46 protein-coding genes, 1 tRNA gene and 5 pseudogenes (1 of these 52 running past the window's edge) are annotated in these 57,671 nt (G+C 39.9%); 32 read left to right on the top strand and 20 right to left on the bottom strand.

The window, feature by feature from the left end; translation table 11 throughout:
- The 4 genes from EAL87_RS04630 to fusA all read left to right on the top strand — a co-directional run.
- A protein-coding gene (locus EAL87_RS04630; RefSeq protein WP_120913291.1) for a DNA-directed RNA polymerase subunit beta/beta' crosses the window boundary here: on the top strand, positions 1–348 show its end. It extends 8,325 nt beyond the left edge of the window; the window shows 348 of its 8,673 coding nt (coding positions 8,326–8,673); the start codon falls outside the window, past its left edge; it ends in the stop codon at positions 346–348.
- Between the two features lie 88 nt (positions 349–436).
- Positions 437–844: a 30S ribosomal protein S12 gene (gene rpsL, locus EAL87_RS04625; RefSeq protein WP_001142321.1), complete on the top strand. Its 408-nt coding sequence runs from the start codon at positions 437–439 to the stop codon at positions 842–844.
- A gap of 15 nt (positions 845–859) precedes the next feature.
- The gene (gene rpsG, locus EAL87_RS04620) at positions 860–1,327 is read left to right on the top strand and encodes a 30S ribosomal protein S7 (RefSeq protein WP_001254357.1); all 468 of its coding nucleotides are present in this window, start codon (positions 860–862) and stop codon (positions 1,325–1,327) included.
- A gap of 11 nt (positions 1,328–1,338) precedes the next feature.
- Positions 1,339–3,417 (top strand): elongation factor G, encoded by a 2,079-nt coding sequence (gene fusA, locus EAL87_RS04615; RefSeq protein WP_000101867.1) that lies wholly within the window; start codon positions 1,339–1,341, stop codon positions 3,415–3,417.
- 536 nt (positions 3,418–3,953) lie between these two features.
- Here fusA and EAL87_RS04610 read toward each other — a convergent pair.
- Positions 3,954–4,942: pseudogene (locus tag EAL87_RS04610) on the bottom strand (aldo/keto reductase).
- Between the two features lie 515 nt (positions 4,943–5,457).
- Positions 5,458–6,507 carry a lipopolysaccharide heptosyltransferase II gene (waaF, locus tag EAL87_RS04600; RefSeq protein WP_120913289.1) on the bottom strand — a complete coding sequence of 350 codons (1,050 nt, stop codon included), beginning with the start codon at positions 6,505–6,507 and terminating at the stop codon, positions 5,458–5,460.
- 61 nt (positions 6,508–6,568) lie between these two features.
- On the opposite strand from waaF, the gene hisS reads away from it, so the two are divergent.
- The 4 genes from hisS to EAL87_RS08355 all read left to right on the top strand — a co-directional run bounded on the left by hisS (position 6,569) and on the right by EAL87_RS08355 (position 10,737).
- Positions 6,569–7,897 carry a histidine--tRNA ligase gene (gene hisS, locus EAL87_RS04595; protein ID WP_120913287.1) on the top strand — a complete coding sequence of 443 codons (1,329 nt, stop codon included), beginning with the start codon at positions 6,569–6,571 and terminating at the stop codon, positions 7,895–7,897.
- Positions 7,884–8,924 carry an aspartate-semialdehyde dehydrogenase gene (gene asd, locus EAL87_RS04590; RefSeq protein WP_120913285.1) on the top strand — a complete coding sequence of 347 codons (1,041 nt, stop codon included), beginning with the start codon at positions 7,884–7,886 and terminating at the stop codon, positions 8,922–8,924. The genes hisS and asd overlap by 14 nt, the downstream gene beginning before the upstream one ends.
- 551 nt (positions 8,925–9,475) lie before the next feature.
- Positions 9,476–10,489 (top strand): DUF874 family protein, encoded by a 1,014-nt coding sequence (locus tag EAL87_RS04585; RefSeq protein ID WP_423750101.1) that lies wholly within the window; start codon positions 9,476–9,478, stop codon positions 10,487–10,489.
- Positions 10,490–10,605: 116 nt separating this feature from the next.
- The gene (locus EAL87_RS08355) at positions 10,606–10,737 is read left to right on the top strand and encodes a hypothetical protein (RefSeq protein ID WP_276205128.1); all 132 of its coding nucleotides are present in this window, start codon (positions 10,606–10,608) and stop codon (positions 10,735–10,737) included.
- Here EAL87_RS08355 and EAL87_RS04580 read toward each other — a convergent pair.
- Positions 10,720–11,463 carry a carbonic anhydrase gene (locus tag EAL87_RS04580; RefSeq protein WP_078261450.1) on the bottom strand — a complete coding sequence of 248 codons (744 nt, stop codon included), beginning with the start codon at positions 11,461–11,463 and terminating at the stop codon, positions 10,720–10,722. The genes EAL87_RS08355 and EAL87_RS04580 overlap by 18 nt on opposite strands.
- A 277-nt stretch (positions 11,464–11,740) precedes the next feature.
- On the opposite strand from EAL87_RS04580, the gene EAL87_RS04575 reads away from it, so the two are divergent.
- The 3 genes and pseudogenes from EAL87_RS04575 (at position 11,741) to EAL87_RS04565 (ending at position 15,639) form a co-directional block, all read left to right on the top strand.
- A complete protein-coding gene (locus EAL87_RS04575) occupies positions 11,741–12,916 on the top strand; it encodes a sugar transporter (RefSeq protein ID WP_120913283.1) in 1,176 nt (391 codons plus the stop codon).
- A gap of 167 nt (positions 12,917–13,083) precedes the next feature.
- Positions 13,084–14,462, top strand: a pseudogene (locus tag EAL87_RS04570) (HP1184 family multidrug efflux MATE transporter).
- Between the two features lie 25 nt (positions 14,463–14,487).
- On the top strand, positions 14,488–15,639 hold the full coding sequence (locus EAL87_RS04565; RefSeq protein WP_120913279.1) for a cation:proton antiporter: 1,152 nt from the start codon (positions 14,488–14,490) through the stop codon (positions 15,637–15,639).
- Positions 15,640–15,647: 8 nt separating this feature from the next.
- On the opposite strand, the gene EAL87_RS04560 is transcribed toward EAL87_RS04565, so the two are convergent.
- Positions 15,648–16,409, bottom strand: coding sequence for a tRNA 2-thiocytidine biosynthesis TtcA family protein (locus EAL87_RS04560; RefSeq protein ID WP_120913277.1), 762 nt, complete (start codon positions 16,407–16,409; stop codon positions 15,648–15,650).
- A gap of 18 nt (positions 16,410–16,427) precedes the next feature.
- Complete coding sequence (locus EAL87_RS04555) at positions 16,428–17,720, bottom strand: MFS transporter (protein ID WP_341457617.1); 1,293 nt, start codon at positions 17,718–17,720, stop codon at positions 16,428–16,430.
- A gap of 172 nt (positions 17,721–17,892) precedes the next feature.
- Here EAL87_RS04555 and EAL87_RS04550 point away from each other — a divergent pair.
- The 8 genes and pseudogenes from EAL87_RS04550 (at position 17,893) to EAL87_RS04515 (ending at position 26,757) form a co-directional block, all read left to right on the top strand.
- Positions 17,893–17,970 (top strand) — tRNA-Met (locus EAL87_RS04550).
- 105 nt (positions 17,971–18,075) lie between these two features.
- Entirely contained in the window at positions 18,076–19,335 is a 1,260-nt protein-coding gene (locus tag EAL87_RS04545) for a NupC/NupG family nucleoside CNT transporter (RefSeq protein ID WP_120913273.1), read from the top strand.
- Between the two features lie 9 nt (positions 19,336–19,344).
- On the top strand, positions 19,345–20,586 hold the full coding sequence (locus EAL87_RS04540) for a phosphopentomutase (protein WP_120913271.1): 1,242 nt from the start codon (positions 19,345–19,347) through the stop codon (positions 20,584–20,586).
- Positions 20,583–21,284, top strand: a complete 702-nt coding sequence (deoD, locus tag EAL87_RS04535; RefSeq protein WP_120913269.1) for a purine-nucleoside phosphorylase — start codon at positions 20,583–20,585, stop codon at positions 21,282–21,284. Before EAL87_RS04540 ends, deoD begins: the two co-directional genes overlap by 4 nt.
- 28 nt (positions 21,285–21,312) lie before the next feature.
- Positions 21,313–21,573: pseudogene (locus EAL87_RS08225) on the top strand (hypothetical protein); the annotation flags it as partial.
- Positions 21,574–21,742: 169 nt separating this feature from the next.
- A pseudogene (locus EAL87_RS04525) lies at positions 21,743–23,625 on the top strand (outer membrane protein).
- A gap of 471 nt (positions 23,626–24,096) precedes the next feature.
- On the top strand, positions 24,097–25,404 hold the full coding sequence (locus EAL87_RS04520; protein ID WP_120913265.1) for an NCS2 family permease: 1,308 nt from the start codon (positions 24,097–24,099) through the stop codon (positions 25,402–25,404).
- Between the two features lie 129 nt (positions 25,405–25,533).
- The gene (locus EAL87_RS04515) at positions 25,534–26,757 is read left to right on the top strand and encodes a sugar MFS transporter (RefSeq protein ID WP_120913263.1); all 1,224 of its coding nucleotides are present in this window, start codon (positions 25,534–25,536) and stop codon (positions 26,755–26,757) included.
- 223 nt (positions 26,758–26,980) lie between these two features.
- Here EAL87_RS04515 and EAL87_RS04505 read toward each other — a convergent pair whose 3' ends face one another.
- The 5 genes from EAL87_RS04505 to EAL87_RS04485 form a co-directional block, all read right to left on the bottom strand.
- Complete coding sequence (locus tag EAL87_RS04505; RefSeq protein WP_120913259.1) at positions 26,981–27,532, bottom strand: hypothetical protein; 552 nt, start codon at positions 27,530–27,532, stop codon at positions 26,981–26,983.
- Positions 27,533–27,648: 116 nt separating this feature from the next.
- Positions 27,649–28,482 (bottom strand): transporter substrate-binding domain-containing protein, encoded by an 834-nt coding sequence (locus tag EAL87_RS04500; protein WP_120913358.1) that lies wholly within the window; start codon positions 28,480–28,482, stop codon positions 27,649–27,651.
- 48 nt (positions 28,483–28,530) lie between these two features.
- Positions 28,531–29,277, bottom strand: coding sequence for an amino acid ABC transporter ATP-binding protein (locus tag EAL87_RS04495; protein ID WP_120913257.1), 747 nt, complete (start codon positions 29,275–29,277; stop codon positions 28,531–28,533).
- Position 29,278: 1 nt separating this feature from the next.
- Complete coding sequence (locus tag EAL87_RS04490; protein WP_120913255.1) at positions 29,279–29,950, bottom strand: ABC transporter permease subunit; 672 nt, start codon at positions 29,948–29,950, stop codon at positions 29,279–29,281.
- A gap of 2 nt (positions 29,951–29,952) precedes the next feature.
- Positions 29,953–30,606: an amino acid ABC transporter permease gene (locus EAL87_RS04485; protein WP_120913253.1), complete on the bottom strand. Its 654-nt coding sequence runs from the start codon at positions 30,604–30,606 to the stop codon at positions 29,953–29,955.
- Between the two features lie 185 nt (positions 30,607–30,791).
- On the opposite strand from EAL87_RS04485, the gene EAL87_RS04480 reads away from it, so the two are divergent.
- On the top strand, positions 30,792–32,885 hold the full coding sequence (locus tag EAL87_RS04480) for a carbon starvation CstA family protein (protein WP_162972607.1): 2,094 nt from the start codon (positions 30,792–30,794) through the stop codon (positions 32,883–32,885).
- Between the two features lie 313 nt (positions 32,886–33,198).
- Here EAL87_RS04480 and hofH read toward each other — a convergent pair whose 3' ends face one another.
- Both hofH and pgi read right to left on the bottom strand, forming a co-directional pair.
- On the bottom strand, positions 33,199–34,614 hold the full coding sequence (hofH, locus tag EAL87_RS04475) for an outer membrane beta-barrel protein HofH (RefSeq protein WP_120913249.1): 1,416 nt from the start codon (positions 34,612–34,614) through the stop codon (positions 33,199–33,201).
- Positions 34,615–34,920: 306 nt separating this feature from the next.
- Positions 34,921–36,558: a glucose-6-phosphate isomerase gene (pgi, locus tag EAL87_RS04470; protein WP_120913247.1), complete on the bottom strand. Its 1,638-nt coding sequence runs from the start codon at positions 36,556–36,558 to the stop codon at positions 34,921–34,923.
- A 63-nt stretch (positions 36,559–36,621) separates the two neighbouring features.
- Here pgi and EAL87_RS04465 point away from each other — a divergent pair, with 63 nt between their 5' ends.
- Positions 36,622–37,782: an HP1165 family MFS efflux transporter gene (locus EAL87_RS04465; RefSeq protein ID WP_120913245.1), complete on the top strand. Its 1,161-nt coding sequence runs from the start codon at positions 36,622–36,624 to the stop codon at positions 37,780–37,782.
- A gap of 7 nt (positions 37,783–37,789) precedes the next feature.
- Here the strand turns inward: EAL87_RS04465 and EAL87_RS04460 are convergent, their stop codons facing one another.
- Positions 37,790–38,761, bottom strand: a complete 972-nt coding sequence (locus EAL87_RS04460; RefSeq protein ID WP_120913243.1) for an NAD(P)-binding domain-containing protein — start codon at positions 38,759–38,761, stop codon at positions 37,790–37,792.
- Between the two features lie 26 nt (positions 38,762–38,787).
- Complete coding sequence (gene ccoS, locus EAL87_RS04455) at positions 38,788–38,979, bottom strand: cbb3-type cytochrome oxidase assembly protein CcoS (RefSeq protein ID WP_001090949.1); 192 nt, start codon at positions 38,977–38,979, stop codon at positions 38,788–38,790.
- 123 nt (positions 38,980–39,102) lie between these two features.
- On the opposite strand from ccoS, the gene EAL87_RS04450 reads away from it, so the two are divergent.
- The 3 genes from EAL87_RS04450 to ybeY all read left to right on the top strand — a co-directional run bounded on the left by EAL87_RS04450 (position 39,103) and on the right by ybeY (position 40,743).
- Positions 39,103–39,684 (top strand): DedA family protein, encoded by a 582-nt coding sequence (locus EAL87_RS04450; RefSeq protein WP_162972614.1) that lies wholly within the window; start codon positions 39,103–39,105, stop codon positions 39,682–39,684.
- Positions 39,685–39,773: 89 nt separating this feature from the next.
- Entirely contained in the window at positions 39,774–40,268 is a 495-nt protein-coding gene (locus EAL87_RS04445; RefSeq protein ID WP_120913241.1) for a flavodoxin, read from the top strand.
- A 52-nt stretch (positions 40,269–40,320) separates the two neighbouring features.
- Entirely contained in the window at positions 40,321–40,743 is a 423-nt protein-coding gene (gene ybeY / locus EAL87_RS04440) for an rRNA maturation RNase YbeY (RefSeq protein ID WP_120913240.1), read from the top strand.
- Positions 40,744–40,983: 240 nt separating this feature from the next.
- On the opposite strand, the gene fic is transcribed toward ybeY, so the two are convergent.
- The 6 genes from fic to fliW all read right to left on the bottom strand — a co-directional run bounded on the left by fic (position 40,984) and on the right by fliW (position 49,720).
- On the bottom strand, positions 40,984–41,511 hold the full coding sequence (gene fic / locus EAL87_RS04435) for a protein adenylyltransferase Fic (protein WP_120913238.1): 528 nt from the start codon (positions 41,509–41,511) through the stop codon (positions 40,984–40,986).
- 21 nt (positions 41,512–41,532) lie between these two features.
- Positions 41,533–42,306 carry a pyrroline-5-carboxylate reductase gene (gene proC / locus EAL87_RS04430; protein WP_120913235.1) on the bottom strand — a complete coding sequence of 258 codons (774 nt, stop codon included), beginning with the start codon at positions 42,304–42,306 and terminating at the stop codon, positions 41,533–41,535.
- Positions 42,307–42,320: 14 nt separating this feature from the next.
- Positions 42,321–46,016: a Hop family outer membrane protein HopL gene (gene hopL, locus EAL87_RS04425; RefSeq protein WP_120913233.1), complete on the bottom strand. Its 3,696-nt coding sequence runs from the start codon at positions 46,014–46,016 to the stop codon at positions 42,321–42,323.
- Between the two features lie 22 nt (positions 46,017–46,038).
- On the bottom strand, positions 46,039–48,135 hold the full coding sequence (gene hopI / locus EAL87_RS04420) for a Hop family outer membrane protein HopI (protein ID WP_120913231.1): 2,097 nt from the start codon (positions 48,133–48,135) through the stop codon (positions 46,039–46,041).
- 105 nt (positions 48,136–48,240) lie between these two features.
- Positions 48,241–49,302 (bottom strand): undecaprenyldiphospho-muramoylpentapeptide beta-N-acetylglucosaminyltransferase, encoded by a 1,062-nt coding sequence (murG, locus tag EAL87_RS04415; protein WP_120913229.1) that lies wholly within the window; start codon positions 49,300–49,302, stop codon positions 48,241–48,243.
- Positions 49,303–49,312: 10 nt separating this feature from the next.
- Positions 49,313–49,720 carry a flagellar assembly protein FliW gene (gene fliW / locus EAL87_RS04410; protein ID WP_039084749.1) on the bottom strand — a complete coding sequence of 136 codons (408 nt, stop codon included), beginning with the start codon at positions 49,718–49,720 and terminating at the stop codon, positions 49,313–49,315.
- Positions 49,721–49,857: 137 nt separating this feature from the next.
- Here fliW and valS point away from each other — a divergent pair, with 137 nt between their 5' ends.
- From valS to EAL87_RS04370, 8 genes and pseudogenes are all read left to right on the top strand, one after another.
- The gene (gene valS / locus EAL87_RS04405; protein ID WP_162972605.1) at positions 49,858–52,476 is read left to right on the top strand and encodes a valine--tRNA ligase; all 2,619 of its coding nucleotides are present in this window, start codon (positions 49,858–49,860) and stop codon (positions 52,474–52,476) included.
- 15 nt (positions 52,477–52,491) lie between these two features.
- Positions 52,492–53,838: a signal recognition particle protein gene (gene ffh, locus EAL87_RS04400; protein WP_000484796.1), complete on the top strand. Its 1,347-nt coding sequence runs from the start codon at positions 52,492–52,494 to the stop codon at positions 53,836–53,838.
- 73 nt (positions 53,839–53,911) lie between these two features.
- Positions 53,912–54,142, top strand: coding sequence for a 30S ribosomal protein S16 (gene rpsP, locus EAL87_RS04395; protein WP_120913225.1), 231 nt, complete (start codon positions 53,912–53,914; stop codon positions 54,140–54,142).
- 16 nt (positions 54,143–54,158) lie between these two features.
- Positions 54,159–54,506 carry a KH domain-containing protein gene (locus EAL87_RS04390; protein ID WP_120913223.1) on the top strand — a complete coding sequence of 116 codons (348 nt, stop codon included), beginning with the start codon at positions 54,159–54,161 and terminating at the stop codon, positions 54,504–54,506.
- Positions 54,507–55,061: a ribosome maturation factor RimM gene (gene rimM, locus EAL87_RS04385; protein ID WP_120913221.1), complete on the top strand. Its 555-nt coding sequence runs from the start codon at positions 54,507–54,509 to the stop codon at positions 55,059–55,061.
- Positions 55,062–55,751, top strand: a complete 690-nt coding sequence (trmD, locus tag EAL87_RS04380; RefSeq protein ID WP_120913219.1) for a tRNA (guanosine(37)-N1)-methyltransferase TrmD — start codon at positions 55,062–55,064, stop codon at positions 55,749–55,751.
- A gap of 21 nt (positions 55,752–55,772) precedes the next feature.
- Positions 55,773–56,129 (top strand): 50S ribosomal protein L19, encoded by a 357-nt coding sequence (gene rplS, locus EAL87_RS04375; RefSeq protein ID WP_120913217.1) that lies wholly within the window; start codon positions 55,773–55,775, stop codon positions 56,127–56,129.
- Between the two features lie 392 nt (positions 56,130–56,521).
- Positions 56,522–57,303: pseudogene (locus EAL87_RS04370) on the top strand (NYN domain-containing protein).
- Positions 57,304–57,671 lie beyond the last annotated feature (368 nt).

Below are 57,671 nucleotides of genomic sequence, written 5' to 3'. Positions count from 1 at the left end.
ATTTTAGACAGCGGGGATAGCAAGTTTATTGAAGGGGACTTAGTCAGTAAAAAACTCTTCAAAGAAGAAAACGCTCGTGTGATCGCTTTAAAAGGCGAGCCAGCGATTGCTGAACCGGTGCTTTTAGGGATCACCAGAGCGGCTATTGGGAGCGATAGCATCATTTCAGCGGCCTCTTTTCAAGAAACGACTAAAGTTTTAACAGAAGCCAGTATCGCTATGAAAAAAGACTTTTTAGAAGACTTGAAAGAAAATGTGGTGTTGGGGAGGATGATCCCTGTGGGAACGGGCATGTATAAAAATAAAAAAATCGTGCTGAGAGCGCTTGAAGATGACCCTAAATTTTGATATAAAAAATCGGTTAAGATTTTTAAAAGAAAAATTAGGGTAAAATGGGGGAACTTTTAGTTTTAAATTTTTAGAATAAGGAAAAATAGTGCCTACTATCAATCAGTTGATTAGAAAAGAAAGGAAAAAGGTGGTTAAAAAAACGAAATCACCTGCATTAGTGGAATGCCCTCAAAGAAGAGGGGTTTGTACTAGGGTTTATACGACTACCCCTAAAAAGCCTAACTCGGCTTTAAGAAAGGTCGCTAAGGTCCGTTTGACCAGTAAATTTGAAGTGATCAGTTATATCCCTGGTGAAGGGCATAACTTGCAAGAGCACTCCATTGTGTTAGTGCGTGGGGGTAGGGTTAAGGATTTACCCGGTGTGAAATACCACATCGTTCGTGGCGCTTTAGACACTGCAGGGGTCAATAAAAGAACGGTTTCACGCTCTAAGTATGGGACTAAAAAAGCTAAAGCGACCGACAAGAAAGCAACAGACAACAAGAAAAAATAAGAGGAAAACAAAAACATGAGAAGAAGAAAAGCACCCGTTAGGGAGGTTTTGGGCGATCCTGTTTATGGGAATAAAGTGGTTACTAAGTTTATCAATAAGATGATGTTCGACGGCAAGAAAAGCGTAGCGGAAAAAATCATCTACAAAGCTTTTAATAAGATTGAAGAAAAAAGCGGTGAAAAAGGGATTGAAGTGTTTGAAAAAGCCCTAGAAAGAGTGCGTCCTTTAGTGGAAGTGCGCAGCAGAAGAGTGGGTGGGGCTACCTATCAAGTGCCGGTAGAAGTGAGGGCGAGCCGCCAGCAGTCGCTATCCATTCGTTGGATTTTAGAAGCGACCAGAAAACGCAATGAAAGAATGATGGTGGATAGACTGGCTAACGAACTTATGGATGCGGCTAGCGATAAAGGTGCGGCTTTTAAGAAAAAAGAAGATGTGCATAAAATGGCAGAAGCGAATAAAGCGTTCGCGCACTACCGCTGGTAATTGGAGTTAGAATGGCTAGAAAAACCCCATTAAACAGGATCAGGAATATCGGTATCGCCGCTCACATTGATGCTGGGAAAACCACCACTTCTGAAAGGATTTTATTCTATACAGGCGTGAGCCATAAGATTGGCGAAGTGCATGACGGTGCAGCGACAATGGATTGGATGGAGCAAGAAAAAGAAAGAGGGATCACTATCACTTCTGCGGCAACGACTTGTTTTTGGAAGGATCACCAAATCAATTTGATTGACACCCCAGGGCATGTGGATTTCACTATTGAAGTGGAACGATCCATGCGCGTGCTGGATGGTGCGGTTTCGGTGTTTTGCTCGGTTGGGGGCGTGCAACCTCAAAGCGAGACTGTGTGGCGTCAAGCGAATAAATACGGCGTGCCTAGGATTGTTTTTGTCAATAAAATGGATAGGATTGGGGCGAATTTCTATAATGTAGAAAACCAGATCAAGCAGCGCTTGAAAGCTAATCCTGTGCCTATCAATATCCCTATCGGGGCTGAAGACACTTTCATTGGCGTGATTGATTTAGTCCAAATGAAAGCGATCGTTTGGAATAATGAAACCATGGGGGCCAAATACGATGTGGAAGAAATCCCTAGCGATTTGTTAGAAAAGGCTAAACAATACCGAGAAAAGCTTGTGGAAGCTGTAGCCGAGCAAGATGAAGCCTTGATGGAAAAGTATTTAGGTGGTGAAGAATTGGATATTGAAGAAATCAAAAAAGGCATTAAAACAGGTTGCTTGAACATGAGCCTTGTCCCTATGCTTTGTGGTTCTTCTTTTAAAAATAAAGGCGTGCAGACTTTATTAGATGCGGTCATTGATTACTTGCCAGCGCCTACGGAGGTTGTGGATATTAAGGGGATTGATCCAAAAACTGAAGAAGAGGTTTTTGTGAAATCCAGCGATGATGGCGAGTTTGCCGGTTTGGCGTTTAAAATCATGACGGATCCTTTTGTGGGCCAACTCACTTTTGTGCGCGTGTATCGCGGCAAGCTAGAATCCGGTAGCTATGTGTATAATTCCACCAAAGACAAGAAAGAGCGCGTGGGAAGGCTTCTTAAAATGCACTCCAACAAGAGAGAAGACATTAAAGAAGTTTATGCAGGTGAGATTTGCGCGTTTGTGGGCTTAAAAGACACGCTAACTGGGGACACGCTTTGCGATGAAAAAAATGCGGTTGTTTTAGAGAGGATGGAATTTCCTGAGCCGGTCATTCACATCGCTGTGGAGCCTAAAACGAAAGCAGACCAGGAAAAAATGGGCGTAGCGTTAGGCAAGCTTGCCGAAGAAGATCCAAGCTTTAGGGTGATGACTCAAGAAGAAACCGGGCAAACCCTTATTGGTGGCATGGGTGAATTGCACCTAGAAATCATCGTGGATAGATTGAAAAGAGAATTTAAGGTGGAAGCCGAAATCGGTCAGCCGCAAGTCGCCTTTAGAGAGACTATCCGCTCTAGCGTGAGCAAAGAGCATAAATACGCTAAGCAAAGCGGTGGTCGTGGGCAATACGGGCATGTGTTTATCAAACTTGAGCCTAAAGAGCCGGGCAGTGGGTATGAATTTGTGAATGAAATTTCTGGGGGCGTAATCCCTAAAGAATATATCCCTGCGGTGGATAAGGGTATCCAAGAAGCGATGCAAAATGGCGTTTTAGCAGGTTATCCGGTGGTGGATTTTAAAGTCACCCTTTATGATGGGAGCTACCATGATGTGGATTCTTCAGAAATGGCGTTTAAGATCGCAGGATCTATGGCGTTTAAAGAAGCGAGTCGCGCGGCTAATCCGGTTTTACTAGAGCCTATGATGAAAGTGGAAGTGGAAGTCCCTGAAGAATACATGGGCGATGTGATTGGCGATCTCAATAGAAGAAGAGGGCAAATCAATTCTATGGACGATAGATTAGGCTTGAAAATCGTGAACGCTTTTGTGCCGTTGGTGGAAATGTTTGGTTATTCTACGGATTTACGATCAGCCACTCAAGGGCGTGGGACTTACTCTATGGAGTTTGATCATTATGGCGAAGTGCCTAGCAATATCGCTAAGGAAATCGTGGAAAAACGCAAAGGCTGATTTTATCGTAACACTTTCTTAAAAAAGGGGTGTTGCACTATTTAAACTTTTCTCCTTTAAATTAAAGAGACTTTTTAGGTGGGTTTATCCCCTTAATGAGTCTTTCTTCATTTTAATTTGCTATAAAATTGCTTTTTAGCTTTGTTCTCATCAAATAAGGGGTAACTAAAACTTTTTGATTTTTAAAAATGGGGTTTTGGTTGCTTCATTTAATCGTTTTAGATTTTATTTCATGGTGGAATTCGTTTTCTTAAGGGGTTAGGGGGTGTTTTGTAGCAATGCTTTTTAAAAATCCCCTAATTCATAGACCGCCTTACAAGAAATTCCGCTTGACTAACGACAAGCTCTTTTGTATTCAATCTTAAAAAACGCTTTTTGGTATTTTTTCAAATTTTTATAATCAATTTTTTATTAAAACAAAGCCTTGTTAAAATGCCTTAAAAAGTTTGTTAGGGGGATAAAAACACACTGACAAACAGAAAATAACGCTCAATCTCTTTTAAAAGAGCCAATGCAATTATAAATACCCAATACTTTTATTGATTCACCATTTTATTGATTCTTTCAGGGTAGCGGGCCCCTTCTATTTTGATTGCAGTCAATTCTTTTTGGAAAATCTCCAATTCTTTTTGACTCCAAGAAACCTGCAAAGCCCCTATATTTTCTATGAGCCTGGATTCTTTGGTGGTGCCAAAGAGAGGGACAATGATTTTTTGCGTGTGCAAAATCCATGAGAGAGCCAGTTGGGCTGGTGTAACGCCTTTAGCGTGTGCATGATCTTGGATTAATTCCACCAAGACATAATTTTTGGCTAGATTTTCTTGATTAAACCTAGGAGAAACGCTTCTAAAATCCCCACTAGCGAAGGTGGCATTTTTTTCAAATTTCGCGCCTAAAACCCCTTACCCAAAGGCGAGAAAGCGACAAAACCAATTTTTTCTTTTTCTAAAAAACCTAAAATCTCTTTTTCAGGTTCGCGCCACCACAAGGAATATTCGCTCTGCAACGCGCTTAAAGGGCAAATTTGATGGGCTTTTTGGATGCTAGACAACCCTGCCTCACTCATCCCCCAAGCTTTAATTTTTCCTTCTTTAATAAGAGCTTGCATAACTTCTGCCACTTCTTCTATGGGCGTGTTAGTATCCATGCGGTGTTGGTAGTATAAATCAATGCATTCTACTTTTAAGCGTTTCAAACTCCCTTCAATGGCGCTCTTAATGCGGTTAGGACTGGAGTCTAAAAACATGGTTGCGTATTTGTCATTAGGATCTGCGTAGTAAATCCCAAACTTGCTCGCTACCACAACCTTGTCTCTAAAAGGCTTGATCGCTTCGCCTAAAAGCTTTTCATTATCTTCCCCATAAGCCTCTGCAGTGTCAAAAAAGTTAATACCCAATTCCAAAGCCTTATGGATAAGTTTAACCATCTGCTTTTTATCATGGACTTCCCCATACCCATAAGTCATGCCCATGCACCCTAGAGCTAACGCGCCCACTTTTAAAGGGCCTAAATGACGCTGTTGCATACAAACTCCTTGATTTCATATTGTTTTTTCAGTATAAATAACCGCAATCTTAATTTTTATCAAACTTTCTAAAACCAGAGATAATTTATCAAGTTTTTTGTATTGTAGTTTTTTTAAGGTAGCAAAACCACCAAACCAATCAAAAATTTGATTGGTTTCTATTCGTTTACTTTTGAAAAATATAATTCTCTCGCTTTTAAAATCATCACAAGGAGTTTTCGTATGAAAAAGCAAATCTTGACAGGTGTTTTGTTATCGGTTTTAGCGGTGAGTTCTGCATACGCTCACAAAGATAAAAAAGACGCTAAAAAACCTAAAAACTCAGTAGCTTAAGGGTTTTTGACTCAAAAAAGCGTTTTTAAAAACGCTTTTTTGGATATTATCCTATAATTTCCTACCATTTTTTAAAACCCTTGATAGGATTTATCGCTCTTCTCACGCTTTCAAAAGTAAAGTTTATATATACAGAGTTTTGTCAATATGGTTGCGTTTTTAAAAAAGTCCATGAAGGGTGTTTAAGACTCTTCTAAAAAAGCGTGAGCGGCTTCTAGGACTTCAAGGGGCGTGATAGATCGCATGCACAAATGGTTTTTTTCATTCTTTAAAGGGCAAACTCGTTTCTTGCAAGGCGCACAGCTTAAATGGTGGTTCAATACAATCGCTTTTTGAGCTTTATAGGGGCGAGTCTCTTTTTCATCGGTGGGGCCAAAAAGAGCGATTAAGGGGGTTTGTGCACTAGCAGCCACATGCATAGGGCCACTATCGTTAGTGATGAATAAATCTAAAATAGCGATGCGTTGTATCAATTCTTCAATGCTGGTTTTCCCGCACAGATTGTAAGCGTTACGGGATAATAAGGGGTTTTTTAATAAACCTTTAGTGAGTTTTAAAATTTCTTCAGAAACAATAGCGTCTTCTTTAGCCCCAAAAAAATAAATTTCATGCCCTTCTTCTAACAAAACAGCAGAAACTTCAGCGTAATAAGAAGCCGGCCATCTTTTAGCGCTCCCATAGCTTGCACTAGGGTTAAAGCCGATTTTTTTAGGGGTGTTTGGGGTGTGAGCGGGGAGGTTAAAAGCCAATTTTAAGGGTAAAACGCTTTTTTGATCCAATTCTTTTTCTAAAAATTGCGAAAACAAAAAGCAATACTTTTCCACTTGGTGATACTCTTTAGGGGCAGTAGTTATTGCATGGCTAAGGAAAAAAGAACGAAAAAATTGAGCAAAGCCGATGCGGATAGGCGTTTTTGTCGCATAGAGCAAAAAAGCCGAATAAAAATGGTTGTTTAATGCGATCGCTATATCGCAACGCCCTATTTTTTGAGCGAGTTTGTAAGTGGCTAATAGCCTGAAAAAGGATTTTTTGGTGTCATCTGTAAAAACGGCTTCTATTTTTTCATCTTTTTTGAAAAGTTCGCAAGTGATTTGTGGGCCCACTAAGATAAAACGCGCGTTAGGGTAGTGGTGTTTAAGGGTGTAAAAAAGCGAGCTTGCCATCACCCCATCGCCTAACCAATTAGGCAAACGCAATAAAATACGCATGCGTTTGGGTGCATTTACGCTCATCAATAGCCCTTTTTTAAAGATTTTAAGCTAAAATTTTAGCATACAAATACAAGGAAATGGAATGATTACCCCTAAAGTGTTGAGCGGGTTTAAAGACCGCTTGCCTAAAGATGCGATACAAAAAGCCCAGTTGCTTTCTAAAGTTTCAGTCGTGTTTCAAAGTTTTGGTTTTGTGCCGATTGAAACCCCTCATTTGGAATACGCTGAAGCACTACTACCTGATGCGAGCAGTGATATTCAAAAAGAAATTTATCGTTTTAAAGACCATGGGGATAGGGATGTGGCTTTAAGGTTTGATTTGACCGTGCCATTAGCCCGCTTTGTCTCTTTGCACCACCAAATATTAGGCATGCCCTTTAAACGCTACGCCATAGGCAATGTCTTTAGGGGTGAAAGGGCGCAAAAAGGGCGTTACAGGGAATTTACGCAATGCGATTTTGATTTTATAGGGAGCGAGAGTTTGGTGTGCGATGCTGAGATCATTCAAGTGATCATCGCTTCTTTAAAAGCTTTGGATTTAGAAGATTTTTGCGTCTCTATCAACCACAGAAAAATTTTGAACGGGATATGCGAATATTTTGGGATCTCTCAAGTGAATGCAGTGTTGCGCGTTGTGGATAAATTGGAAAAAATTGGCTTGAATGGGGTTGAAGAAGAATTAAAAAAAGAGTGCGATTTAAATTCAAACACCATTAAAGAGCTTTTAGAAATGGTTCAAATCCAACAAAACGATTTAAGCCATGCGGAATTTTTTGAAAAAATTGCTTACTTGAAAGACTATAATGAAAATCTAAAAAAGGGCATACAGGATTTAGAAAGGCTATACCAGCTGCTAGGGGATTTGCAAATTTCTCAAAACCTGTATAAAATTGATTTTTCTATTGCTAGGGGGTTAGGGTATTATACAGGGATTGTGTATGAAACCACGCTTAATGATATGAAGTCTTTAGGGAGCGTGTGTTCAGGGGGGCGTTACGATCATTTGACTAAGAATTTTTCTAAAGAAAATTTACAAGGGGTAGGGGCTTCTATTGGGATTGATAGATTGATTGTGGCTTTGAGTGAAATGCAATTATTAGACGAGCGTTCCACCCAAGCTAAAGTTTTAATCGCTTGCATGCATGAAGAGTATTTTTCTTACGCCAACCGCTTAGCGGAGTCTTTAAGGCAAAGCGGGATTTTTAGCGAAGTCTATCCAGAAGCTCAAAAAATCAAAAAACCCTTTTCTTACGCCAACCATAAGGGGCATGAGTTTGTGGTTATTATTGGCGAAGAAGAATTTAAAAGCGAAACCTTAAGCTTGAAAAACATGCATTCAGGCATGCAGTTGAATTGCTTGAGTTTTTTAAAAGCCCTTGAAATCATTGGAGAAAACGATGAAGACTTATAATGTCGCTATTGTCGGGGCTAGTGGGGCGGTAGGGCAAGAGCTGATTAAAGGTTTAGAAAATTCTTTTTTCCCGATTAAGAAATTTGTCCCGCTCGCTAGTGCTAGAAGTGCCGGTAAAAAGATCAGAGCTTTCAATAAAGACTATGAGATTTTAGAAACCACGCACGAAGTTTTTGAAAAAGAAAAAATAGACATCGCCTTTTTTAGCGCTGGGGGGAGCGTGAGCGAAGAATTTGCTACAAGCGCTGCAAAAACGGCCTTAGTGATTGATAACACGAGCTTTTTTAGATTGAATAAAGATGTGCCTTTAGTCGTGCCTGAAATCAACGCTAAAGAAATTTTTAACGCTCCTTTAAATATCATCGCTAACCCTAATTGCTCCACCATTCAAATGACGCAAATCTTAAACCCCTTACACCTTTATTTTAAGATAAAAAGCGTGATTGTTAGCACTTATCAAGCCGTGAGTGGGGCAGGGAACAAGGGTATAGAGAGTTTGAAAAGGGAGTTAAAAACCGCATTAGAGTGCTTGGAAAAAGACCCCGCTATTGATTTAAACCAAATCTTGCAAGCCGGGGCTTTCCCTTATCCGATCGCTTTCAATGCGATCGCTCATATTGATACTTTTAAGGAGAATGGCTACACGAAAGAAGAGCTGAAAATGGTGCATGAAACCCATAAAATCATGGGCGTGGATTTCCCTATCAGCGCGACTTGCGTGCGCGTGCCGGTATTGAGGAGCCATAGCGAGAGTTTGAGTATCGCTTTTGAAAAAGAATTCGATCTTAAAGAAGTCTATGAAGTTTTAAAAAACGCCCCTAGCGTGGTTGTTTGCGATGATCCTAGCCATAATCTCTACCCCACGCCCCTAAAAGCGAGCCACACGGATAGCACCTATATAGGGCGCTTGAGGAAGGATTTGTTTGATAAGAAAACCTTGCATGGCTTTTGCGTGGCGGATCAATTAAGAGTGGGGGCAGCCACCAACGCGCTCAAAATCGCCATGCATTACATTAAGAACGCTTGAGTTCACTCAAAGATAACAAAGATGAATGCGCATGCGCTTGAATTAAGGACAAGGATCAATCTAACCCAATCTCTAAAAAAGAGCTTTAAGTTACTAGGCTTGCGATGTTAAACAGGGGTGTAATTGAATTTCTCAAGGCTTGATTGAGAGAAATGCTAGTATTTGGTAGGTCAAAAGAAATGATAAAGGCTTACACTCAAGCAGAGAGTGAATGTTTAGCTAGCGAGTTATTGCCTATTATTCCCTTTAAAAGGGTGTGAGTTTAAGGTATCAAGGAAAACTTGTATCAAGTTTTATTGAAATGGATTAGAAAAATCTGATTGGATTGACCCTTACAATTTTTCAAACCAATCGTTTAATAGCGATTAAATATGGCTATATATACTACAATAATAAGATTTTGAAAAGTGAGATTGTTTTTTTGAAAGGATTTAAATGCCTATTATAAGGGTTTTAGTAATGCTTGCAACAATGATGATGAAGTTAGGAAAAACAGCAAAAGAAAAGAAAGTTTTTAAGAATGTGGGAATGTCTATAATGGGGATTGCTTTTTGGGAAGCGATAAAAGACTCGATAAAAAACAAATTAAAAAAAGCAATTGGATATGTGGGAATGTTAAGACTGCAGATGATTATTTAAAAACGCATCCTAACTCATGGTTTAATTCAGCAATAGGTGTAACAGCGATAACAGCCATGCTTATGAATGTGTGTTTTGCTGATGACCAATCCAAAAAAGAAGTGGCTGAAACTCAAAAGGAAGCTGAAAATGCTAGGGATAGAGCAAATAAGAGTGAGATAGAGTTAGAACAAGAAAGGCAAAAGACAAATAAGAATGAGATAGAACTCGCTAATAGTCAAATAAAAGCAGAACAAGAAAGACAGAAAACAGAACAAGAAAAACAGAAGGCAAATAAGAGTGAGATAGAGTTAGAACAGCAAAAACAAAAGACAATTAATATACAAAGAGATTTAATTAAAGAACAGAAAGATTTCATTAAATACGCAGAACAAAATTGCCAAGAAAAACATGGTCAATTGTTTATTAAAAAAGCAAGAATTAAGACCGGTATTACTACTGGTATTGCTGTAGAAGTAGAAGCTGAATGCAAAACCCCTAAACCTGCAAAAACCAATCAAACCCCTATCCAGCCAAAACACCTCCCAAACTCTAAACAACCCCGCTCTCAAAGAGGATCAAAAGTGCAAGAGCTTATAGCTTATTTGCAAAAAGAGCTAGAATCTCTGCCCTATTCACAAAAAGCTATCGCTAAACAAGTGGATTTTTATAAACCAAGTTCTATCGCTTATTTAGAACTAGACCCTAGAGATTTTAATGTTACAGAAGAATGGCAAAAAGAAAATCTAAAAATACGCTCTAAAGCTCAAGCTAAAATGCTTGAAATGAGGCATTTAAAACCAGACCCACAAGCCCACCTTTCAACCTCTCAAAGCCTTTTGTTCGTTCAAAAAATATTTGCTGATGTTAATAAAGAAATAAAAGTAGTTGCTAATACTGAAAAGAAAGTAGAAAAAACGGGTTATGGTTATAGTAAAAGGGTGTAGGCATAAGAAAACACCATAAAATCGTTTTTAGCTTATTTATGGTATTTTAAAGGCTCTATGTTACCCAATTAGAACAGAGCTTTTTTTAAACTCCTTAGTAGGGATCCCAATCATTTTTGGCGTTTGAGCGTTTCACAAAATACAAGCGGTTGCAATTTTTAGCGGTATTTTATGAAGAATGGTTTTTACCTCCCTCTTTCAAAAGAGAGGGTTTTAATTTTAGCGGATCTTTAGCGGGTCTCAGCTGAGCTTTTAATGATCACGGTGTTGTAGTCAGGCTGGACGGGGCGTTGGTTGGGCGAATTTTTCATGCGTTTTTTGATTTCAGCCAATTGTTTGGCAGAGACTTCCAAAGGCTCTTCTATGACAAACCATGCCACTCCCTCTGTGCAAGGAGGAGCGGTGAGAGAGCCGTTAAAATGGTAGTAATTGATGCTTTTAGGCAAGAAAGCGTCTAATGCCACCTCTTTAAAATTTTGTTTCTTTTGAATGCCTTCTAAAATGGGATCAAGGTTGGGGTTTTCTTTCCCTTCTTCAAAACCAATCGCTAGCACCAGCAAACGCCCTTTAGCGTCTTTATGCACGAAATGCACGCTCAAAGGCCTGGTTTTATTATTGATTAAAAACTCCATAGGGGCGTGGAAATGCACATTATCCAGCACATAGTCATGCCCTCTATAATTGATGTGGTTAGTCGGCTCAAACGAAGCCTTCAAAGTATGATGAGTGAAAAAGACCGCTTTAGGTTTAGAAGCGGCGTATTTGAATTGCAAATCGGCTTTATCTTGCGTGTGGTAGTAATGCTCAATGTTGATGGGCGATTGGCTTTTACCGCTTTTGCACACTTCAAAATCTTTGTGCAATTTGTCCCAGCGGTGCGGGCCATTTTCTTTATTTTTATAATCCCATTTGGTATTTTCAGCGCCTATAAGAGAAGCGGCTAACGCTAAAGCGATCAAAAAAGTTTTTTTCATTTTAATTATCCTTTATTCTAAAATTCTAAAATATTAAAAAGCAATGGATCAATTCTAGCGCTTAATCAATAATGACCGCAGTTACAAAAAATAGATTGGTTAAAAGTTGGAAATGATTTTAAATTCTGTTTTATATGGTAACAATTCTATTAATTTTTAATGCGCCTATGGAGCGGAAATATTTGTTTTAACCAGCCCCCAATTTACAAGCGATTAAAATTTTTGTTTTACACTACAAATTTTCAAATGGAATAAAATTTAATCCCTTAAGATTTAAATGATGATAACCAAACAATCGTATCAAAAATTCGCCTTAATGCGGGTTTTTGTGTTTTCGCTTTCGGCGTTTATTTTTAACACCACGGAGTTTGTCCCTGTCGCGCTCTTATCAGATATTGCGAAAAGTTTTGAAATGGAGAGCGCAACAGTGGGGCTTATGATCACTGCTTATGCGTGGGTGGTGTCTCTTGGCTCATTGCCCTTGATGCTGCTTAGCGCTAAGATTGAGAGGAAACGCTTATTGCTTTTTCTTTTCGCCCTTTTTATTATTAGCCATATCCTTTCAGCGCTAGCGTGGAATTTTTGGGTGCTACTCATTTCTCGTATGGGTATCGCTTTTGCCCACTCTATTTTTTGGTCCATCACGGCTTCTTTAGTCATTCGTGTCGCGCCAAGAAATAAAAAACAACAAGCTTTAGGGTTATTGGCGTTAGGGAGTTCGTTAGCGATGATTTTAGGGTTGCCGCTTGGGAGGATCATTGGGCAAATTTTGGATTGGCGATCCACTTTTGGCGTGATTGGGGGCATTGCGACTCTTATAGCGTTGCTTATGTGGAAATTGCTCCCGCATTTACCGAGTAGAAACGCCGGCACGCTCGCAAGTGTCCCTATATTAATGAAACGCCCGCTTTTAGTGGGGATTTATTTGCTTGTGATCATGGTTATCTCTGGGCATTTCACCACTTATAGCTATATTGAGCCTTTTATCATTCAAATCAGCCAATTTTCTCCTGACATTACGACGCTAATGCTGTTTGTTTTTGGGTTAGCGGGCGTGGCAGGGAGTTTTTTATTCGGCCGTTTGTATGCGAAAAATTCAAGAAAATTTATCGCTTTTGCAATGGTTTTAGTCATTTGCCCGCAACTCTTGCTGTTTGTGTTTAAAAACTTAGAGTGGGTGATCTTTTTGCAAATTTTCTTGTGGGGAATAGGGATCACTTCACTCACTATTGCGTTGCAAATGAGGGTGTTACAGCTCGCCCCAGATGCCACGGATGTCGCGAGCGCGATTTTTTCGGGGAGCTATAATGTGGGGATTGGATCAGGAGCGTTGTTTGGCAGTATTGTGATCCACCAATTAGGGCTAGGGTATATTGGCTTTGTGGGTGGGGCTTTAGGTTTGTTGGCGCTGTTTTGGCTTAGATTCATTACGATAAAGTTTAAAAAAACATAAAGAGCGTTAAAAGGATTAGCCCAATAAAGAAAAATCCCTTTCGCGTTAAAAACCATTTTTAAAATTTAGTGATACGGCTTGAATCCAACCGCGCTAACGGACAGATTGTCTCTCTTTTTATGTTAAAATAGAAAAATTTGTCATAAATTTTAAGCGGTGTGGTTTAAATGCTCAAAAAAAAGATTGATTTGCATAAAGATTCGATAAGGAAGCTCTTTTTTTATTATTTTATCCCTTTAGCTTTTTCTATGATTTCACTTTCCACTTACTCTATGATAGATGGCATGTTTGTGGGCAAGAAACTGGGTAAAGAAGCTATCGCTGCGGTCAATATCGCATGGCCGATTTTTCCAGGACTCATTGCGTATGAATTGCTTTTTGGTTTTGGGGCAGCGAGTATTGTGGGGTATTTTTTGGGTCAAAATAAAACCCATAGGGCTAGGCTTGTGTTTAGCAGCGTGTTTTATTTTGTCGCTCTAAGTGCCTTTATTTTGAGCATGGCGTTATTGCCTTTTAGCGAAACTATCGCGCGTTTTTTTGGGAGCAATGACGCTTTATTGAGCATGTCCAAACGCTACATTGAAATCATTTTAATGGGCGCGGTTTTTATGGTCCTCCACCCTTTGGCGGATGTTTTTGTGGTGAATGACAAACGCCCCATTTTAGCGATGGTAGCGATGCTGATTGGCTCGTTAGCGAATATCTTTTTCAACTATTGGTTTATTTTTGTTTTGGAAGTGGGGGTTCAAGGCAGCGCGATAGCCACCGTGATAGGGCATGCGATAGGGGTTTTAGTCTTAATGCAGCATTTTTGGCGCAAAAAAGGGCAATTGTATTTCATCAAACGATTTTCTTTGTCTTCAGTCATTTCTTCAGCTAAAAGCGGCGTACCTCAAAGCACGGCAGAATTTAGCGCTTCTTTGATGATTTTATTGTTTAATACCGCTATCATGCACACGGCTGGGGAAAGGTTTGTGAGCATGTATGGGATCGTTATGTATAATGCGATTATCTTTTTTACGACTTTGTTTGCGATTTCTCAAGGCATCCAACCGATTGCGAGCTTTAGCTATGGGGCTAGAAATTTAGAGCGCGTCAAAGAGGTGTTTGTTTTTGGTTTGAAAGCAGCGTTTTGTATAGGGATTGTTTTCTATGGCGCTTATTATTTCTTAGATGAATTTTTAATCAAGCTTTATTTGCAACCAAGCGAACAAGACCCCCTTTTTATGCAAGAGACTAAAAGAGCGATGAATATTTATTATGTGGGCTATGTTTTTTTAGGCATGAATTTGTTGTGCGCGGTGTTTTTCCAATCCATCCAACGCACTAAAAGTTCGTTTGTTATCACCCTTTCGCACACGCTAGGGTTTATCGTTATTTTATTACCAATTTTAAGCCATTTCTATGGGGTTAATGGCATTTGGGTAACTTACCCTATCGCGCAATTTTTAGCGTTTTTAGTAGCGTTAGGGGTAACTTATTACGAAATCAAAAAAGGGTTTTTACCACTTATAAAGAGAAAAACCCTATCGCTTTGAAAACTTAACCAATAAATAAGGTAAAATTAAGACATGCATGCAGAATTTTTCACTTTCGCACTCATTATGCTTTTAATCGTAATAGCTCCCTATATATCTAGAATCTCTCGTTTGCCTATCACGGTCGTGGAGATTTTATTTGGGTCTGTTGGGGCGTATGTGGGTTTTATTGAGCCAACTAAGGGCTTTGAAATCATGTCTGAAATTGGCTTTTTGTTTTTAATGTTTTTGTGCGGTTTGGAAGTGGAGATCTATTTGTTTAAAAAATTAGGGGTTTCTCTTTTAAAACGCATTTTTGCTTATCTGTTGATTTTATACACGCTTTCGTTCATCCTTACTTTTAGCCTTAATTTAGAGCCTATTTTTATGGTGATTTTCCCTATTATCAGTTTGGGCATGATCATGACTTTAGTCAAGGATTATCGTAAAGAGATTTTGTGGCTTGATTTGGTCTTAAAAGTGGGCGTTATTGGGGAATTGTTAAGCATTTTTGGTTTGGTGGTCGTGGATGGGGTGTATTCGCATGGTTTGGGCATGGATTTGATTAAAGATTTAGGCATTCTTATTGTTTTTTTAATCTTAATCATCGTGGCGTTTCAAATCTTTAAGACTTTGTTTTGGTGGTTCCCGCATTTAAAGCTTTTTGTGATGCCTAAAAGCAGTCAGTTTAACCAAGATGTGCGTTTTTCGCTCATGCTCTTTTTTTCCTTGGTTGCGATCGTGGTGTGGCTCAAAATAGAAATGGTTTTGGGGGCGTTTTTGGCGGGGTTAGTCGTTTCTACTTTCTTCCCTCACAAATCAGAATTGATCCACAAGCTCAATGATGTGGGTTTTGGGTTTTTTGTGCCTTTGTTTTTCATCCATGTAGGCTCTACTTTAGACTTAAAATTAGTGTTTTTAAACCCGCATTTGATCCTCCAAGGGATACTGATTATCATAGCGATGTTGAGTTTGCACTTGATCACTTCAACCTTATTGTGGCGCAAATACTTTAAAGAAGCTAAGCATTTGTTTTCATTCGCCTTAGGGGCTTCTATGCCTTTAACTTTTTTAGTTACCACCGCAGCAGTTGGTTTAAAAGCGCAAGCGATCTCGCAAAACACCTACTACGCATTGCTCATGGCGGCTATTTTTGAAGGGGTGTTATTCACGATTGCGATCAAAATACTCAACAAAAAAGCTTGAATAAAAGCTTAAGCGTCTAAATATTTAGAGTCGCTAAAGCTGCTCGCTTGGACATTATTGAACGCATTCTCTAAGCTATCAAAGAAACGAGGGTGCAAGTTTTGCATTTCTTTTAAGAAATTTTTGGTGGCTAATCGCGCGATAGGAGGCTTATCAGAGGTGGGCTGTTTGGCCGGGCAATTGCAATCAGGGGCGACAGGGATATTTTGAGAAGTAACAAAATGAATACTACTAGCTTCTCGAACCTTAATCAAAGGGCGGATCACCAACAAGCCGTTTTCAGCCCTATAAATGGGGGGCATGCTCCTCAAACTCCCGTTATAAGTGAAATTCATAAAAAAGCTCTCCACCGCATCGTCTAAATGGTGCGCGATAGCGACTTTATTGTAGCCTTCCTCTAAAGCCTTAGAATACAAAGTCCCTCGCCTCAAACGAGAACAAAACGAACAAAACGAGCTTTTTTCACGGCGTTTTTCGTTGATCGTGGCAGCGATTTGGGTGTAAATGATCTCATGCTCAATGCCTTGATCTTGGCACAAATCGCTCAACCATTTTAAATCTTCGCCCAAACCATAATGCACGGTAACCGCTTTAAAATCAAATTTGAAAGGGGCATGTTTTTGCATCCTGGCTAAGATGCAAGCGAGCATGATAGAATCCTTGCCCCCGCTCAATCCTAACAGAATTTTATCGCCCTCTTCTATGAGTTTGTAAGTAGCGTTGGTCTTGCCTACAATGTGTAAGACTTTTTTAGAAATTTCATAGGCCATTTTTGATCCTTGATGGTTTTATTTTCTAAAGTTTCGCGCTAAGCGAATGATTTCTTCTTCACTAATGTGATCGGAATTATATTTCACAATAATGATTTCTTCACTAATATTGACATACCATTCAATGATTTTATCTTCTAAAGTTTCAAATTGTTCCTCATTGTAAGCGTCTAAGGGGAAATAGACGTTTTTTTGCTTGGAAGGGTTATGGAGTAAAAAGAGCGATAAACCCCAAATAAGCCCTAAAGCTACAACGATTAAGCTTGTGTTAGAAACGCCTAAATGATGGTAGCTTAACCCTCCGCTCACGCCCCCAACAAAGCTCCCTAAATAGCCAAAAGTAGTGAATTGCCCTAAAACCTTGCCTTTTTCGTTTGCTCTGGCGAATTTAGACGCTAAAGATTGCATGATAGGCTCTAAGGTGGCAAAGCCAATAAAGAAAAACGCCACCCCAAGAATAAAGAGCCATAAATATTTCCCTAAAAAGCTAGAGTCGGCTAAAAACAAACACAAATAACTCATAATAAATAAGAACACCCCCGAAAGCATCACTCCCTTAGGTTTATTGTATTTTTCAGCCATAACGCTCGCTATTCCCATGCTTAAAACCCCTAATAAGGCTCCAGGCACATACACTAAGATTAAAAAACTTTCATCTTTATAAAATTCATTCACTAAGGCTAAAGGGATCAGCACAAAAATAAGCGTCATGAACGCTTTTTCAAAAAAAGAGCTTAGATACAAAAGATACAAGGCTTTAGAGTTGGGTTGGTAAGCTTTTATGTTTTTGATTTGGTAAGAAATTTTAGGGGCGTCTTTGACTTTTAAAAGCATCAATAAACTCAATAAGGTTAAGATCGCCGTGAGTAAAAAAAGCCATTTTGCCCCCCCAAAAAACGCCACAATCCCGGGACCTATGGCCATGCTTATAGTGAAGCTAATGAAAATAAACGCCCCCATGATGGCCATGGCTTTAGTGCGTTCTTCTTCTTTCACTTCATCAGCCACCATTGCGCTAATAACCCCCCCTAAAGCCCCCATGCCTTGAATGAAGCGCCCTATAACAAGCCAAACAATATCATTCGCTATAAAGCACACTAACGAGCCAGCTAAAAACAACAACAAGCACACCATCACCACCACTTTACGGCCTATCTTATCGCTAAGAATGCCCATGGGGGTTTGAAAGATAATTTGCGCAAGATACGCTCCGCCCACCGCCAAACCTATAAGCAAGGGACTGCTTGAATGGAAACTATCCGCATACAAACTAATGACAGGCAAAACAATAAAAAGCCCTAAAAACCGCAACGACGACACTAACGCTAATGGAAAAATTTTCTTAAACATGCGTAGTATTTTACAAGAAAATATCTAATTTTTATCATTAATTTAGGAAAGTAGGATTAATAATAAAATTTTAATGGATTTTTAAGAAAATTTTTTATATAATCTCTTCTTTATTTTTTATAAAATTGCTTGTGTCAAGGTAGCTCAGCTGGTTTAGAGCACTGGTCTCATAAGCCGGAGGTCGGGGGTTCAAGTCCCCCTCTTGACACCATGATTTTGATTTAAACTTCATTTAATATTCATTTAATCTTTTTTTTAGCAAACCTGAACTACAATAACTCTGCATCTTTTAATTTCTTAAATTAGGGATTTGACGATGATTTTTAGCTCTCTTTTAAGTGTTGTAGGGATGGCGGTGCTTTTTCTTATTGCTTGGGTGTTTTCTGGCAATAAAAGGGCTATTAATTATCGCACGATTATCAGCGCGTTTGTGATCCAGGTGGCTTTAGGGGCGTTGGCTTTATATGTGCCTTTGGGTAGGGAAATGCTGCAAGGCTTAGCTAGTGGCATACAAAGCGTGATTTCTTACGGCTATGAGGGGGTGCGTTTTTTATTTGGTAATCTCGCTCCAAACGCTAAGGGCGATCAAGGGATAGGAGGCTTTATCTTTGCGATCAATGTTTTAGCGATCATTATCTTTTTTGCTAGCTTGATTTCGCTTTTATATTATTTAAAAATCATGCCTTTATTTATCAATCTTATCGGTGGGGCGTTGCAAAAATGCTTAGGCACTTCTAAAGCAGAAAGCATGAGCGCAGCGGCTAATATTTTTGTAGCGCACACCGAAGCGCCCCTAGTCATTAAACCTTATTTGAAAAGCATGAGCGATTCAGAGATTTTTGCGGTCATGTGCGTGGGCATGGCTAGCGTTGCGGGGCCTGTGTTAGCCGGGTATGCGAGCATGGGCATTCCTTTGCCTTATTTAATCGCCGCATCGTTTATGTCCGCTCCTGGGGGGTTGTTGTTCGCTAAAATCATTTACCCGCAAAACGAAACCATTTCTAGCCATGCAGATGTTTCGGTAGAAAAGCATGTCAACGCCATAGAAGCTATCGCTAATGGGGCAAGCACAGGGCTAAATTTAGCCTTGCATGTGGGAGCGATGCTTTTAGCCTTTGTGGGGATGCTCGCACTCATTAACGGGCTTTTAGGGGTTATAGGGGGGGTTTTAGGCATGGAGCATTTGTCTTTAGGGGTGATTCTAGGCACGCTCTTAAAACCCTTAGCCTTTATGTTAGGCATTCCTTGGAGTCAGGCCGGGATTGCCGGAGAAATCATAGGCATTAAAATCGCGCTCAATGAATTTGTGGGCTATATGCAGTTATTGCCTTATTTGGGCGATAACCCTCCTTTAATCTTGAGCGAGAAAACTAAAGCCATCATCACTTTTGCGTTGTGCGGATTCGCTAACTTAAGTTCAGTCGCCATGCTGATTGGGGGGCTTGGCAGTTTAGTGCCTAAAAAGAAAGATCTCATTATAAGGCTTGCTTTAAAAGCGGTGCTTGTAGGCACGCTTTCTAATTTCATGAGCGCGACTATCGCTGGGTTATTCATAGGGCTAAACGCTAATCAATAAGGACAAAGCATGCAAAAAAGAGTGGTGGTTTTATTATTGGATTCTTTTGGTATAGGGGCTAGCGAAGACGCTAAAGATTTTGGCGATTTGGGGGCGAACACTTTAGGCAATATCGCTAAGGCTTGTTTTAATAACTTGGCTGATTCTAACGATCGCAATGGGGCTTTGAAGTTGCCTTATTTAGAGAGTTTGGGTTTAGGGTTGAGCGCTTTAAAGGCTGCAAATGAATTGCCTTTGGGTTTCCAACCACAACCCAATTTAATAGGGGCTTACGCTTATGCTAAAGAACTTTCTAGCGCTAAGGATACGATTTCTGGGCATTGGGAAATGATGGGCGCGCCCGTTCTTTTTGAATGGGGGTATTTTAAAGATAAAACTCATTCGTTTCCTAAAGAAATTTTAGATGAAATCATGCACAAAACTAAGATTAAGGGCTATTTAGGGAATTGCCACGCATCAGGGACAGAAATCATTAAAGATTTAGGCGAAAAGCATTTAGAAACTTTATACCCCATTTTTTACACTTCAGCGGATTCGGTGTTTCAAATCGCTGCGCATGAAGAAAAATTTGGGCTTGATCATTTATACGCTCTTTGTGAAGAAGCGTTTCAAATCCTAGAGTCTCTAAAGATTGCCAGAGTGATCGCGCGCCCCTTTATTGGCACAAATAAAGACAATTTCAAACGCACCGCCAAGCGCAAAGACTATGCGATAAAGCCCCATAAAAAATTGCTTTTTGAAACATTCATTGAAGAAAAGCAGGGCGAAGTCATTAGCATTGGAAAAATCGCTGATATTTACGCTCATGTGGGGATCACTCAAAAGTTCAAAGCCGGTAGTTTGATGGAGTTGTGCGATGTTACTTTAGAGCAAATCAAAAACGCTAAAAACAACAGCTTGATTTTTACGAATTTTGTGCATTTTGATAGCGATTATGGGCATAGGCGCGATATTAGCGGGTATGCTAACGCTTTAGAGTATTTTGATGCACGCTTAAAAGAGGTTTTAGAAAATTTAAGGGAAAACGATTTGCTCATTCTTTGCGCCGATCATGGGTGTGATCCCAGCTTTAAAGGCACCGATCACACACGAGAATACATTCCTGTTTTGTTCTATCATAAAGATTTGCAACCCACCTTTTTAGGCAAGAGCGAGTCGTTTGCGGATATTGGGCAGAGTATCGCTCACTTTTTGGGATTAAGCCCCTTAGATTATGGCAAAAACTTATTAAACTTTAAAGGACAACCATGACCCCTCACATTAACGCCAAAATCGGCGATTTTCACCCTCAATGCCTTTTATGCGGCGATCCCTTAAGGGTGAGCTACATTGCGAAAAAATTCTTACAAGACGCCAAAGAGATCACGAATGTGCGTAACATGCTAGGCTTTAGCGGGAAATATAAGGGTAAGGGGATTTCTTTAATGGGGCATGGCATGGGCATTGCGTCATGCACGATTTATGTTACTGAGCTCATTAAAACCTATCAGGTTAAAGAGCTTTTAAGGATTGGCACTTGCGGGGCGATTAGCCCAAAAGTTGGCCTGAAAGACATTATCATGGCAATTGGAGCTTCAACGGATTCTAAAACCAATCGGGTGCGTTTTTTAAACCACGATTTGAGCGCAACGCCTGATTTTGAATTGAGTTTAAGAGCGTATCAAACAGCAAAGCGTTTGGGTATTGATTTGAAAGTGGGTAATATTTTTTCAAGCGATTTTTTCTATTCTTTTGAAACGCATGCCTTTGATTTGATGGCCCAATACAACCACTTGGCTATTGAAATGGAAGCGGCAGGGTTATACGCCACGGCGATGGAACTAAACGCTAAGGCTTTATGCTTATGTTCAGTCTCAGATCACTTAATCATTAAAGAAGCCTTAAGCCCTAAAGAAAGGGTAGAAAGCTTTGATAACATGATCACTCTAGCTTTAGAGATGATGAGTTAGCCTTTTTTGTTGCCCCCATAAGTTAAGGATAAACTTTAAAGGAAAACCCTTAAAGCTAAAAGCTTTAAGGGAACTTTGGAAAAACAAAAGCTATCGTTTTACAGAAACTTCGTTTGACAAAACTACCGCTTCAATAAAACAACAATTTTACACCCCAAAAATGAAATTTCAAGGTATAATGTTTTCCAAGAGTTTTTACCATTTTCTGTTTTCATGGCAAACTCCCATTAAAAATTATCCCCATAATTGCACTTATGGGGGCGTTTATTTTACAACAATCTTTCTAAAACCAAATCCCAATTAAATTAAAAACACTCTTAAAAGCTTGATTGAGCGCATCAAAACACCCTAAAACTTTTTTTGAAATCCAATAAATTTGTGGTAAAATTAAACGCATTGTAAATAAATTCTCATTTTGATACATTTTTGCAATAAAACATTACTTTAAGGAACATCTTATGAAAAAAACGAAAAAAACGATTCTACTTTCTCTAACTCTTGCGGCGTCATTGCTCCATGCTGAAGACAACGGCGTTTTTTTAAGCGTGGGTTATCAAATCGGTGAAGCGGTTCAAAAAGTGAAAAACGCCGACAAGGTACAAAAACTTTCAGACGCTTACGAGAAATTAAACAAGCTTTTGGCCAACGATAATGGCGCTAGCTCAACAACAAGCGCCACAGCGATCAATCAAGCGATTGGCAATTTAAACAAAAGCGCGCAAAATTTAATTGACAAAACAGACAATTCCCCTGCCTATCAAGCCACGCTTTTAGCGCTCCAATCCACGGTGGGGTTATGGAATAGCATAGCTTATGCGATCATATGCGGAGGCTATACGGATAAGCCCAATCACAACACCACGGAAACTTTTTACAACCAGCCAGGACAAAATTCAAATTCGATCACTTGCGGTGGGACTGTGGGGTTACTTGCAGCAGGCAAAAATTCTCATCTGTCCATTGAACAATTTGCAACGCTCAATAAAGCGTATCAAATCATCCAAGCCGCTTTGAAACAAGGTCTCCCTGCTTTAAGCAATACAAAAAAAACGGTGGAAGTAACCATTAAAACAGCAACCAACGCTCAAAACATTAATGTCAATAATAACAATAACAATGCTGCTGACACTACAGTTAGCATAACTGATACTTTTATTAACGATGCGCAAAATCTTTTAACCCAAGCGCAAACCATCATCAACACCCTTCAAGACAATTGCCCGCAATTGAAAGGGAAGTCTAGTAATGGTAGTAGTAACGCAAACACCCCTTCATGGCAAACAAGCGCTAACCAAAATTCGTGCAGCGTTTTTGGCACGGAATTTAGCGCTATTTCAGAGATGATTAGTAACGCTCAAAACATCGTTCAAGAAACCCAACAACTTAATACCACCCCACTAAAAAGCATCGCCCAACCCAATCATTTCAACCTTAACTCTCCTGATAGTATCGCTTTGGCTCAAAGCATGCTCAAAAACGCTCAATCTCAAGCAGCGGTTTTAAAACTAGCCAATCAAGTGGGGAGCGATTTTAACAGAATTTCTACAGGAGTTCTTAAAAACTATATAGAAGAATGCAGCGCGAATGCTTTAAGCGAAAGCGTTTCTAATGACACTTGGGGGAAAGGCTGCGCGGGCGTGAAACAAACTCTAACTTCGCTAGAAAATAGCAACGCTTCTTTTTCTAGCCAAACGCCTCAAATCAATCAAGCTGAAACCCTCGCTAACACCATTGTTCAAGAACTCGGTCATAACCCTTTCAGACGAGTGGGTATCATTAGTTCTCAAACCAATAACGGGGCGATGAACGGGCTTGGGGTGCAAGTGGGTTATAAGCAATTTTTTGGGGAAAAGAAAAGATGGGGGTTAAGGTATTATGGTTTCTTTGATTACAACCATGCTTATATCAAATCCAGCTTTTTTAATTCGGCTTCTGATGTGTGGACTTATGGGGTGGGTAGCGATTTATTGTTTAATTTCATCAATGATAAAAACACCAATTTTTTAGGCAAGGATAACAAGCTTTCTTTCGGGCTTTTTGGGGGTATCGCCTTAGCAGGGACTTCATATGGCTTAATTCTCAGTTTGTGAATTTAAAAACCATCAGCAATGTCTATAGCGCTAAAGTGAATACGGCTAATTTCCAATTTTTATTCAATTTGGGCTTGAGAACCAATCTCGCTAGACCTAAGAAAAAAGATAGCCATCATGCGGCTCAACATGGCATGGAATTAGGCGTGAAAATCCCTACCATTAACACGAATTACTATTCTTTTCTAGACACTAAACTAGAATATAGGAGGCTTTATAGCGTGTATCTCAATTATGTGTTTGCGTATTAAACGCTCTCTTTTAAAGGAGGGGGTTTAAACTTCTAAAAAATTTCTAAAGCTAAAAATTTTCAAAAAACAATCATTAAACCCAAAAATGAAATTTTAAGGTATAACGCTTCCGCCATTTTTAATTTTCCATGGCAAACTCCTTTTTAGAATTTATCCCCATAAATCCACTTGTGGGGGGCGTTTGTTTTGCAACAATCTTTCTCAAAACCATACCCATCAAATTTAAAAAAAACGCTCTCTCAAAAACCACTAAAGAGTAAAATTACCTTACAAAATGAGCTTTTTTGTGGTTTTTATTAAAAACGATCGTTTTTTAGCGGAGTTTTTAAAAAAAAGGGTTTTTTACTCACTCTTTTTGATTTAAACAACACAATCAAGCGTCTTAAGGCAATTTAAAATAAAATAGCGCTAGCATGACCCCAAAGCCCCTTATTAAATTAATCTATACCAAATAGTAAGGAGTTATCTAACATGGGGTTTTTCAAGCTTAAAGAACACAACACTAACATTGCCACCGAGTTTAGAGCGGGTTTAACGACTTTTATCACCATGATTTACATCGTGCCCTTAAACGCTCTTATCCTTTCTCACGCCAACATGCCTTATGAAGCCCTTTTAAGCGCAACAGCCATTATCACTATCTTATCGAGCGTGTTTAACGGGTTATGGGCAAACACCCCCATCGCCATGAGCGTAGGCTTAGGGCTGTCAGCTTATTTTAGCTTTGGGCTAGTTCAAGGGTTAAAACTCCCTTGGCAGAGCGCTTTAGGCATCGTAGCGCTCTCTGGAGCGATTTTTGTGATCTTGTCTTTCACCAAATTTAGAAGTTGGGTCATGCGAAGCATTCCTATCGACTTAAGGCGTGCGGTGAGCGCGGGGATAGGGGCTTTTATCGCATTTATTGGTCTTAAAGAAATGCATATCGTCGTTACCCATAAGGCTACGCTTGTAACCTTAGGCGATTTTAGCGATCCGCATGTGTTATTAGGGGTTGTGGGGATCATTGTAACTTTTGCGCTCTACACGCTTAAGATCAAGGGTTCTTTCATTATAGCGGTCTTAATCACCTCCATTCTCGCATGGGTTTTAAAGCTGGCTCCTTACCCTAGCGAGTTTTTTTCCATGCCCGCTAGCATTAGCCCTATCGCTTTTCAATTAGACTTTAAGGGCATTTTTTTTGATGCGAGCGGGGCTTTCACTCTAGCGTTAGTGCCAGTCATCATCACTTTTTTTGTAACCGATTTGTTTGATTCTTTAGGCACGCTTGCAGGGATTGGCCACAAGACTGATTTTTTCAATGATGAAGAAAAAAATAAGGAATTAGAAAGGACTTTAGAAGCGGATGCGGTGGCTTCTTTAGGGAGTGCGGTGGTGGGCGTTTCTACCACGACGGCTTTTATAGAAAGCGCGAGTGGGGTTGAAGAGGGGGGCCGCACAGGGCTTACAGCGGTTTTTACCGGACTATTTTTTGTTTTAACGCTCTTTTGCTTACCCCTTTTAAAAGCCATTCCTGGCAATGCGATTTATCCGGTGCTAGTGGTAGTGGGGGTTTTGATGTTTAGCGTGTTAGAGGGGGTGAATTTTAAAGACATGGCTATTAGCGTCTCCACTTTTTTAACCGTGGTGATGATGCCTTTAACTTTCTCCATTGCTGATGGCTTAGCTTTTGGCTTTTTGTCTTATGGTATCATCAAATTAGTTCAAAAAGACTTCAAAGCCCTCAATTCTGGCATTATCATTCTCTGCATCATTTCTGTTTCTGTATTTATCTTTCGTTAAGCTCTTTTTAAAGAACTTTGCATTTTTTACCCATTTTATAGCTCTTTTGCTTGATTTGGGTAGTTTATTATCTCAAAACAATTACAATAGCATTATTATTATTGTATCAGTTCAATAAAAGGAAATGGTATGCAAAAAACTTCTAACACTTTGGCGCTGGGGAGTTTAACAGCGTTATTCTTCTTAATGGGTTTTATCACGGTTTTAAACGATATTTTAATCCCGCATTTAAAACCCATTTTTGACTTGACCTATTTTGAAGCTTCACTCATTCAATTTTGCTTTTTTGGGGCGTATTTTATCATGGGAGGAGTTTTTGGGAATGTGATCAGTAAAATCGGCTACCCTTTTGGCGTGGTGCTTGGTTTTGTGATCACAGCGAGCGGGTGCGCGTTGTTTTATCCAGCGGCGCATTTTGGCTCTTATGGGTTTTTTTTAGGAGCGTTGTTTGTTTTAGCGAGCGGGATTGTGTGCTTACAAACCGCCGGTAATCCCTTTGTAACCCTGCTTTCTAAAGGCAAAGAAGCCAGAAATTTGGTTTTAGTTCAAGCGTTCAACTCGCTTGGCACGACTTTAGGGCCTATTTTTGGGAGCTTGTTGATTTTTAGCACGACTAAAATGGGCGATAATGCAAGTTTGATAGATAAATTAGCCGACGCTAAAAGCGTTCAAATGCCTTATTTGGGCTTGGCGGTGTTTTCGCTTCTTTTAGCGCTCATCATGTATCTTTTGAAATTGCCTGATGTGGAAAAAGAAATGCCCAAAGAGACGACGCAAAAAAGCTTGTTTTCGCACAAACACTTTGTTTTTGGGGCTTTAGGGATCTTTTTCTATGTGGGAGGAGAGGTTGCGATTGGCTCATTCTTGGTGCTAAGCTTTGAAAAGCTTTTGAATTTAGACCCTCAATCAAGCGCGCATTACTTGGTGTATTATTGGGGAGGCGCGATGGTGGGCCGTTTCTTAGGTAGTGTTTTGATGAATAAAGTTGCCCCTAATAAATACCTGGCTTTCAACGCCTTAAGCTCTATTGTCCTCATTGCTTTAGCCATTCTCATTGGAGGCAAGATCGCTTTATTCGCTCTGACTTTTGTGGGCTTTTTCAACTCTATCATGTTCCCTACCATCTTTTCTTTGGCTACGCTCAATTTAGGGCATCTCACTTCTAAGGCTTCTGGAGTGATTAGCATGGCGATTGTGGGAGGAGCGTTAATCCCCCCCATTCAAGGCGTGGTTACAGACATGCTAACAGCAACCGAATCAAATTTGCTCTACGCTTATGGTGTGCCGTTATTGTGCTATTTTTATATCCTCTTCTTTGCGCTTAAAGGGTATAAGCAAGAAGAAAACTCCTAAAAAAAAAGGGGGGGGTTTCTCTTTTATTTTCTTTCTTTTAGCTTGTTTTAAAAAATTTAAAAATGCTAAATTAAATAAGGTTTTATTGATCAGCGTTTGAAACCAAAAGGCATGCAAATTTTAAAATTTTTAAGATGCGATCAAAAATATCCCCAACGAATAAGGAAAAATCCCCTAACCACAAAAGATTAAGAGATTTTAAGAATGAAGCAAAGAATAAAGATTAGTAAATGGGTTTAGCGTCCTTGAATTTATATTCCGTAAGAAACCCAGTGCCATCAAAATTACCCACCAAAGAGATCTTTGCAATATCACCCACTTGGCAATCGGTTTCTAAGATAAGATAAGGCACTTCATCCTTACCGATTAAAGTGATCACACGACCCTTTTTTTCACGACTTTGTTTGGGGAACTCTTTAGAATCAAGGCCTGTGGTATTATCGCCGGTTTGGAGCATTCTAAAAGCATAGCACATGCCGTCATTGATTTGAGCACTATAAATTTTGCCTTTTTTAACTTCTTTTTTAACCCCCGGTTTAAGCGCGATGCGTATCTCTGAGTGGATCTCAGCTTCTTGCATTTTGCCTTTATAATTACGCACTTGCACTTTATGCACGCCATTAGGATCTCCCTTTTTAAGCAGAGAATCTTCATAACTGAATTTTTGAATGTCTAAATCCCCATCAACAAAGCTCCTAGCATCAAGCTGAACGCTCAAAAGCCCTAGCAACCCCACTAATGAAAACTTCAAACAACGCTTATAAAAATAACTCATCAACAATCCTTTCAATGTAAAATCAAACAAATGTATCTCAAAATGAAAAACAAAAAGATCACAAAACCGCTAATTTAGCAACAAAAATGCGCTTCTGTCAAGCAAAACCTAAAAAATCATTCAAAAATGATTTCTTCAGGCTTGATTTCATCTCCATAAACAGGCGCTAAAGTCTCTTGATAAGCTTCTTTTAAAAAGTCGCTAGAAATGAGGGAATCAATCTCGTTATTCAACCATTCTAAAAGCTTAGGGTTGCCTTTTTTAATCGCTGGAGCGATCACATCCTTATCGCCAAGGCTTGTAATGCCTAGTTTAAACTCGGGGTGTTGTTTCGCCCAAGCGAGCAATAAAGTGTTGTCATGGGCTAGAGCGATAGCCTTGTTGTTTAAAAGGGCTAAAAAAGTCTCTGTGTTTTGCTCGAATTTCAAAAGTTTGATGTTGGGGTAATTTTTAGTGAAATAAAAATCCGCTGTCGTGCCTTTATTCACAATCAGCTCTTTATCTTTCAACTCTTCTATATTTTTAATGACTCCATCTTTAGAAATCACCCCTAAAGCGACTTTCATATACGGCTTAGCGAAATCCACGACTTTTTCTCTTTCTTTAGTGCGCGTGAAATTGGCCATGATAATATCCACTTTATTGGCTTTTAAAAATTCCACCCTAGCTGAAGCTTCTACAGGAATAAACTCAATCTTATTTTCATCGCCCAATAAATCAAGGGCCATGCGTTTAGCGATGACGACATCATAGCCTTGATATTTCCCTTTAGAATCCACAGAGCCAAAAGGAGGCTTATCGCTAAAAACCCCCACTTTTAAAACCCCTCTTTGTTTAATGACTTCTAAAGCGTCCTTTTTTTCTTTATGGCTATCAGAACATGCACTAAAGACTAAAGCGATCAAAACTAAAAACAGCCCCCATACCTTAAAAAGCCCGTTTGTTTTCATAAAAACACCTTTTTTTGAAATTAAAATCATCTTTTTAGCAAACTTTATTTAACAGCTCCCTAAAAAATGGAAAGTTTCTAAAAATTTTTGCGCTCTTTGAGATTTAGGGTTATTAAAAAATTCTTTAGCGCTGTTTTCTTCAGCGATTTTACCGCTATCAAAAAACACGATTTTATGAGCGATTTTTTGCGCGAATTTCATTTCATGCGTTACAATCACCATGCTCATGCCCGTTGTGGCTAATTCTAAAATCACTTCTAAAACTTCTTTAACCATTTCAGGATCTAAAGAGGCGGTTACTTCATCAAAAAGCATGATTTTTGGCCGCATGCATAAAGAACGCACGATCGCTACTCGTTGTTTTTGCCCGCCGCTCAATTCTTTGGGGTAAGCTTGTTGTTTATGTTCCAAACCCACTCGTTTTAAAAGCTCTATGGCTTGAGAAATGGCCTCATCTTTGGATCGTTTTTGCACTTTTAAAGGAGCGAGTAAGATATTATCCAGCACGTTTAAATGCGGGAACAATTCATAATTTTGAAACACCATGCCTATTTTTTGGCGCATTTTATTCCAGTTGGTAGTTGGCGTATTAAGGTTGGTGTTTTCAAAAAGAATTTCACCTTCATCAATCTTTTCAAGCCCGTTCAAACACTTTAAAAAAGTGCTTTTCCCGCACCCGCTAGGCCCTAAAATCACTGCCACTTCACCCTTATTTAAAGTGAAATTGATGCCGTCTAAAACCAAATGGTTTTGATAGGTTTTTTTTAACCCTTTGGTTTCTAAAATCACGCTCATTTTACCCTCTAATGTATTGGAATTTTTTTTCTAAATAGGAACTATACAGGCTCAAACTATAGCATAAACTAAAATAAAACATTAAGATAACGCCATAAACCACAAAGCTCGCATTAGGCATGCGTAAGAGGTTAAGCTCTATGATTTGCTGGCCCACTTTTAACAAATCAATCGCTCCAATGAGAGAGACTAAGGCCGTGGTTTTAATCATGCGCGTGAATAAATTAAGGCTTGAGGGCAATAAAGACAAAAAGCTTTGAGGGAAAATAATATTAAAAATCACCTTTTTTGAATCCATGCCTAAGGCTAGAGCGCTTTCTACTTGGTGTTTGCTCACGGAAGTTAAAACCCCTCTAGTCAAATCCATCATTTCAGCGCCCCCCCACAAGCTAAAAACGACAATGCTCGCCAAAACCGCGCTAATATGCAAATCAAACCAGCTCGCTAACCCGAAATACACAATAAAAAGCCATGCTAAAAGCGGGATGATGCGAACGCTTTCTAAATACACACGACACATTAAAACCATTATTTTAGAACCAAACGCCATCAAGCTCCCCAAAAGTATTCCAAAAATAATTGAAATCATTGCAGAGCTAAGAGCGATCAAAAGAGTGATCTCAAACCCTTCTAACAAACGCTTAAGATTATCTAACTCTAATAAAACTCCCATTTTTAAGCCACTTTCTTTTTAAAGAAACGCTCTAAGATCACAAACAAAACGCTTAAAGGGAGCAAAGCGATCAAATAAGCGGTGCTTAACATCAAAAGGCTTTCAGTTGTTTTATAATAAATGCCAATCAAATCTTTTGCCACAAACATGATATCGGTTAGGGCTATCGCGCCCACTACAGAAGTTTCTTTGAGTAAAAAAATCACATTCGCCCCTATAGAAGGCATAGAAACGCTTAAACTTTGAGGCAGAATAATATAATACATCATTTTCAAAGGGCTAAACCCTAAACTCAAAGCGCTTTCTTTTTGAATGGAAGCTAGGCTTTTAAACCCGAGTAAAAAACTTTGACTCATATACCCCCCACCCAAAAACCCTAACGCTAAAATCGCGCATTCTAAAGCGCTCAAACCGATTTCATTCAACCCGTAATACAAAAAGAAAAGCTGGATGAGTAGGGGCGTGTTCCTAGCGATTTCGCCATAGATATAGACGATAGGAGAGATAAAGCGCGTTTTAAAATACAAAATGATCGCGCACAAAAACCCCACCAAAAGAGAGAGCAAAATCCCAAAGAAAGAAATATAAAGCGTGAGTTCTAACCCCTTAAAAAACGCAGGGATGGAGTGAAACATAAAATCCCAATCTAATGCCATAACGCTATACCTTAAAATTAATGACGCTTTAAAGCATCATGTTTAAAACGGCTCTTACTTGCCCTAATTGTTAGAAGTTTGGAAAACCCAAGCCTTTAAGCGGGAAGTTTATGAGCTATTTTGCCACTATTCCTATTCAAAGAAATTTTGGATTATAATAAAAAAACTGGCTGAAATTAACAACAATGATTAAACAATCATTAAATGGAGAGGACATGCAAAAAAGTTTAGTTTCTTTGGCTTGGGTTTTTGCCGCTATTTTAGGGGCGATCTGTTTAGGGGTGTTAGCCTTACACAAGGGCGAGAGCATTAACACGCTATGGCTTGTAGTAGCGAGTGCTTGCATTTATAGTATAGGCTATCGTTTTTATAGCCATTTTATCGCTTATCGGGTGTTAAAGCTAGACGATAACAGAGCCACGCCCGCATGTATAAGGAATGACGGCAAGGATTTTGTGCCAACCGATAAAGCCATCACCTTTGGGCATCATTTCGCCGCTATTGCTGGGGCTGGCCCTTTAGTAGGCCCGATACTAGCCGCTCAAATGGGTTACTTGCCCTCTATCTTATGGATTTTGATAGGCTCGGTTTTAGGGGGTTGCGTGCATGATTTTGTGGTGCTTTTTGCTTCCATTAGGCGCGATGGCAAGTCTTTAGGCGAAATGATCAAGCTTGAAATGGGTCAATTTGTAGGCATGATCGCAAGTCTTGGCATTTTAGGGATCATGCTCATTATCATTGCGATTTTAGCGATGGTGGTGGTGAAGGCTTTAGCGCATTCGCCTTGGGGCTTTTTTACGATCGCTATGACCATTCCCATTGCGATTCTTATGGGGCTTTACATGCGGTTTTTCAGGCCGCATAAGATTTCAGAAGTTTCTGTTATCGGCTTTATTTTGTTGATTATAGCAATTTATGCGGGCAAATACATTTCTTTAGATCCTAAATTAGCGTCAATCTTCACCTTTGAAGCCAGCTCTTTAGCGTGGATGATCATGGGTTATGGTTTTGTGGCTTCTATTTTACCGGTATGGTTTTTACTCGCTCCACGAGATTATTTAAGCACTTTTTTAAAAATTGGCGTTATAGGGGTGTTGGTTGTGGCCATTATTTTTGTCGCTCCGCCCTTACAAATCCCTAAAATCACGCCCTTTGTAGATGGCAGTGGGCCTGTGTTTGCAGGAAGCGTGTTCCCTTTCTTGTTTATCACGGTGGCTTGCGGGACGATTAGCGGCTTTCATGCTTTAATTTCTTCAGGAACGACCCCTAAAATGCTCGCTAAAGAAAGCGACGCCAGGCTAGTGGGCTATGGCTCTATGGTGATGGAGAGCGTTGTGGCTCTTATGGCGTTGGTGTGCGCAGGGATTTTACACCCAGGGCTTTATTTCGCTATCAATTCGCCAGAAGTGAGCATCGGTAAAGATATAGCTGATGCGGCTTCGGTGATTAGCTCATGGGGGTTTAATATCAGCGCTGAAGAAATCAGTGAGATGACCAAAAACATCGGCGAAAGCTCCATTTTGAGCCGCACCGGTGGGGCACCCACTTTTGCGATCGGTTTAGCGATGATTGTGTATCACATTTTAGGGGATCCAAGCGTGATGGCGTTTTGGTACCATTTTGCGATTTTGTTTGAAGCTTTGTTTATTTTAACCGCTGTGGATGCTGGCACACGAACCGCTCGTTTCATGATCCAAGATTTGCTCGGTAATGTTTATAAGCCTTTGGGCGATCTTAGCTCTTATAAGGCTGGGATTTTTGCCACTCTTTTGTGCGTGGTAGGGTGGGGGTATTTCTTGTATCAAGGCACGATCGATCCTAAAGGGGGGATTTATACGCTATGGCCTTTATTTGGCGTGAGCAATCAGATGTTAGCGGGCATGGCGTTGTTGTTGGTTACGGTGGTGTTGTTTAAAATGGGGCGTTTTAAAGGGGCGATGATAAGCGCTTTGCCGGCAGTTTTGATTTTAGCAATCACTTTTTATAGCGGTGTTTTAAAGGTGGTGCCAAAGAGTGATGACAGCGTGCTTAATAACGTTTCGCATGTGGCTCAAATGCAAATCATTAAAGAAAAAATCGCGCTCACTACCGATGAAAAAGCGCTAAAAACGCTCCAAAAATCCTTTTTTAACCATGCGATTGATGCGATTTTGTGCGTGTTTTTCATGTTTGTGGCGTTGTTAGTGTTGATCGTGAGCGTTAGGATTTGCTCAAACGCTTATTTTAAAAATCAAATTTACCCGCCGCTGGCTGAAACGCCCTATATCAAAGCCGCTTGAATAAAAAAGGGGTTTTAACCCCCCTTTAAATCCATAAAAAAATTTGACCCTGTTCGTGAAGCACCCAAACACTAAAGATGCTTGGGATTTCTGCTCTGGTTTTTAAAAAGCTATCGCTTGCTTTTTTAAAAGCTCAATTTTGAAGATGATGAAGATAATGGGTATTTTGCTTAATGGGTATGATTTAAAAAGGGCTTTTGCTTGAAAAGAAATTTGATATATAGAGATTAGAGAGGAACAGCGTTAAAAAACGCCTATCATATCGTAGGAGACAGCATCAAAATAATGCCTACCATATTCATAGGGGGTAGCATCAAAAAGACGCTACTAGAGCCGTGTATAACGCGCTCCTGTCAGAATAAAGGGCGGGGAAGTTTTTAGGCACAGGCCCGTTTTCACCCGGTTTAAAGCCTTTATTAGTATGCACGCCATAATATGCAAGATCCACGCTGCCGCTCAAGTATTCAGTGAATTTATAGGCTAAAGAGATCATCGCTCTCGCTTCCCAAGAAACCACTGAATTGGAGTATTGTGTGGCGAATTTCCATGTGAATTTTTTGGCAAAATGAGTGCCGCCACAAGAAAGGAAAATGGTAGCAGCATCTCTTTTAAGGGCTGTGCCTGTAAAACCCGCATAGACGCTGTTACTCCCCATTATCACACCGCTTGGATTCCCCATGTTGCCTATCCAACCATTAGCGTTTTGAAAGACTTTATAAAAGGCGATTGAAACATTGTAATTATTGATGTCAAAGCGTTGGCGGATAATGAGGTTTTGCCCGTTTTGAGTGGCAGGCGTGTCGTATCTATAGACTGGGCTTCCATTGGATTTAACGATCATCCAAGGGTAGTAAATGGGGAAAAACCCTATGACAGCCGTATCCGAGCGAAAGCCTGTGCCGCTAAAATTGGGGTTAGAGTCCCAACCAATCTTAACGCCTGGAGCGTTAAAGATTTGAGGCGAAAGGTAATAAAAGCCTTCTATGAGGAAACGATGAGGTTTATAGGTGAGTTGCACCGCATGCGTGCCATAAAGCACCTTTCGCCCATGGCTATCATAACCTCCCTTATCGTTTTTGGTAAAGCCTCCGCTATAAGTGGTCCGTGCGGCAAACCAATCCATTAAAAACGAACCATAAGCGAACGCCCTCCCAAAAGAGCTAAACCAAGTCAAACGCGCATGCTTGTATTGCCCAGAAACTTGAAAGCCTTGCGTTTGACCGCTTTTATAAGGCATAGTGGAGAGATAGCGTCCGGCTTTTATTTCAAAATAATTCTTATAAGCGTATTCTAAATACGCATCGCTAAAGACATAGTTACGGACATTTTTGTTGTGTTTCATGTTTTGTGTCGCTAAATCATCGCTTTGTAAGATGTTTGTATAACCCCCCATGAACCCATCGTAATAACCAAAGAGGTTGTAAGCCACAGATCCGTCTTCAAACTTCTTTGTGCCGTCATAGAAAATAGATCCGACCATCCCCCCTATTTTGCCTTTTAGAACATGATCTGAAACCTTTTTGGGTAACAGGCTAAAACCAAGCCCTAAATAGCCCGCAATCGTTGCGAATTGCTGCATAGGGTAGATGCCTCTTTCTTTATTGATTTTATGCTGGTTAAAACCGATCGTGCTGGATTGATCCACAAAGCCGTTGAGCTTAGCTTCAAAACCTTGTAAAGAAGAGCTTAAAAATGCCCCAAAGAATAAAACCTGACTTGCCTTTTTCATGCATGCCTCCTAAAATGAGATTGATAAATGCAAATGCTTTTAAAGATAAATCTATTCTTTAGTTTTTATTATTCTTAGCTTTGAAATAATTATAATATGTAAAATAATGCATATGATGAGAAAGTTAAGCTTTTAAAAGCTAAAAACGATTAATTTGTGGAAAATTTACTCTCTTTAAATTCAAATGGCTAATATATGGCGCTAAAATCCGTTATGATTAACGGATTATTTTGAATGGAGCGCTTGAAAATGGGGGTTAAGCCTTGCTTTATTGTTTTTAGGTTTTATCTGGTTATAAAACAAAGCCTATTGGTTGTAATTCTTATACAATTCTATTAAGCGCTTAGTGGAGCTGTCAAAATAAGCGTTGCTTTTATGCCCTTCTAATTCTTGTAAAATCGGCACGGCTAACTCTTTCCCAAGCTCCACGCCCCATTGATCAAAGCTGTTAATATCCCAAATAACCCCTTGCACAAAGACTTTATGCTCATAAAGAGCCACTAACGCCCCAATATTGCTTGGCGAGATCTTTTCTAATAAAAGGATATTAGAGGGGCGGTTGCCAAAAAACACCCTGTGGTGGGCTAAATCTTTGGCTTCATCTTTGTCTAAGCCTTTAAAGAGCAATTCCCCAAGCGCTTCTTCATAACTCTTGCCTTTCATGAAGGCTTGCGCTTGCGCTAAAACATTGCTGAATAAAATCTCATGGTGGCCTTTAGCGTTAGGTTTTTTGTCTAAAGAAGCGATAAAATCAATGGGGATTAAATGCGTGCCTTGATGCAAGAGCTGGAAAAAGGCGTGCTGAGCGTTAATGCCCATATCGCCCCAAACAACAGGGCATGTGTCATAGGGGATGATTTCGCCTTTTTTGCTGATGCGTTTGCCATTGCTTTCCATATCCAATTGCTGAATGAATTTAGGGAAATGCCTTAAATACTGATCATAAGGAGCGATTAAATGGCTTTTGGATTGGAAAAAATTGATATACCACACGCCAATTAATCCCATTAAAACGGGTAAATTGCTTTCAAAAGGGGCGTTTCTAAAATGCTCATCCATCAAATACGCCCCTTTCAAAAGAGCGTTAAAATTTTTCTTCCCTAAATAGATCATAATGGATAAGCCAATAGCCGACCACAAGCTATAACGCCCCCCTACAAAATCCCAAAATTCAAACATGTTATGCTCATCAATGCCAAATTGTTGCACGGCTTCTTTATTGGTGGATACCGCTACAAAGTGCTTAGCGATATGCTTTTCATCGCCGCTCCTTTCTACAAACCATTTTCTAGCGGTTAGGGCGTTGGTTAAGGTTTCTTGAGTGGAAAAAGTCTTAGAAGCCACGATAAAAAGCGTACTGGCTGGATTGATTTTTTCCAAAACATCTAAAATTTGCGTGCCATCCACATTAGACACAAAATGCATTTTTAATCTCGGATGGCCGTAGCGTTTTAAGGCGGTGCAAACCATTAAAGCGCCTAAATCTGACCCTCCAATACCGATATTGACAATATCAGTGATCACTTGATTGGTATAGCCTAATCTTTTACCGCTCCTCACGCTATCGCTAAAGGCTCGCATGCGTTTTAAAACGCTCCGAACGCTTTTTAACACTTCCATGTTGTCTAGTAAAATTTCAGTGTCATTCAAGCTTCTTAAGGCGGTGTGTAAAACGGCCCTTTTTTCGGTGGTGTTGATTTTTTCGCCCTTAAACATCGCTTCAATCTTTTCTTTTAAAGAACAATCCTTCGCTAATTCAAAAAGAAGCTTTAAAGTGGTATCGTTCAGGCGGTTTTTGGAATAGTCCAAGCTCAAGCTTTCCAATTGCACGAAATAACGGCTCGCTCGCTCTTTGTCTTTAGAAAACCAATCGCGCATGTGCATTTCTTTAATTTCTTCATAATGTTTGAGTAATTTTGGATAAGTTTTTAATTGGGTTAGCATCAATACCCCTTAATTAAAAGATATAACGCTGTATTATAAGCTAGTTTTAATTATAATTTTCAAATGTTAAGAAAAAACATTTTAGCTTACTATGGGGCGAATTTTCTCTTAACCATCGCGCAAAGCTTGCCCCATGCGATTTTAACCCCTTTGTTGCTTTCTAAGGGGCTTAGTTTGAGTGAAATCTTGCTCGTGCAAACCTTTTTTAGCTTTTGCGTGTTGGTGGCTGAATACCCGAGCGGTGTTTTAGCGGATTTGATGAGCCGGAAGAATTTATTCCTGGTTTCTAACGCCTTTTTAATCGCTAGTTTTTCGTTTGTGCTGTTTTTTGATAGTTTTATCCTCATGCTTTTAGCGTGGGGGCTGTATGGTTTGTATAGCGCATGTTCTAGCGGCACGATTGAAGCTTCACTCATCACAGACATTAAGGAAAACAAAAAGGATTTGTCCAAGTTTTTAGCCAAAAACAATCAAATTACTTATTTGGGCATGATTATAGGGAGTTCTTTGGGGTCGTTTTTGTATCTCAAAATCCATGCGATGCTGTATATCGTGGGGATTTTTTTAATCATGCTTTGTGCGCTAACGATCATCATTTATTTTAAAGAAAAAGAAAGGGATTTTAAAAGCCAAAAAAGTTTGAAACTCCTTAAAGAGCAAGTCAAAGGCAGTCTTAAAGAGCTTAAAGATAACCCCAAGCTTAAAATTTTGTTAGTGGGGCATTTGATTACGCCTATCTTTTTTATGAGCCATTTTCAAATGTGGCAAGCGTATTTTTTAAAACAAGGCGTTAAAGAGCAATACCTTTTTGTGTTTTATACCGCTTTTCAAGTGATTTCTATTCTTATTCATTTTTTAAAAGCTTCAAATTACAGCCAAAAAATCGCCTTGAGTTCGCTTGTGGTGTTACTAGGCGTTAGCCCCTTATTGCTTATGAATATCCCTTATTTGTTCATAGGGGTGTATGCGCTCATGGTGGCGTTTTTCACTTACATGAGTTATTGCTTAAGCTATCAATTCTCCAAATTCGTTTCTAAAAACAACATTTCATCGCTCTCATCGCTTTTATCAAGCTGTGTGCGCGTGGTCTCTGTGCTAATCTTATCGCTCAGCAGTCTGGAACTGCGTTACTTCTCGCCCCTAACTATCATAACCATGCATTTTGCCCTAACGCTCATCTTCCTCTTTTTCTTTTTGTATAAGGCTAAGCCGTTTGATGAGTGAGTTTGCTTTAAGACTGCAACCTTTTAGCGATTTCTTGCGCAACATCATAGCCATGATTTAATGCGGTAGCGATGCTCGCTCCTGATTTGAATAAAATATCGCCCACGATGAACAAATTAGGGATATTGTTGCTCTCTAAATTTTTTTTCACTATGGGGATATTCGTGCTAGGATCTAATTCCAAAGAACAGCGTTTAAAAAACTCTAAAGGGGTAGAGCCACCGATCGCATACAGCAAGCGATCAAAACTCTCGCTTGTGTTATCGGTGAAATTAACCTTAATTTGAGTGTTATCTTCTTCTAAGCTTTCAATATCCACTCCAAGCTTGCTTTTAAGCGTGTTATTGCCTAGGACTTCTTGCAAGTTTTTAGCGTTGTCTTCATTGATGCGGCTGAATTCTTTTTTGCGGTAATTGAGGGTGGTAGGGGTGGTTTTGCACAAAGCAATGGCGTATTCCACCGCTGAGTTGCCTCCGCCGATCACAAGGGTTTTTTCATTTTCCTTACAATCGTTGATGCTAAAAACCACTTGTTTGGAGAGCGCAACAGGGATTTTATAAGTAGGGCGGTTTGGCTGGCCCATTTTCCCGATCGCAACCACCACAAATTTAGCATGATAGGTTGTGTTAGAAGTGGTGGTGATTTTAAAGTATTCGCCCTCTTTTTTCACGCTCTCAATATCGGTTTTATAGCTTGGCGTGATGCGGTGCTCTTTTAAAAGGTTAGTGAAATTCTCTAAAGTTTCTTCTTTAAAGCTGTCTTTAAAAGGGATATGCCCTTTAAGCTCTACGACTTGCTTTTTATAATCTTTATCAATCCTTTTACCGGCTTTATAAAACTTCTCTAACATGCCTGAATGGCTTTCGGTTTTTTCGCATAAAAGCACCTTTTTAACGCTGGCTATTTCACATTCTACGGCCGTGGCAATGCCTCCAGGCCCTGCGCCCACTATCAATACGTCTAAAATTTCTTGGTTCATTTCTATCCTTTTTATTTTAATTTTTTTTAATTCTTTTGGCGTTTTTCTTGTAAAATCGCTTCGTTCAAATCGCTCGCGCTATCATACAACACGCTTTCAAGCATGCGTTTTTCATCGTCAAACTGACCGCTTTTGACCCCCCATAAAAACGCTATTAAGCCTACCAATCCCATAAGCACTGAGACAACTAACATGATGGTTAAAATTTCTGTATTCATCTCTATATCTTTTAGGTTATTAGGATAATGCTGTCATTATACTAAAAGATAGCGTTTAAATCACCAACAGGTTGGATAAGTTTGGATAACATGAAAATTGAGAAAACTAAAAAGAGGGTTTTTATGCAAGAAGCGTTGTTGCGTTTTCAAGAGGGTTTTAAGGAGTGGGGTTATCTTATTTTGTTTTTATATTCTTTAGGGGGCGGGTATGTGGGGATTGTCATCGCTTCTATTTTGAGCGCTACCACGCACGCTTTAGATATAAAAATAACGATTTTAGTCGCTTTTTTAGGGAATATGGTAGGGAGTGGGGCTCTTGTAGTCTTTGCCCGTTATCAAAAAAGAGAGTTTTTAAAGTATTTCCAAAAGCATAGAAGAAAGCTTGCTTTAGCGAGTTTGTGGGTGAAACGCTACGCCTTGCTCATGATTTTTGTCAATAAATATTTGTATGGGGTTAAAAGCGTTGTGCCTTTGGCAATTGGTTTTAGCAAATACCCTTTAAAAAGGTTTTTATGGCTTAATGTTTTTTCTAGTTTTTTGTGGGCGTTAATCGTGGGGAGCGTTTCTTTTCAAGCGAGCGATTGGGTGAAAACGCTGTATGAAAGGCTTTCTCATTACACTTCGTTTTTTGTGATAAGTTTTACTCTTATAGCGCTTTTAATATGGTTTTTATTGAAACGATATTCGCACAAAATGGGTTTTTAAGCAAGATGTTTAATTAAATGCGCTAAACTACGCCCACAAGCATTCGCATAAGTGGGTGCGTTAATATCTTTAAACACAAGGATTGGAATATGGGAAAAATTGGTATCTTTTTTGGGACAGACAGCGGGAACGCTGAAGCTATCGCTGAAAAAATCAGCAAGGCTATTGGTAATGCGGAAGTGGTTGATGTGGCTAAGGCTTCTAAAGAGCAATTTAATGGCTTTACAAAGGTTATTTTAGTCGCTCCAACAGCCGGTGCGGGCGATTTGCAAACAGATTGGGAAGACTTTTTAGGCACGCTAGAAGCGAGCGATTTTGCTAATAAAACCATTGGGCTTGTAGGCTTGGGCGATCAAGACACTTACAGCGAAACTTTTGCAGAAGGCATTTTCCACATTTATGAAAAAGCTAAAGCCGGCAAAGTGGTAGGGCAAACTTCAACCGATGGTTATCATTTTGAAGCGTCTAAAGCGGTAGAAGGCGGTAAATTCGTGGGTCTAGTGATCGATGAAGACAATCAAGACGATTTGACAGATGAAAGAATTGCAAAATGGGTAGAACAAGTTAAAGGTTCTTTCGCTTGATCTTTTAAGCCCTAAGTTTTAGGGCTTTTTTAAACTTCTTTTTATATCTTTAATGCTAGAAATAGATAACCAAACCCCACTAGAATCAGACTTTTTATTATTAGAAAAAATCGCAAATATTTTAGCCCCCACTCAAATCGTTGAGCTTGTTTTAGTGAGCGATGAAACCATGCGAGAAATCAACAGGGATTTAAGGGATTGCGATTACGCCACCGATGTTTTGAGCTTCCCTTTAGAAGCGATCCCTCACACCCCTTTAGGGAGCGTGGTGATTAATGCACCATTAGCTCAAGAAAACGCCCTGAAATTAGGGCATAGTTTAGAAAATGAGATCGCTCTTTTATTCATTCATGGGGTGTTGCATTTGTTAGGCTATGACCATGAAAAAGACAAGGGCGAACAACGCCAAAAAGAGAGCGAACTCATTAAGGCGTTTAACTTGCCTTTGAGCTTGATTGAACGGGTGCAAGATTGATTTTTGGCTTTGTTTCATCAAATGCTGATAAATAAAGCTTTTAATTTCTTTTAAAATAGGGTTTTAATTACTTTGTTTTATACTTTAAATTTTATTTTATGGTAAAGGGGGGATAAGAGGTAACATTTTCTCCTGCAACCCCCCAACTAAATCCCACTAACCCCTAAGACTGCATTATAAAAAACTATCCTAGCGTCAAGCTCTTTCGTATTGGATTATAAAAAATGATTTTAGTGTTTTTTAAAGCCCTTCATAATAATACGACTGCGTGATGGCTTTAATGAAAGTGATGGGATCGTTGATATTAGAACTCAAATGCTTTTTTAAAAGCGTTTTGATTTCCAAATCATTCACAGGACTCCTTTCCATTGCGCTCAAATAAGCGGCTTTATCAATCCTATCCCAAAGCACAATTTTTTTTAATTCCTTCTTAAGCAACAAATCAAGCCATATCCTTGTGGCTCTGCCATTACCCTCCAAAAAAGGGTGAGCGATATTCATTTCCACATATTTTTCTATGATTTGATTGAAATTATTTTGCGGCATGCTCTCAATTCTGGGTAAAATCAAATCCAAATACAAGCAATTAGTGAACCTGAAATTCGAAATATTTTTATCCCTGATTTTCCCGGCAAATTCATACAGCCCTTCAAACAAAAACCGATGGATTTCTTGCAAGGGCTTGATTGCGCCTACTTCTATGGTGTCAATCAGACCGCTTTGGATCAAATGCTTGGCTTTTTCTAAACTCTGCCTGTCTAAATGCATCGCGCTGATTTTTTAAGAGTGTTAGAGGTGCATTTTTTTCACGCTTTCATGGCAAGCTTCTATAAACGCTCCCCTAACCCCCTTTTTTTCTAAAACGCTCAAGCCTTCAATCGTTGCGCCTTTAGGGGTGCAAATTTGCTCTATGATCACCTCAGGGCGTTCTTTTTCTAAAAGCTTGGCAAAACCCTTAAAACTCATTTTCACCAATTCTAAAGAATCTCTAGCGTTCAAGCCCTCTCTAATGCCGGCGTCTTTCAAACCGCTCGCTACCAAGCTTAAAAACGCAAGCGCGCTCCCGTTGGTCGCTATACTGGCATCCACCTGCTCTTCATTTCCCACTCGCACGCAATTCCCAAAACTCTCAATAATGCTCAAAGCCTTTTCGCTTATTGAAGGCGCAACCGATTTTTCACACACCGCCGTAGAAGAAAGGGCGAACTTGCTCGCAATGTTGGGCATGCATTTTAAGTAATGTAAAGAATCAATTGCACTGCTTAAAGCTTCAAAATTTACCCCGGCTAAAGCGCTCAAAACGCTTTTGGCTTGCCCTTGATAATTAAAATCCTTAAGGTTATAAGGTTTAAAAAGTAAAAACACGAATTTTTGGTGTATATCAATAGCGTCTTTGTAAGGCACGATCTGGGCTTGAATGTTTTTTTCTTGTAAAAAGGGGGCGATTTTTTCAGGGTTTCTTCCGGTGATTTCTAAAATAAAACGCTTGGATAAAATTTCATGAGAGCCTTCTAAAATCGCTTGAGCCATATTCCCATAGCCGATGAATTGTAAGGTTTCCATGACGCACCTCTTTTTTAAAATCCCATGATGTAATTGATATAGAAAGTATAAAGCCTCCTGTAGCTCACATCAGCCCCGGCGCTATTCAAATACGCTTGATTGATGAGAGGCACTTTAATCCCAAATTCCACGCTCTTTTGGCTGATGACCCCTTGATTGTGGAATTTCTTAGCGAAACGCTTGAACTCCGCGAAGTTGGTGCGCACCCCAAAATTCAGCGCCACTTGAAAATTCGTTGAATGGATGTCATTAGCGTTCCCCCAATTGTCAATGATTTGTTGCCTTAAGGAGCTAAGCCAAGTCGCACCACCTAGTTGGACCCCAGCAAATAGCCCAAAATTCAACGCTTTAGTGTTGTAAGTCCTTCTGAACAAGTTCCATAAAAAATCCGTGCCTACCCCATAAGCAAAGATATTCGCTTTCACGCTTTGATTGGCCACGCCTATTTCACTAAAGCCGTAATCAAAGAAAAAATAATGCCTAAGGCCCAATTTCCTAGCCTTACCAAAGAAGTATTTATAACCTATGCCAACCCCTAAGCCATTGCTCATGCCGTGTTGGGTGCTTTTAGCGGCCGCATACTGGCTTAAAACGGGTTGAGAGCCGTAGTTATTGGCTTGATTTTGCGCATTTTGAACCTGATTTCTGGCGTTAATCATCGCATCAATGAGCTTTTGTTCTACCATAAAGAAGGTCTTATCCCCTAAAAGCTGTCGTAAGGTTTGCGAGAATGACTGAATGGTGGTGGTGTTAGAAGTGATTTCTTGGAGCAAGGTTAAAATCGCGTTAGGGCTAATATCGTTTTGCAAAGCTTGAAACCCTTGAGAAATAGCGCTCGTAATGGCTTGAAAGGCGCTTTTGAGACTCTCATTACTAGCGTTGTTGTCATTATTTTGGATAAACCCGGCGGTTTTGATAAATTCGGTGAGCAAATGGATTAAATTATTCGTATCGCTCACCCCATTCGTGGGGATTGCCCCTAAAAGGTTGATAAGCCCACCGGAGCAAGTAGCACCACTACTACCGCTACTACCATTACACAAATTACTGAGACTGCTGCTATTATTTTTTAGCGCTTCAAAGAATTGTTTTAAGCCGTTTTCAACGCCTTTATTATTCCCAGAGCTAGCGATGATGTTGGCTATTTTTTGGGCGTCGCTATAAACTTTTTGTAAATTGCTGTCGGTTGTGGTGGTGGTTGCGTTAGTGGCGCTTTGTGTTTTGCTAGGGGTGTAGCAATTGCTCCCACTGCCTCCATTGCTTCCGTTGGTGCATGTTTGGTAGGCGTTATTAGCATAAGTCCCTAACTTCCCATCACTGGCGTCTGTGAGCATTTGGTAGGCTGTGTTGATTTCACTAGTGCCATTCCCGCTTCCACTGCTTCCGCCACTCGCACCATTGCCCCCATTAACCCCCTTAAGATTTGTGATGATTTGATTGAGCAAACCACCGCTAGTGAGCGTGATTTGTTGGACATTGTAGGTGATGCTGCTCCCACCATTGCTCCCACTTTGAGTTGTTGCTTGTGTTTGATACCCTAAAGCGCTTTGCAACCCGCTGTAATAAGCCTTAGAATCGGACCACTGCTGATAGCACCAATTGCTATTACTCCCATTCGTTCCGCTTGCGCATGCGTTATTATTGTTGGTTGCCCCACTTGTTTGTTGGGTTTGTTGGCTTTGATTAATTAAAGCGTTCATGTCTGTAGGCACTTGCTGGTTAATGGTATTGATGAGCTGGTAGAAATTCGCTCTCAATTGGATGCGTAAATCTTGGTTATTGTTAGGTGTCATCTCTTGCGATTGACTCCCATTAGTGTTATAAATCGCATTCGCCCAAGCTTGGATATTATTTTCTTGGTTTTGAAAAGCGCTTTGAACGCTTTGTTGGAAATTATTGACATTTTGCAACACGGTGTTTAAAGCTCCCATTACCGTGCTGTTAGGGGATTGTGTGGTTGGCCCACTATTTTGAGCTAAATTGGCCGTTTTAGCTTCTTCTTCATTGTTCACCACCACCACCGCTTTCAGTTTGGGAGCGTTGCTTTTAGCTTGAGCGGTAGCACTAGTCCCATTAGTAGAGCTTAAAATGTTTTGCAATTTGGCGTTCCCGCTGATGCTCAAACCCCCTGAAGAGCTGGTATTGCATGAGCTTGTCCCGGATTGTGATCCATTGTTGCATAATATTTTGGCGTTGTTTTGCAAATTTTCTTCTGAAGTTTTTAAAGAGTTATAAACGCTCCACACTTGAGAGACAAGGTTGAAAGAATTCACGCCGATCTGCTCTTTGCCGTTGATGGTTTGGACTTTGGAGGTAGCGACTAAAGAATTGTCAAAGCTGTTTGTGCTGTTTGTAGAGCTATTTGTGGAGCTTGTTGCTGAGCATGAAATCCCGCTAGAAGCGCTGCTAGTAATACTCCCGGTAGCGCTTGCGCAATCATAGGCGCTGATATTTTGCCCTTGAGCGTTGGTAACGGTGCCGATTTGGTAGTTGTTAGAAGTGTTTTTGAGCAGGTTTTTAGGCTCAGTGAAACTGATCCAAGAAATTTGTTTTAAAGCGTTATTGTATTGTTCTATCGTGCTTTCATAGGCTTGGAAATTCAAGGCGTTGTGCAAGTTGTTTAAATTATAGGTGGTGTTGTTGATCGCATTGTTGTCTAAAGTGTTGATAGCGACGCTTTGAAGCTTTTGAGCGATGGCTTGGACTTGCTGGTTGGCTTGGTTATTTGAAGTGGGGGCTGCGGCTAAAGGGGCTAAATTTTGGATGAATTGCTCCAAACACTGGACTTGATTGGCGCAACCATTGTGGTTATTTTGATTATTAGCGCTTAATGTCCCTTGTAAGGTGTTCATTAAAAAGGTGTTGTTGTATTGTTGTTGGTTGTTGCTGTTTGAAGAAGTAGAGCCTAAAATGGAATTAGCTGGATAGAATACGACTTGTCCCGGTGGGTTTAGCACCACATGCGTTGAGGTTGTGGTGGGGAAAACCCCCACCCCTAAAGTGTTTAAAGCGTTAACAAGAGCGCTCACATAAGCGGTATTGTTGCTAGAAGCGTTCACCGCACTGGTTAGATTGGTGAGTAAGGATTGCGCATAAGTGGTGCTAGTGGTTTTAGTGATGCTGTTTTCAATTTGTTGCAATAATGCTGTCATGGATTGCACAGTGTTTTGGAGCTGGGCTTTGACTTCTTGGGTGTTGTTGCTGGGATTAAGGCTATTGATAGAGCTAATGATGCTAGTGCTTAGCGCGATGCCCTGATCAAACGCGCTTTGGGTGTTGGAAAGGAGTTTGGCTGTGATTTGTGAAGAGTGGGCTTTTAAGGGGTCAGAGCTTCCTTTAAGCCCTATGATTTGCTGGGAAATGCTAGAGATTTGACGGCTAGAATAAAAGTCTTTTCTTTTGCCAATTTGATTCAAGATATTAGAAATGCCCTCTAATTGGTTGCCCACCGTGTTACTCACGCCATAGCCTAAAGCGTCAATGACGCTTTGAGAGCTTAAAGTGATAAGGCCGGTAGTAGGCCCTGCAATGTTGATCGCGCTTTGGGTTACGCTGTTGATGATATTTTGATTTTCTAAAAGTTGTTTGTTATTGATGAATTGTTGCGTGCCACCGATTTGATAGCCTACAGACATATACCAGCCATTGTCTTCAGCTAAGAGGGAGCCAATTAAAAAGAGTGGTATGAATTTTTTAGCTTTTTTTATCATATTTTTCCCTTATTTTGTTTAATCAAAAGCCTATGTTGTAGCCCACATAAAAACTAAAGGCTCTTCTATACTTCGCTGTAACGCCTTCTGATTGGTAATAGGTGTGATAAAGCACCGGTATTTTAAGGCCAAATTCTATCCCTTGAGAAAAACGAGACCTTCTTTGCTTGGCGATTTTGGAAAAATTGGTCCTTATGCCTAAATCAAAAAGGAATTGAAAAGAAGTGTCCTTAGGCTTAAGATGGTTGCCATCCACTTGATCTAAAAAGTTCGTTTTCCAGGTTTGCCCTGCAAATTGGATGCCGGCAAAAAAACCGATATCTATCGCTTCAGTCCCTCTTTTTCTCGTAAAAACATTATAGAGAAAGTCTGTGCCTGCCCCATAGCTAGAGAGCGTGGCTTTCACTAAAGAGGGGTTTGAGCCAAATTGTGCGTAACCAAAATCATAAAAGCCATAATACCTAAGCCCAAACATGCGCTTTTTGCCAAAGAATTGCTTATAGCCCATTTTCACGCCAAAGCCGTTCATGTTATTAGAATTAGAGTTATGCTCTAAAAAATTCCTGGCAAAGCCCATTTGATAGACTTGATTCACTTTAGTTTGCATTTCATCAATCACCCCACCAATCACTTCTTTAGAGCGATAAAGCCCATAAGCCATTAAAGTTTTTGCCGTGGGGGAATAGGGATTGGCTAAAATCCTGTCTATTTGCGCAGGGGTGGGGGCGTTTGTGGCTTGCTCTAGTTGGTTTATGATCACTTTTTGTTCTTGTTGGGCTTGTTGTGGGGTTAAACTATTTTGTGGGGTTACATTATTAGTATTAGCTTGCCCCCCATAGCTAGGCAAGAAATTCAAACCTTTGTTGTTTAAATCCAAGTAAGGGGCGACCCAATTGGTGATGAAATTCCCATACGCTTGGGTGTTATTGAGCAGGCTTTCCCCATAGTTGATCGCGTCTTGCATCTGGCTATAGCTTGAAGTGCCTGTGAGTTTAGCGGCCTTGTTGGCGAAAACTTGCATGCCTGAAAAAATCATAGAAGCGGTGATGCCATTAGCGATGATGCTATCCGCTAAATAATAGACTGCTGAGCTAGGGTGGTAGGTGTATTGGCCACTGCCTGATCCAATTGTCGCTCCAGCGGGCAAGGTTTTTAAGGGGGCTTGCGTGCCGTTATTATCACTTGAGTTTTTGGTGTAATAACCCGGACCGCTAAAGCTTTGGTAGCCTTGTTGGGAATCGCTGCCATTAGGGGCTTTGTTGTAAGTGAAACCAAATTGCTTTTCATTGGCTAAGCCCCCCAAAATCCCTGCTTGCATTAAAGCCTGGAAGATGTTTTGGGCGTTTTGGGCTATGGATTTAGCTTCGTTAGTAGCGGTACATTGGTTTTGGCTGCTGCAGATGTTTTGATTATTATTTGTGGTGGCTAAGCCGTCTTGTAAAAGGTGTTGCAAGACTTCAGGGCTAAAACTCACGGAATTACCGCTATTAAAAGATTTATTTGTTAAGGTTTGGTTATACCAGAGCGTGGTTAAAGCGGTGGTGATGTCATTGTTTAAAGCGTCCATGGTATTGGCTAGACCCTCAGGCAAGGCAATAACAGTGCTTTGATTGCCAAATTTGACTTCAACGAGTTTAGCGTTAGAAAGATTTTCAGGGTTACGGATTAAAGTCTCGCCGATGAGTTGGGTGAGCTTGTTTAAATTATTGACTAAAGATTGCATATCAAAAGTGGCATTGACATTGCCTCTTGGGGGGTTGTTGCCTGTATCGCCATTATTATTTTCTTTAGGATAGCCCCCCGCATAAAGCAAGCACCTTTTAGAAGGATCAGGGCAGAGCATTTGCATTAAAACCCTCGTTTGTTGGCCCATCGCTTCTAAATAATAGGCTAAAGGCACTGCCGCAGATTCTAGAGCGATAGCGTTTTGGCGGATATAAGTGGATGCGTCTTGACTGGCGTTAAGCCCTGAGTTATCCACCCTTTGAACGGCTAGAGAAGTTTGATAACTCACCCCCATGAAAAACCCATCATCTTCTGCCGCTAAAGGGTTAAGAAAAAATAAGGGGAGCAGGCTAGAAGAGATAAGCCATTTTTTATTAAAAATAAAGTTTTGCAAAGGGTTATCCTTTTGTTTTTAAAAGATTCGAGCTATCCTAATTTTATTTTATTTACCATTTAGTTTAGTGGTTAGTCGCTTAATTATTGATTAAAATGGGCTGTTTTAAGCGCTTAAGATCCTTTCAATAATGGTTTTCGCGCCGTCTTTAGCGATTTTTTGCTGCAATTTGGCGCTGATAGCGGTGAGGTTTTTATTGCCTTGATCGTCTTTTTGGTTGAGCTTTCTAATGACTTCAAAGAGTTTTTTGGGTAGTAATTCGTTTTGAGGCACGACATAGCACAAGTTTTCTTTTTCAAATTCTAAGACATTGTAATACTGGTGGTTATTGCTCGCAAAAGGGTAGGGGATAAAAATCGTGGGTAAGCCATTAGCGCACAATTCCCACACGCTGCTAGCACCCGCTCTGCTCACACATAAATCCGCTTTTTGCATGACTTCTATGATGTTAGTGTGGAAGGCAAACAATTCTATCTTGTCCAACAGCCCTAATTCCTGGTAAAAAAAACGCATTCCTTCATGAGCGTCTGAGCCACAAATATGCGTGATTTTAATCCCTTGTTTGGTGAGTTTGGGAGCGTTTAATAAAGCGAATTCATTGATCGCTTTTGCCCCTTGCGAACCGCCTAAAAATAAAATATGCTTGATTTCCGTGCGAGTCCTAGCGGAATCAAAAAAAGCGTTTTGCACGGGATAAGAGGTTAAAACATGGTTTCCTTTATCTTTAAAAGCATAGCTTGAAAACACCGCCTTAGCTTTAGGGGAAAGGTAGCGGTTAAGAGAGCCTTTAATCGCATTTTGCTCATGGATATAAAGGGGTATTTTATTGAGTAAGCTTGCAAAACTCGCCGGCCCTGCGCTAAACCCTCCCACGCTAATGGTGTGCGTGATCTGGTGTTTTTTTAAAATCTCTTTAGCTTTTAGGGTGGCTTTAGCTTGCAAGAATAAAGAGCCTATTTTTTTAAAAAAGCTTTTATTGACCACGCCTTGCGTGTTGAAAAAATAGCGTTCGCTAAATAAGGGGCTGTTTTCAAACCATTCTTTATCTTGCCCATAAGTGGAGCCTAAATAAATCGCCTCTACGCCTTGCTTTTCTAATTCTATGGCTAAGGCTTTAGCGATAGAGAGATGCCCCCCTGTGCCTCCCCCTGTAAGAGCGAATTTCATGCTAAAACCCTTAAGCTCGTTCTCTTTCTTTAATCACAAAGCTTTTCAAAGGATCTCTAAAGCCAAAATCCGGGTAATCCATCATAGAAAGCGCCACTTGAGCGCCAAAGCCGTTTTTGGAATTAAACACTAAAGGGGCTAAGAAATTAACCATAGAATCTTCTAAATTTTTTTGCAACACGACCACGCAATACACCTCCACTTTGGAATGAGAATCTAATTCTAGCAGTAATTCTATGTATTTGGGTATCACAAAGCTGTATTCCCTCAAACAATAAGGATTCACTAAAACCATATCCAACGCCATGGGGGAATTGGTTTGACTAATTAACCGGCTGAATAAGGAATCAATTTTTTCCAAACGCACTTCATTGATATGCTCAAATCCTAAAATAGGGGCTTTTAAAAAGTAATTCACTAGACTATCCTTTTTAATTTAAATGCTTTGTTGTATAATTTTGAAAAAATACGCAACAATTAAAAGCGTAAAAGCAAAAGGCGTTCCAAAATCCAACCATTTTTTAAGGAACGCTCTATTTTAGGATAAAAATAATAATGAAACAAGAACCCACCACCTACCAGCCCCAAGAGATAGAAAAAAAGATTTATGACATTTGCTCTCATAGGGGGTATTTTGAAATTGATGGCAATGAAGCAATCCAAGAAAAAGGCAAACGATTTTGCTTGATGATGCCCCCTCCTAATGTGACCGGTATCTTACACATAGGGCATGCTTTGACTTTAAGCTTGCAAGATATTTTAGCGCGCTACAAACGCATGGATGGGTATAAGACTTTGTATCAGCCCGGGTTGGATCACGCCGGTATTGCGACGCAAAATGTCGTAGAAAAGCAACTTCTAGCTCAAGGGATTAAAAAAGAAGATTTAGGGCGTGAAGAGTTTATTCAAAAAGTGTGGGAGTGGAAAGAAAAGAGTGGGGGAGCGATTTTAGAGCAAATGAAGCATTTAGGCGTGAGCGCGGCTTTTTCTAGGACTCGTTTCACGATGGATAAGGGCTTGCAAAGAGCGGTTAAATTGGCGTTTTTGAAATGGTATGAACAAGGTCTCATCGTTCAAGATAATTACATGGTGAATTGGTGCACTAAAGATGGGGCGTTGAGCGATATTGAAGTGGAGTATGAAGAGCGTAAGGGGGCGTTGTATTATATTAGATATTATTTAGAAAATCAAAAAGATTATTTAGTGGTGGCCACCACGCGCCCTGAAACTTTGTTTGGCGATAGCGCGCTTATGGTCAATCCTAATGATGAGAGGTACAAGCATTTAGTGGGGCAAAAAGTGATCCTGCCTTTAATCAATCGCACAATCCCTATTATCGCTGATGCACATGTGGAAATGGAGTTTGGTACAGGGTGTGTGAAGGTTACCCCTGGGCATGATTTTAACGATTACGAAGTGGGCAAACGCCACCATTTGGAAACGATTAAAATCTTTGATGAAAAGGGGATTTTAAACGCGCATTGCGGGGAGTTTGAAAATTTAGAGCGTTTAAAAGCCAGAGACAAGGTCGTAGAAAGATTAAAAGAAAACGCCTTATTGGAAAAGATAGAAGAGCACACGCATCAAGTGGGGCATTGTTATCGTTGTCATAATGTGGTAGAGCCTTATGTGTCTAAGCAATGGTTTGTCAAGCCTGAAATCGCTCAAAGTTCTATTGAAAAAATCCAACAAGGTTTGGCGCGGTTTTACCCTTCTAATTGGATCAATAATTATAACGCTTGGATGAGGGAATTACGCCCTTGGTGTATCAGCAGGCAATTGTTTTGGGGGCATCAAATACCGGTATTCACTTGCGAGAATGACCACCAGTTTGTAAGCCTAGACACCCCCTTAAGTTGCCCTACTTGTAAGAGTGAAAAACTAGAGCAAGATAAGGATGTGCTAGACACATGGTTTAGTTCAGGGCTGTGGGCGTTCTCTACTTTGGGGTGGGGGCAAGAAAAAAGCGGTTTGTTTAATGAAAACGATTTAAAAGATTTCTACCCTAACACCACGCTCATTACCGGGTTTGACATCCTCTTTTTTTGGGTAGCCAGGATGCTCTTTTGCAGCGAATCGCTTTTAGGCGAATTGCCCTTTAAAGACATTTACTTGCACGCCTTAGTGAGGGATGAAAAAGGTGAAAAAATGAGCAAATCTAAGGGTAATGTGATCGATCCTTTAGAGATGATAGAAAAATACGGCGCGGATAGTTTGCGTTTCACTTTAGCCAATTTGTGCGCTACGGGCAGGGACATTAAGCTTTCCACTACGCATTTAGAAAATAACAAGAATTTCGCCAACAAGATTTTCAATGCGGTGAGTTATTTGAAACTCAAACAAGAAGCTTTCAAAGATAGGGAGCGTTTGAACGAATACCAAACGCCTTTGGGGCGTTATGCGAAATCGCGCTTAAATTCAGCGACTAAAGAGGCGCGTAACGCTTTGGATAACTATCGCTTTAATGATGCGACGACTTTGTTGTACCGCTTTTTGTGGGGGGAATTTTGCGATTGGTTCATTGAATTTTCTAAAGTGGAAAATGGAGCGATAGACGAATTAGGGAGCGTGTTAAAAGAGGCTTTAAAACTCTTGCACCCTTTCATGCCCTTTATCAGCGAGTCTTTATACCACAAGCTCAGTAACACAGAGCTAGAAAATACGCGTTCTATCATGGTCATGCCTTACCCTAAAGATTTGGCGCAAGATGAGCCATTAGAGCATGAATTTGAAGTGATCAAAGATTGCATTGTGTCTTTAAGGCGTTTAAAAATCATGCTAGAAACCCCACCGATTGTTTTAAAAGAAGCGAGCGTGGGATTAAGGGAGAAAATAGAAAACACAGAGCGTTTGCAAACTTACGCCCAAAAATTAGCGAGGTTAGAAAAAGTCAGCGTGATAGCTCTCAAGCCTTCAAAAAGCGTGAGCGATGTGGGGGAATTTTGCCAAACTTATGCGAATTTAGAAAATCTTGATTTAAGCCCGCTCATTACACGTTTAAAAAAGCAGTTAGAAAAACTGGAAAAAGAAAAGCTAAAACTCAATTTGCACAATGAAAATTTTGTCAAAAACGCGCCTAAAAGCGTGCTAGAAAAAGCCAAAGAGAGTTTAAAAACGCTTTTAGAAAAAGAAAGTAAAATTAAGCAAGAATTGGATTTGTTAGAACAACCATAATAAAAAGGATAGAAAATGTTTCAAGCATTAAGCGATGGGTTTAAAAACGCGCTCAATAAAATCCGCTTTCAAGATGATGAAAAAGCGCTAGACAGAGCGTTAGACGAATTGAAAAAAACGCTTTTGAAAAATGATGTGCATCATAAAGTCGCTAGAGAATTGCTCAAAAAAGTGGAAAGCCAGACTAAACTTAGTGGCATCGGTAAGCAGCAATTTTTAGACGCTTTAGAAAAGAGTTTGTTAGAAATTTTAAGCGCTAAAGGGAGCAGTGGTTTCACTTTCGCTCAAACGCCCCCCACCGTGGTTTTAATGGCAGGTTTGCAAGGGAGCGGTAAGACAACCACCACCGCTAAACTCGCTCATTATTTAAAAACCAAAAATAAAAAAGTGCTTTTATGCGCATGCGATTTGCAACGCTTAGCAGCAGTGGAGCAATTAAAGGTTTTGGGCGAACAGGTGGGCGTGGAAGTTTTTTATGAAGAAAATAAAAGCGTGAAAGAAATCGCTAACAACGCTTTAAAAAGGGCTAAAGAAGCGCAATTTGATGTTTTACTCGTGGATAGCGCGGGGCGTTTAGCCATTGATAAAGAGCTTATGCAAGAATTAAAAGAGGTTAAAGAAGTCTTAAACCCCCATGAAGTGCTGTATGTCGCAGATGCGTTGAGCGGGCAAGATGGGGTCAAAAGTGCGAACACCTTTAATGAAGAAATAGGCGTGAGCGGAGTGGTGTTAAGCAAATTTGATAGCGATTCTAAAGGGGGTATCGCTTTAGGCATCACTTATCAATTGGGCTTACCCTTGCGGTTTATTGGGAGCGGGGAAAAAATCCCTGATTTAGATGTGTTTGTGCCTGAAAGGATTGTGGGGCGTTTGATGGGGGCTGGAGATATTATCTCACTCGCTGAAAAAACCGCCAGCGTTTTAAACCCTAATGAAGCCAAAGATTTGAGCAAAAAGCTCAAAAAAGGGCAATTCACTTTCAACGATTTTTTAAACCAAATTGAAAAGGTGAAAAAATTAGGCTCTATGAGTTCTCTGATCTCTATGATTCCAGGTTTAGGGAATATGGCAAGCGCGCTAAAAGACACGGATTTAGAAAGTTCTTTAGAAGTGAAAAAAATCAAGGCTATGGTCAATTCCATGACTAAAAAAGAGCGAGAAAACCCCGAGATTTTAAACGGCAGCCGAAGAAAAAGGATCGCTTTAGGGAGTGGCTTAGAAGTGTCTGAAATCAACCGCATCATCAAACGCTTTGATCAAGCGAGCAAAATGGCGAAACGCTTAACCAATAAAAAGGGTATTAGCGATTTGATGAATCTAATGAGTCAGGCTAAAAATCAAACACCCCCTAAAATGCGCTAACTTTTAAGCATGTTTTAGGCACTTTTGTTGTATAATCTCAAATTTAATATGAATATTTTAGGAGATTTTTGTAATGACAGTCATTAGACTCACGCGCATCGGGAGGAAGAAAAAGCCTTTTTACAGAGTGGTGGTAACTGATTCTAGGAAAAGAAGGGATGGAGGTTGGATTGAATCCATTGGGTATTACAACCCTTTAAGCGAGCCTAAAGATGTTAAGATTGATAAGGAGCGCTTGAGTTACTGGAAAGGCGTGGGGGCTAAAATGAGCGAGAGGGTGGAAAAACTTTCTCAAAAAGCCTAAGGTTTTGTGAGGCTAAATGCACGAATTGGATTCTTTAGATGCACCTTTTTCTCAAGATGAGTGTAAAGACTATTCGCATTGCGTGGCAACTTTTTTAGAAAAATATTTAAAAAAGGTTGTGTCTTTCCCGCAATCTTTGAGCGTAGAGCACACGCTTTTAGAAGATAAAATCAAGCAAATCACGATTTATACCCACCCATCAGACATGGGGCATGTGATCGGTAAAGAGGGCAAAATGGTGAGCGCGATTAAGGCGTTTGTTTCTGGTGTGAAAGCCAAAGACGGGTTTTCTTATAAAATCGTTGTTTTTGCTAGTAAAAATGGCGGTAAAAATCCCCATACTTTAGGCGATGAAACGCCTTGAATGGTTTCTATGCTTTTAGTGGGTAGGATTGGTAAAAGCGTGGGGCTTAATGGGGGGTTAAAGCTTCATTTAGAGAGCGATTTTCCGGAGTGCTTAAAAAAAGGCGTTAAGGTGAGCGTTGCTCCCTTGAACGCTTTCTCTTGCGCTTCTTCTTTTAAAGAATATGTAATCCATTCTTATGAACATGCTAAAAACCTGTTGTTTTTAGAAACTATCCACACGCCTGAAATGGCTAGAGAGCTGACTAATTTGGGGCTTTTTATGAGCGAAACAGAGAGTAAAAAACTCTGTGTTTTAAAAGAAGGGGAGTTTTTTTATTGCGATTTAGTAGGGCTTAGCGTGGTGGAAGAAAATGAGATTTTAGGAAAAGTCATAGAAATTCAAAGGATTTCTCAAACAGATTATTTCATGATTGAAACCACGAGAAGTTTGGTTGAAAAAGGTTTGGCTAAGATTTTTTTAATCCCTTATAGGGATTTTTATATCAAAGAAATCCTTTTGCAAGACAAAAAAATAACCACCCATAACGCTAAAACGCTTTTAGAGAATAGTTGAGTGAAATTCAGCGTTTTAACCCTTTTCCCGCAACTCGTATGGCCTTATTTTGAAGATTCTATTTTAAAAAGAGCGTTAGAAAAAAATCTTTTTGAATTAGAGGTGTTAAACCTTAGAGATTTTAGCGCTAATAAATATCAAAAAGCGGATCACACGCTCATTGGTGGGGGTGCAGGGCAAATTTTAGACCCTGAAATGATAGAAAACGCGCTCCATTCTGTTAAAAACCCTAAACACACGATTTTTTTAAGCGCGGTGGGCAAGCCTTTCAAGCAAACAGACGCGATGCGTTTGGCTCAAAAAAAGCATGTCGTTTTGGTGTGCGGGCGTTATGAGGGCTTTGATGAACGCTCTATTGAACTTGACGCTGATGAGGTTTTTTGTATAGGCGATTTTATTTTAACAGGGGGCGAGCTTGGGGCGTTGTGCTTGATAGATAGTATCGCTCGCCGCATTCAAGGGGTTTTGGGTAACGCCCAATCTTTAGAAAATGAGAGCTTTGAAAACCACTATTTGGAAGCCCCTAATTTCGCTAACGCTGTTTTTAAATCCAAAGAAATCAATAAAATCCCTGCACCTTTAGAATATTCTAAAGGAAATCATGCTAAAATCAAGAAACTGAAACTTGATTTGTCAAAATTAAGGACAAAATTTTACCGCCTTGATTTATTCAAACAGCACAAATCATGAAATTGACATTAAGGAAAACACATGAAAAACCGCTACATTCAGCAGTTTGAAGACGCTCAATTAAAAGACAAGACCATGCCAGCATTTAAAGCTGGCGATACTTTGAGATTGGGTATTACCATTAAAGAAGGTGAAAAAACACGAACTCAGTATTTTGAGGGCGTGTGCATTGCGATTAGAGGCAATGGCGTGGATAAGACTTTTTGCGTGCGTAAAATAGGGGCTAACAATATCGGCGTGGAGAAAATTTTCCCTTTTTATAGCGAAAGTTTGGCGAGCGTTGAGGTGTTGCGTCTGGGTAGGGTACGCCGTGCGAAGCTCTACTACTTGCGCGATAGGAGAGGTAAGGCAGCAAGGATTAAAGAAATCCGCCATTAGTTTTTTTAAAGCTCTTTTTTAATAATAGGGGGTTTCCCTAAATTTTTGAAAGAGTTGATTAAGAAAAACTCTCTTTGAGGGTTGAAATCCACTTTTTCAACCCTTTCTTTTGTAAGAATAGTTTTTCTTTTAAGTTCTACTACCAAATTTTTTAAAGCTTTCTTTGAGATTTAATCTCAAGGCAGGGCTTTACCGCTTCTTTTCTAGCTTGCTATCTGTTAAACTGAATTTTTGGCTCTGTTTTTAAATGGAGCGTTGGTTGTCAAATTTTAAAAGGCGAATGTCTGTATTGGATGAGAACAGAACCTTTATTTTCTTTAAAAAACAAGGCATGTTTAAATCCCCATGCTATACTCAACCCTTATGGCAAAATTCATATTCTGGGAGAAAGCATGGAAAAAACTGAAACCACGATTTTTGTGGATTGGGAAAATCTACTCGCCGATTTGAGGGCAATCCAAGAAACGGATGATCGTTTTAAGGAGCCTCATTTCAATTTTAACAACCCCGAACAACTCTTAGCGCTAATCCGTTCGTTTTTGGAGCCTGAAGAAATGTTGGATCAGATTTATTTTTATGTGTCTGAACCTTTCACAGAAGTCGAGCCTAGAATCAAGGGCAAGAAAAACGAAAAACTTAAGGAGTATAAAGAGAATAATCCCAAAGATTATGAGGAAAGAGTGAATAAATCAGGGATTATCCAATCTTTCAACCACAATATCGCCCAACAAAATCAAGTGAAATTACGAGTCGGTCGGGTAATGTTTGAATTCGTATATGAGTTCGAAGGCAAAGAAGTCTATGGTCTAGAAGCCAAAATTCCCATACCGCAGTTAAAGTTGCGTCAAAAACAAATTGATGCGCTGTTGGTGCACGATATTACCAAGCTATATTGCACCAAACAAGGAGGGTGTATTTTGTTGTTCAGCAAGGATACCGATTTTGTGCCTGTGTTAGAAGCCGCTTGGGAGAAAGGCTTTGAAGTCTTCATCGCCAAAATTAAAGAAAGCCCCATTTCTGTCCCTTCAGACTTGAAGAAGTCTTGCGATGTGAGAGAGCGCAGTGTCGCCGAAATTGTAGATAATTTGCCTCAGCACACCCCCAAGAAAAAGAACTTTTCCCCAAAGAGCCTTTTAACAACCCCTTCAAGGACAAACTCCCTAAGAAGAACTAACGCACTTTCCTCGCCAAGGGGACAAAAAACACCCAATTTAAAAAGGTTAGCTTAAGCGGATTTTTCTAATCCATGATTTCACTTTTTTGCTTTCTAATTATGGGGTGATTTTTGAAAACGGAGACAAGTTAGCACTTAATAGCGTATTTATGGGGAATGCGTGCGTGTTTTTGGCGGTATTTAAATTCTCAAAACCCAATTGTTTTAAAATTTTAACTTACTTTGTCAAAAATTTTTATAGTTTAAGCAAACCTTAAGCTTTCTATGACTATACTTTCACTTCCTTGTTTCAGCAAGGGCTTTTAAAAGGCCGCTTGATACCTTACAAGGATAGCTGATTGAGCAAACGATCTTTGAAAACTAAGCAA

Source organism: Helicobacter pylori, from assembly GCF_003636935.1.
GTDB lineage: Bacteria > Campylobacterota > Campylobacteria > Campylobacterales > Helicobacteraceae > Helicobacter > Helicobacter pylori_CH.
The sequence above is the reverse complement of the archived record's forward strand: the minus strand, read 5'-3'. Positions and strand labels throughout refer to the sequence as shown.

Excerpts from the sequence above, each read along its gene's own strand:
- rpsG (WP_001254357.1), top strand. The coding sequence starts at position 860 with ATGAGAAGAAGAAAAGCACCCGTTAGGGAGGTTTTGGGCGATCCTGTT.
- fusA (WP_000101867.1), top strand. The coding sequence starts at position 1,339 with ATGGCTAGAAAAACCCCATTAAACAGGATCAGGAATATCGGTATCGCC.
- waaF (WP_120913289.1), bottom strand. The coding sequence starts at position 6,507 with ATGAGCGTAAATGCACCCAAACGCATGCGTATTTTATTGCGTTTGCCT.
- hisS (WP_120913287.1), top strand. The coding sequence starts at position 6,569 with ATGATTACCCCTAAAGTGTTGAGCGGGTTTAAAGACCGCTTGCCTAAA.
- asd (WP_120913285.1), top strand. The coding sequence starts at position 7,884 with ATGAAGACTTATAATGTCGCTATTGTCGGGGCTAGTGGGGCGGTAGGG.
- EAL87_RS04580 (WP_078261450.1), bottom strand. The coding sequence starts at position 11,463 with ATGAAAAAAACTTTTTTGATCGCTTTAGCGTTAGCCGCTTCTCTTATA.
- EAL87_RS04575 (WP_120913283.1), top strand. The coding sequence starts at position 11,741 with ATGATGATAACCAAACAATCGTATCAAAAATTCGCCTTAATGCGGGTT.
- EAL87_RS04565 (WP_120913279.1), top strand. The coding sequence starts at position 14,488 with ATGCATGCAGAATTTTTCACTTTCGCACTCATTATGCTTTTAATCGTA.
- EAL87_RS04560 (WP_120913277.1), bottom strand. The coding sequence starts at position 16,409 with ATGGCCTATGAAATTTCTAAAAAAGTCTTACACATTGTAGGCAAGACC.
- EAL87_RS04545 (WP_120913273.1), top strand. The coding sequence starts at position 18,076 with ATGATTTTTAGCTCTCTTTTAAGTGTTGTAGGGATGGCGGTGCTTTTT.
- EAL87_RS04540 (WP_120913271.1), top strand. The coding sequence starts at position 19,345 with ATGCAAAAAAGAGTGGTGGTTTTATTATTGGATTCTTTTGGTATAGGG.
- deoD (WP_120913269.1), top strand. The coding sequence starts at position 20,583 with ATGACCCCTCACATTAACGCCAAAATCGGCGATTTTCACCCTCAATGC.
- EAL87_RS04520 (WP_120913265.1), top strand. The coding sequence starts at position 24,097 with ATGGGGTTTTTCAAGCTTAAAGAACACAACACTAACATTGCCACCGAG.
- EAL87_RS04515 (WP_120913263.1), top strand. The coding sequence starts at position 25,534 with ATGCAAAAAACTTCTAACACTTTGGCGCTGGGGAGTTTAACAGCGTTA.
- EAL87_RS04505 (WP_120913259.1), bottom strand. The coding sequence starts at position 27,532 with ATGAGTTATTTTTATAAGCGTTGTTTGAAGTTTTCATTAGTGGGGTTG.
- EAL87_RS04500 (WP_120913358.1), bottom strand. The coding sequence starts at position 28,482 with ATGAAAACAAACGGGCTTTTTAAGGTATGGGGGCTGTTTTTAGTTTTG.
- EAL87_RS04495 (WP_120913257.1), bottom strand. The coding sequence starts at position 29,277 with ATGAGCGTGATTTTAGAAACCAAAGGGTTAAAAAAAACCTATCAAAAC.
- EAL87_RS04490 (WP_120913255.1), bottom strand. The coding sequence starts at position 29,950 with ATGGGAGTTTTATTAGAGTTAGATAATCTTAAGCGTTTGTTAGAAGGG.
- EAL87_RS04485 (WP_120913253.1), bottom strand. The coding sequence starts at position 30,606 with ATGGCATTAGATTGGGATTTTATGTTTCACTCCATCCCTGCGTTTTTT.
- EAL87_RS04480 (WP_162972607.1), top strand. The coding sequence starts at position 30,792 with ATGATTAAACAATCATTAAATGGAGAGGACATGCAAAAAAGTTTAGTT.
- hofH (WP_120913249.1), bottom strand. The coding sequence starts at position 34,614 with ATGAAAAAGGCAAGTCAGGTTTTATTCTTTGGGGCATTTTTAAGCTCT.
- pgi (WP_120913247.1), bottom strand. The coding sequence starts at position 36,558 with ATGCTAACCCAATTAAAAACTTATCCAAAATTACTCAAACATTATGAA.
- EAL87_RS04465 (WP_120913245.1), top strand. The coding sequence starts at position 36,622 with ATGTTAAGAAAAAACATTTTAGCTTACTATGGGGCGAATTTTCTCTTA.
- EAL87_RS04460 (WP_120913243.1), bottom strand. The coding sequence starts at position 38,761 with ATGAACCAAGAAATTTTAGACGTATTGATAGTGGGCGCAGGGCCTGGA.
- ccoS (WP_001090949.1), bottom strand. The coding sequence starts at position 38,979 with ATGAATACAGAAATTTTAACCATCATGTTAGTTGTCTCAGTGCTTATG.
- EAL87_RS04450 (WP_162972614.1), top strand. The coding sequence starts at position 39,103 with ATGCAAGAAGCGTTGTTGCGTTTTCAAGAGGGTTTTAAGGAGTGGGGT.
- EAL87_RS04445 (WP_120913241.1), top strand. The coding sequence starts at position 39,774 with ATGGGAAAAATTGGTATCTTTTTTGGGACAGACAGCGGGAACGCTGAA.
- ybeY (WP_120913240.1), top strand. The coding sequence starts at position 40,321 with ATGCTAGAAATAGATAACCAAACCCCACTAGAATCAGACTTTTTATTA.
- fic (WP_120913238.1), bottom strand. The coding sequence starts at position 41,511 with ATGCATTTAGACAGGCAGAGTTTAGAAAAAGCCAAGCATTTGATCCAA.
- proC (WP_120913235.1), bottom strand. The coding sequence starts at position 42,306 with ATGGAAACCTTACAATTCATCGGCTATGGGAATATGGCTCAAGCGATT.
- hopL (WP_120913233.1), bottom strand. The coding sequence starts at position 46,016 with ATGATAAAAAAAGCTAAAAAATTCATACCACTCTTTTTAATTGGCTCC.
- murG (WP_120913229.1), bottom strand. The coding sequence starts at position 49,302 with ATGAAATTCGCTCTTACAGGGGGAGGCACAGGGGGGCATCTCTCTATC.
- valS (WP_162972605.1), top strand. The coding sequence starts at position 49,858 with ATGAAACAAGAACCCACCACCTACCAGCCCCAAGAGATAGAAAAAAAG.
- ffh (WP_000484796.1), top strand. The coding sequence starts at position 52,492 with ATGTTTCAAGCATTAAGCGATGGGTTTAAAAACGCGCTCAATAAAATC.
- rpsP (WP_120913225.1), top strand. The coding sequence starts at position 53,912 with ATGACAGTCATTAGACTCACGCGCATCGGGAGGAAGAAAAAGCCTTTT.
- EAL87_RS04390 (WP_120913223.1), top strand. The coding sequence starts at position 54,159 with ATGCACGAATTGGATTCTTTAGATGCACCTTTTTCTCAAGATGAGTGT.
- rimM (WP_120913221.1), top strand. The coding sequence starts at position 54,507 with ATGGTTTCTATGCTTTTAGTGGGTAGGATTGGTAAAAGCGTGGGGCTT.
- rplS (WP_120913217.1), top strand. The coding sequence starts at position 55,773 with ATGAAAAACCGCTACATTCAGCAGTTTGAAGACGCTCAATTAAAAGAC.